This is a genomic window from Ramlibacter sp. GCM10027632 (assembly GCF_042675325.1).
Taxonomy (GTDB): Bacteria; Pseudomonadota; Gammaproteobacteria; order Burkholderiales; family Burkholderiaceae_C; genus Ramlibacter.
Genome location: NZ_JBHTGW010000001.1, coordinates 599,111 through 655,327, shown reverse-complemented (window position 1 = coordinate 655,327; position 56,217 = coordinate 599,111). Strand labels below are relative to the sequence as shown.

The window sequence follows — 56,217 nt, the reverse complement described above, 5'->3', positions numbered from 1 at the left end:
GGGCGCGCCTGGTGGCGGTGCAGGACCGGCTGGTGATCCTGCTGCCCGAGGCCTGGGGCGAATGGCGCGACCGCGGCCTGGCCCATGCTGAACAGGGCCACACCCAGCGCGCCGTGGCGGACCTGGAGGTTTACCTGGCCAATGCCCAGGACGCCCTGGACATCGACCTGATCGCCGAGCGCGTCGCCGCGTTGCGGCGCGCGCCGGGCTGACCCCCGTTTACAGCACTTCGACCGGGGCGCCGCCGCCGCGCTCGGCGATGGCGCCGATCTCGTGGACCGACTCGCCCAGCGAACGCAGGGTGGCCGCGGTGGCCGCAGCGTGGGCGGCGTCGACCACCACCACCATGCCGATGCCGTTGTTGAAGGTGCGGTTCATCTCGTAGTCGGAGATGGCGGCGGTCTTCTGCAGCCAGGCGAACAGCTCGGTCTGCGGCCAGGAGCCCTTCTTCAGGTGGGCGGCCGTGCCCTCGGGCAGCACGCGCGGGATGTTTTCCAGCAGGCCGCCGCCGGTGATGTGGGCCAGCGCCTTGATCGGGTGCTGGGCCAGGGCGGCCAGCACGTTCTTCACGTACAGGCGGGTGGGGGCCATGACGGCCTCGCGGAACGGCTTGCCGTCCAGCGTGGCGGGCAGGTGGCCGGCGGCGCGGTCGATGCACTTGCGCACCAGGGAGAAGCCGTTGGAGTGCACGCCGGCGGAGGCCAGGCCCAGCACCACGTCACCGGGCTTGACGTCCTTGCCGGTGAGGATCTTGCTCTTTTCCACCGCGCCCACGCAGAAGCCGGCCAGGTCGTACTCGCCGTCGGGGTACATGCCGGGCATTTCCGCCGTCTCGCCGCCGATCAGGGCGCAGCCCGATTCCTCGCAGCCGCGGGCGATGCCGCCGACCACGGCGGCAGCGGTGTCCACGTGCAGCTTGCCGCAGGCGAAGTAGTCCAGGAAGAACAGCGGCTCGGCGCCCTGCACCAGCACGTCGTTCACGCTCATGGCCACCAGGTCGATGCCGACGGTGTCGTGCATGTCCCACTCGAAGGCCAGCTTGAGCTTGGTGCCCACGCCGTCGGTGCCGGAGACCAGCACCGGCTCCTGGTACCGCTTGGGCACCTCGAACAGGGCGCCGAAGCCGCCGATGCCGGCCATCACGCCCTCGCGCAGGGTCTTCTTGGCCAGGGGCTTGATGCGCTCGACGAGGGCATCACCGGCGTCGATGTCCACGCCGGCGTCTTTGTAGGAGAGAGGAGCTTGTGTCATGGGGACCGATAGAATTTGGCCGATTTTACTTTCCACACCCGCGCCCCCTGATGCTTTCGACTCCAGCGCCCCGATCCGGCGCCCCCGCCGCATGAAACAGATCGCGCTGGACATCGGCCTGGCCCGCGGCCCCACGCTGGCCGGCTTCTGCGCCGGCCCCAATGAGGCGGCCCTGTCGCACCTCAAGCTGTGGTGCGGCAGCCCGACCCGTTCGCCCGTGCCCACCTACCTGTGGGGCGAGGGCGGCAGCGGCAAGACCCACCTGCTCAAGGCGGTGGCCGAAGCCCTGCGCGAGCAGGGCGCCTCGGTCGGCTGGCTCGACGCCACGATGGCCGAGCCGCCCGAGTTCGACGAGCGCTGGGCGGTGGTGCTCATGGACGACACCCACCTCTACACCGCGGTGCAGCAGCACGCCGCGTTCAACTGGTTCGTCAACGCCCAGACCCACCAGCGCGCGGTGCTCGCCGCCGGCGAGGTGCCGCCGGCCGACCTGAAGCTGCGCGAGGACCTGCGCACCCGCCTGGGCTGGGGCCATGTGTTCCAGCTGCACGTGCTGTCCGAGCCCGAGCGCCGCGCGGTGCTGCGCCAGGCCGCCGACGACCGCGGCGTCTTCCTCTCCGACGAGGTCATGGACTGGATGCTCAATCGCTTTTCCCGCGACCTGGGCAGCCTGATGCAGCTGCTGGACCACCTGGACCACTACGCCCTGCAGACCAAGCGCGCCATCACCATCCCCCTGATCCGCTCCATGCTGGAGAACGAGTGAAACTCGCCCTGTTCGACCTCGACCACACCCTGCTGCCGATCGATTCCGATTACTCCTGGGGCCAGTACACCCTGGAGATCGGCTGGTGCGACCCGGGCCACTTCAAGGCCCGCAACGACCAGTTCTTCGCCGACTACCAGGCCGGCACCCTCGACGTGCACGAGTACGTGCGCTTCGCCACCGAGGCGATCCGCCTGCGTGGCGAGGCCGCCGCACTGGCCGCGCGCGAGGACTTCATCGCCCGGGTGATCCGCCCGGCCCTGCGCCCGCAGGCGCTGGACCTGGTCCGCAAGCACCAGGACGCCGGCGACCACGTGATGATCGTCACCGCGACCAACGAGTTCGTCACCCGCCCGATCGCCGACCTGTTCGGCGTGCCGGAGCTGATCGCGGTGCAGCTGGCCCGCGACACCTCGGGCTGGATCACCGGCGAGATCGACGGCATCCCCTCCATGCGCGCCGGCAAGGTGGCCCGGATGGAGCTCTGGCTGTCGGACCGGGGCCTGTCCTGGGACGACGTGGACGCGACCTTCTACTCCGACTCCATGAACGACCTGCCCCTGCTGGAGAAGGTATCCCACCCGGTGGCCACCAACCCCGACGCGCGCCTGCGCGCCATCGCCTCCGAGCGGGGCTGGCCCATCCTCGACCTGTTCACATGATCAAGAAACTCATCGACCGCCTCCTGGGCGGCAGCGGCAGCAAGCCGAAATTCGGCAAGCGCCGCGAGATCGCCCGCGACCAGCACGGCATCGACCCGTCGCTGGTCGACGAGCGCGCCGTCAACGTGGTGCGCACCCTCCAGGGCGCGGGCTACGAGGCCTACATCGTCGGCGGCGCGGTGCGCGACCTGCTCCTGGGCCTGCGGCCCAAGGACTTCGACGTCGCCACCAACGCCACGCCCGAACAGGTCAAGGGCCTGTTCCGCCGCGCCTTCATCATCGGCCGGCGTTTCCGCATCGTGCACGTCGTCCATGGCCGCGGGCGCGAGCACGAGGTGATCGAGGTCTCGACCTTCCGCGCCTACATGGACAACGCCGCGGCCGAACAGGTCGCCGGCAACGAGCGCACCAGCAAGAGCGAACTGGCCGGCATGAAGCACGCGGTGGACGCCAGCGGCCGCGTGCTGCGGGACAACGTCTGGGGCCCGCAGGACGAGGACGCCACCCGCCGCGACTTCACCGTCAACGCGATGTACTACGACCCGCAGACGCAGGTGGTGGTCGACTACCACGGCGGCATCGAGGACGCGAAGAAGAAGCTGCTTCGCATGATCGGCGACGCCGCCACCCGCTACCGCGAGGACCCGGTGCGCATCATCCGCGCGGTGCGCTTCGCGGCCAAGCTGTCGCCCCTGGGCTTCAAGCTGGAGTCGAAGACGGCCGCGCCGCTGAAGGCCTGCCTGAAGCTGCTGCAGGACGTGCCGCAAAGCCGCCTGTTCGACGAGATGCTCAAGCTGCTGCAGACGGGCCACGCGCTGGCCACCATCGAGCAGCTCAAGGTCCTGGGCATGGAGCGCGGCATCTACCCGCTGCTGGACCTGGTGGTCGAGCGCGCCGGCCAGCCCTTCGTGCGCGCCGCGCTGGCCGACACCGACCGCCGCGTGGGCGAGGGCAAGCCGGTGGCCCCGAGCTTCCTGCTCGCCGCCGTGCTCTGGGCCGACGTGCGCGAAGGCTGGGCCAGGCGCCAGGCCCAGCGCGTGCCGCCGTTCCCGGCGCTGCAGGATGCGATCGACGAGGTGTTCGACTCGCGCATCGGCGACGTCTCGGGCCGCGGCAAGCTCGGCGCCGACATGCGCGAGATCTGGATGATGCAGCCGCGCTTCGACAAGCGCACCGGCAGCAGCCCCTTCAGCCTGGTGGAGCAGCCCCGCTTCCGTGCCGGCTTCGACTTCATGCGCCTGCGCGCCGACATCGGCGAGGTCGACGTGGTGCTGGCCGACTGGTGGCAAGAGTTCAGCGTGGCCGACGACAACGCCCGCGAGGACCTCCTGGCACAGGCCCGCGAGGAGCAGGGCAAGGGCGGGCGACGCGTGCACCGCGTCAAGCCCGCAGCGCCGGAGGGCGAGGGCGGCCGCGCCGCGCCGGCGCGGCGTGAACCCCGCGAGCCCCGTGAGGTCGGCGAGGCTGGCGAGCGGCGCGATCCCGGCGACGCCGGCAGCGAAGGCGCCGAGGGCGATGGCGCCGCGCCCAAGAAGCGCCGCCGCCGCCGCCGCAAGCCGGCCGGCGAGGGCGGTGGCGCGCCGTCCGGCGGCGAGGCCTGACCCCCACGGGTGGCCCGCATGGACACGCCCGGCCCCGTGACCGCCTACGTAGGCCTGGGCGCCAACCTCGGCGATGCCCGGGCCACCGTGGCCCTTGCCCTCGAGGCCCTCGGCCGCCTGCCGCAGACCACGCTGCTGCGCGCCTCCTCCCTGTACCGCACTGCGCCGCACGAGGCGCAGGGGCCGGACTTCATCAACGCGGTCGCGGCCCTCGCCACCCGGCTGCCCGCGCACGAACTGCTCGCGCAGCTGCAGGCGCTGGAGAACGCGGCGGGCCGCGAGCGGCCGTACCTCAACGCGCCACGCACCCTGGACCTGGACCTGCTGCTGTACGGGCAGGCGCGCATCGACACCCCCACGCTCACCGTGCCGCACCCGCGCCTGGCAGGGCGCGCCTTCGTGCTGGTGCCGCTGGCCGAGATCGCGCCGGAGCGCGTCACCCCGGCGCAATTGCAGGCCGTGGCCTCCCAGGCGATCGAGCGGCTGCCGGCCTGAGCGCGCTGCCGCGTCCGCGGCCCTCGCCGCCGCCGGGCGGCCGCCCCAGCCTCAGGCGCCGATCGACTGGCCGGGCTTGAAGGATTCTTCCATCTGGCGGCGCAGCTGCCAGGCCCGCGTACCGGTGTCCATGGCCACGTCGTCCCAGGTCACGACCTGGCCCTTGCGTACCGGGCGCACCACCTTGACGTCATGCGCCAGGCCCAGCGGCACGCCGCCCAGGCGCACCGACTTGTCTGCGGGCAGCAGCTTGCCCCACACGGTGTAGCCGCCCTCGCCATCCAGCAGGTCGCCGGGTGCGAGGTCGCGCTTGGCGGTGGCCACCACGTCGGCATTCCACGCCGTGGCCACGCCGGTGGCCTCGCCGCGCAGGGCCACCGAGGCCACCGACAGGCCGACCTCCAGCCCGATCAGGTGCCAGCGCTTGTACAGGGTGAAGTAGCGGCCGGTGGGATCGGTGTGGGCGTTGTACTCCTCGAAGCAGTTGCGGATGTACTCGGTCTCGCCTTCCACCGTGACCCATACGCCCATGCGGATGTCGTAGGGAATGCGGCGGCCGTCGGGCTCCAGCGACGAGATCACCTCCACCATCCCCTTGCGTTCGAGCACGCCGCCCTCGCTGCGCGGTCGGGTCACGAAGGGGATGTCCTCCACGCTGGCCGGCGGGTACAGCAGGCCGTCGGAGGGCACGCCCAGGCCGGTGGCATTCGACACCGCGGCGCTCTCGATGCTGGGCTTGGAGCCGTCGAGGAAGCTGTTGAACATCTTCGGGTTCAGGCCGCCGCGGCGGGCCTGCTCGGGGGTGAGGCCGTAGTGTCCCCACACCGTCTCGGGCGTGGACTCGCAGAAGTGCGGCAGCCACTTGTGGCCGCGGCCGGCGGCCACCACCGGGAAGCCGCAGGTGCGGGCCCAGTCCACCAGGTCGCAGATCAGGGCGGGCTGGTCGCCGAAGGCCTGCGAGTACACCACGCCGGCCTCGGCGGCGCGGCGCGCCAGCAGCGGGCCGCAGAAGGCGTCGGCCTCCACCGTCACATTGACCACGTGCTTGCCGTGCGCGAAGGCTTCCAGGCAGTGGTCCACCGCGGCCACCGGGTGGCCGGTGCACTCCACGATCACGTCGATGGCGGGATGGCGCACCAGGGCCAGCCAGTCGTCGCCCACATGGGTGAGGGCCCCGGACCTGATCGCGGCGTCCAGGCTGGCGGCCTCCAGGCGTGCCGGCTCCCAGCCCACGCGGGCCAGGTTGGCGCGGGCGCCGTCGGGGGACAGGTCGGCGATGCCGGCCAGGTGCACGCCGGGCGTGCGCGGCACCTGCGCGAGGTACATCGAGCCGAACTTGCCGGCGCCGACCAGGCCGACGCGGATGGGGCGGCCTTCGGCGGCGCGCTGCAGGAGCTTGGAATGCAGGCTCAAGGGGTCTCCTTCTCTTTTTCTCCGGGTCGCAGCGCCGGGGACCCCGTCAGCCCGGGGGGCTGCGAGGGCCCTCCCGCCAGGGGCGCGCAGCCAGCATACGGTGCGCCCCGGGCGCAGGCCTGTCGCCCAGAGGACGCCGGCCCGCACCACCCGACGGCACGCTTCAGAACCAGTCGACGAAGCCGGCCTGCTCGGCGTTCTGCGGGTTGGAGCCCGCCTCGCGCACCCGCGCCAGGGCCTGCGGCGTGTCCAGCCCCAGGGACTTGAGCACGCAGGCCGCCGCCGAGCCGGTGCGGCCCAGGCCGGCGGCGCAATGCAGCAGCACCGACTCGCCCTCGCGCACGCGGCGGGCCACGTCCATCACCTGGGTGCGGAAGGCGGCCGGGTCCTCGGGCAACCCGAAATTGCGCATCGGCAGCAGCGTCCAGCGGAAAGGCAGGCGGCCGCGCGCCACGGCCGCGTGGTAGGCGGGCGACAGCTCGGCGATCTCCTCGCGCGGGGTGAGGCACACCACCAGCCCGAGCCGCACGGCCTCTGCCTCGGCAACGAAGCGCGTCCACGGCTCGAAGCGCCCGGGCATGGACGACAGCCACAGCCGGCCGGTGGCCTCGGGCGGGAGCGCCAGCAGGCGAAGGCTCATGGCGCGACCCCGGCGCGAGGTCCCGCCAGGGGGGGGCGGCCCGGCGTGCGGGCGGGCGCACCCCGCCTCGGGAGGGACGGCCCGGCGCTCATCGCAGGCTCCGTTGCTGGGCCACGTCCAGTTCGCTGACCATGCCGGCGCGGTTGCCCCAGCTGCCGCGGATGTGCGTGAGCACGGCGGCGACATCGGCATCCGACAGCTCCAGGGCGAAGGGCGGCATGCCGAACGGGCGGGGGTGTCCCTCGGTGGCGGGGCCGAAGCCGCCATGGATCACCACCTGCACCAGGTTGGCCGTCACCGGGAGGGTGACCGCGCGGTTGCCCGCCAGCGGCGGGTAGGCGCCGCCGACACCCTCGCCGCGGTCGCCGTGGCACTGGGCGCAGTGGTTCTCGTACAGGCGCGCGCCGCGCTGAGCCACGCTGGCGGGTGTCGGCGGCGCGGGCGGGCGCGGCGTCTCGGCGGCCGGCGGCACCGACTTGAGGAAGGTGGCCATGGCCTGCAGGTCCGGCAGGGACAGGTGCTGCGTGCTGTGAAGCACCACCTCGGCCATCGGCCCCAGGGTGCTGGCGCCGGGCGTGTGGCCGGTGCGAAGCAGCCGCACGATGTCCTCCAGGGGCCAGCCGGCGACGCCGGCCTCCCGGTCCGAGGCCAGCGAGGGCGCGTACCAGGCCTGCATCGGGATCATCCCGCCGGACAGGTCCATCATGTCGCTGGCGCCCAGGGCGTTGCGCGTGGCATGGCAGGCCGAGCAGTGGCCCAGCCCGCGCACCAGGTAGGCGCCGCGGTTCCACTCGGCGCCGCGCGCGGGCTCCTCGCGCAGCTCGCCGGGGCGGAAATACAGCGCCCGCCACACGGCCAGCGATGCCTGCGTGTTCACCGGCCAGCGCAGGTCGTGCGGGGTGTTCTCGCGCGCCACCGGCGGCACGCTGCGCAGGAAGGCGAACATCGCGTCCGCGTCGGCGCGGGTCACCAGGGTGTAGTTCGTGTAGGGGAAGGCCGGGTACAGCATGCGCCCGTCCCGCGAGCGGCCATGGTGCAGCGCGCGCCAGAAGTCGTCGGCGGACCAGTGGCCCAGCCCGGTCTTCGGGTCGGGCGTGAGGTTGCCCGCGTAGACCGTGCCGAAGGGCGTGACGATGCCGCGCCCGCCCGCCCAGGGTGCGCCGCCCCGGTCGGTGTGGCAGGCCATGCAGTTGCCGGCGCGCACGAGGTACTCGCCGCGCGCGATGAGGTCCGGTGTCGCGGGGGCGGCGGCGGCCGGCGCCGCGGCGGGCGCGCCGGAGCCGGCCTCGCTGCGCGCGAACATCACGCCGAAGGCGATGCCCGCCAGCGCCAGGAGGCCCAGCAGGGCGAGGGAGATGCGGCGGATCACGGCGTCATCCTCCCGGCGGGAAGGACGGCGCTGCCGCAGGCGATCTCGGGCGGCCGGGGCAGCTTCGCCACCGGCTTGGTGCTGGCCGGCAGGGGCTGGGCCGCCAGCCAGGTGGCCACGGCGGTCAGGTCCTCGGCCGGCAGGGCCTGGGCGATGCGGGCCATGCAGTCGGGGGCGTGGGCGCGCCGCTGGCCGCTGCGCCAGGCGCCGAGCTGGGCGTTCAGGTAGTCCCGCGGCAGCCCCAGCAGCCCCGGGGTGTTGGGCAGCACGCCCGTGAGCTGCGGGCCGTGGCAGGCGGCGCAGGCGGGCAGCTGGCGCGCGGCATCGCCCTGCAGCGCCAGCTGGCGGCCTCGCTCCAGCACCTGCGGCGGCGCGGGCGCGGGGGCCGGCGGGGGGTAGGGCAGGTCCAGGCTGGCGAAGTGCTGCGCGATCTCGAGCAGGTAGGCGTCGGACAGCGGGTCCAGCAGGCGCGTCATCAGGCCGTAGTGGCGGCGGCCGTCGCGGAAATGCAGCAGCTGGTTGTACAGGTAGCCGGCCGGCTTGCCGGCGATGCGGGGGTAGTAGCCGTCGGGGCCGGCGCGGCCCTCGGCACCGTGGCAGGCGCTGCAGGCCCGGGTGCGCTGGGCCATGGTGTCCTCGAACGGTGCGGCCGAGGCGCAGGCCGACGCGGCGGCCAGGATCAGGGCGGTCAGGAACTTCACGGCCCGCATCATGCCAGCCCGTCCTACGCCTGCCGCGGGAAGGGGCGGGCAGGCTGGCGCGCATGGCCACCGACTCCACTCCCGCCAGCGCGCCCGACGTGATCCCGCCGCGACCGGCCCCGGCACCGGGTCCCGCCAGCGATCCGGCGGGCTCGAATGCGCCGCGCCCCGAGCCCGACCCGCAGGCCGAACGGCGCCCCTCCGGCAGCGACGGGCGCGCGCCGCGCAGGCCGTATTCCACGGGCAACGATTAGCCGCAGCCCGCGCGCCAGGCTCCTCAGCGAGCTGACAGCTTGCGCGGCAGCATCGCTTCCCTCCTGGACACCCATGGCCGCCCGCCACGAGCGGGCGATGCCACTCCCTTCACCGAGGTGTCCATGACCCATTCGTCCTCAAGCCGCCCGGCCCGGCCGCGCGCCACCCGCTGGCGGCTCGCCGCTGCCTTGCCGGCCTTCCTGTACCTGACCCTGCTCGCCGCCTGTGGCGGCGGGGGCGGCGGCGGCGCCGATGCCCCCGCCGAGCCGCCGCCACCCCCCGTGCCCGTGCAGCCGGCCGACCCGGTCCGGCCCGTCGGCCCCGTCCCCGTCCCGGGTGACGCGACGGTCCGCGGCCGCGTCACCTTCGATTACGTGCCGAGCGCCGGCGGCCGCCTCGCCTACGCGCACGTCGAGGCCCGCCCGGTGCGCGGCGCGCGGCTGCAGCTGGTGGACGAGGCCGGCACCGTCGTGGCCGACACGCGCACCGACGCCGAGGGCCGCTACAGCGCCCAGGCCCCCGAGGGCCGCCCGGTCCGCCTGCGCGTGAGTGCCGAACTCCTGGCGGGCAATGCCCGCACCCGCGTCACCGACAACACCCAGGGCGACGCCCTGTACGCGCTGGAGTCCCCCGCCTTCACCGGCGGCGGCACCCGCGACCTGCACGCGCCCTCCGGCTGGACCGGCGCGGGCTATCGCCAGCCCCGGTCGGCCGCGCCCTTCGCCGTGCTCGACACGGTCTACCGGACCCAGGCCGCCCTGCTGGCGGTCGACCCCCGCGCGGCCCTGCGCCCGCTGGACGTCCACTGGAGCCCCGGCAACCGCGCCGTGCGCGGCGACAAGTCGCAGGGCCAGATCGGCGGGACGCACTTCACCGCGGCGGCTGCCGACACCACCGCGCACATCTACGTGATGGGCGACGAGGACGTGAACACCGACGAATACGACGAGGGCGTCATCGCGCACGAGTGGGGCCACTATTACCAATGGGCCTTCTCGCGCAGTGACTCGCCCGGCGGGCGCCATGCCGGCGAGCCGCTGGAACTGGCGCTGGCCTTCAGCGAGGGCTGGGGCAGCGCCTGGTCCGGCATCGCCCTGGGCATCGCGGCGATTTCCGATGCCATGGGGCCGGGCCAGGCGTCCGGCTGGTTCCTGCCGCTGGACCGCGCCGTCACGAAACGCCCCGGCGCCCATGCCGAGGACTCGGTGGCCACGGTGATCTGGAATTTCGCGCGCCAGCGCGGGGTGGTGCCGGTCCACGCTGCCATGCGACAGCTCGCCGCCTCGCCGGCCTTCAACACCCTGTATGCCTTCTCGCACGCCGTCCGCGGCGCCGACCCGGACGCCGCCGACGCGCTCGACGTCCTGCTCGAGGGGCAGGCCATCGTGACCTCACGGAGCTCGGGGGATGCCTATGGCACCGGCGAGACGAACGACGGCGGCCTGCAGGTCCTGCCGCCCTACCTGCCGCTGGCCCCGGGCCAGTCCGCCAGGGTCTGCAGCGTCAGCACGTACGGCAAGCCCAACAAGCTGGGCAACACCCGCTACCTGAAGGTCGTCACCCACAGGGCCGGGCATTACAAGCTCGCGATCCTCGGTCGCGACCGGGGCGATGGCAGCCGGCCGCGGGTGGAACTCTCCTGGCTGGACGGCGTGGAGCGCACCTACGGCTGGACCGACACCCCCGGGCTGGACGTCGACCTGCCGCTGCCCGCCGGTACCCTGGTCCTGAGCCTGGCCGACCGGGATGTCTTGCGCGGCTCGTACGCCACCGGCTGCTTTGACGTGCAGCTGGTGGAGCTCGCCGAGCCGCCCGCCGCCTCCTCCTACGCCGCCCCTTCCTTCACGCCCCTGCGAGCCCGATGAACATGAAGCGCCTTTCCCATGCACTGAACCTCCTGCTGGCCCTGGGTGCCCTGTGCACGCTGGCCTCGGTGCAGGCCGCCCCGGCCTCCGCCGCTCCCATGGCCCCGGCGGCCGACCCGCACGGTCCCGTCCACGGCGCCGGCGTGGACATCCGCCACACCCTGGAGCGAACCGGCGCCGACACGGTCCTCGTGACGCTGCGCCTGTCCGGCGCGAGCGACCCGGCGGGCGCGACGTTCCGCTACACCGCCACCGGCGGCGCCCGCCTGCTGCAGGCGGACAGCACGCCGCTGGCTGCAGGTGCGGCCGGCACCCGCGAGGTGAGGGTGCGCATCGACGCGAGCGGTGCGCCGCACCTCAACGTCTTCACCACCCAGGCCGGCCGCACGGCGGTCCTGAGCATTCCGCTGGTCGATGACCCGGCGCGCCTCAAGGCGGCGCCCGCAGGCAGCGCCGGGCGCGGCCCCGCGGGCGAACGCCTGATCGTGGTGCCGGGCGTGCTGCGCCCCTGAGGCGGCATCGCCGCCTTGCCAGGGCTGCCTGCGGGCGGCCCTTTTCCTTTGGGAAGCACGCTCAGGGCGTGGCGCGCAGCACCAGGTCACTGAGCGGGTACGCCGCGCAGGGCAGGATCCAGCCCTGCGCCTTTTCCTCGGCCAGCAGGCCGGGCCATTCGATGCGGTAGCCCACGCGGCCGGATTCGAGCTGCTGGATGCAGGCGCGGCAGGTGCCGTTGCGGCAGGAGTTCGGCAGCACCAGGCCCGCCGCCTCGGCCGACTGCAGCACCGTGCGGTCCGCCGCGAGCGCGAAGCGCGGCCCGTCGGGGCCCAGGCGGGCGAGGTACTCGGCAGGCATGGCCCATGATAATGGCCGACCCTCCGCCCGCCCGACACCCCATGGCCTCCAGCTTCTTTGCGCTGCTCGACGACATTGCCACCTTGCTGGACGACGTGTCCGTGCTCACGAAGGTCGCGGCGAAGAAGACCGCCGGCGTGCTCGGCGACGACCTCGCGCTGAACGCGCAGCAGGTCACCGGCGTCGCCGCCGACCGCGAGCTGCCCGTGGTCTGGGCGGTGGCGCGCGGCTCCCTGGTGAACAAGCTGGTGCTGGTGCCCGCCGCGCTGGCCATCAGCGCCTTCGTGCCCTGGGCAGTGACCCCGCTGCTGATGGTGGGCGGAGCCTGGCTGTGCTTCGAGGGCTTCGAGAAGCTGGCCCACCGCTTCCTGCACTCGCCCGCCGAGGATGCCGCGCACCACCAGGCGCTGGCGCGTGCGCTGGCCGACCCGCAGGTCGACGTGCTGGCGCTGGAGCGGCAGAAGGTGCGCGGCGCGGTGCGCACCGATTTCATCCTCTCCGCCGAGATCATCGTCATCGCCCTCGGGACGGTGGCCGGCAGCCCCTTCGGTACCCGGGTGGCGGTGCTCGCCGGCATCGCGCTGCTGATGACGGTGGGCGTGTACGGCCTGGTCGCCGGCATCGTGAAGCTCGACGACGCGGGGCTGGCCCTGAGCCGCAGTGCGTCGGGCGGCGTGCGCGCCCTGGGGCGAGGCCTGCTGCGTGCGGCGCCCTGGCTGATGAAGGCCCTCTCGGTCGCCGGCACGGCGGCCATGTTCCTGGTGGGTGGCGGCATCCTGCTGCATGGCATCGAGCCGCTGCACGGTGCGGTCACCGGCACGTTGCAGGCGTGGGGCGGCCTGGCCGCCGCGGCCGGCGCCCTGCTGGCCGATGCGGTGACCGGCATCGCCGCCGGCGCGCTGGTGCTGGGCGCCGCCGCAATGGGCCGCCGGCTCCTTCCTGCCCGGGAGGCCGCATGACGGACGCCCCCGCGATGGTCGCCTGGACCGAGGGCGGCGCACCGCGCAGCGCCCGCTGGCGCAGCGAGGCCGGCTGGCCCGCGCCCGCGCGCGTGGAGGTGGCCGACGACCAGCTGCCCGCCGACGCGGCCTACCGCCTGGTGTGCGAGGGCACCGCGCTGCTGTGGCGCGGCGACTTCCACAACGCGCGCCAGCTGCTGCAGGCCCTGGCCCGCCGCATCGACCGCAAGCCGCGCAAGCCCGTACCTGCGCCGGCCTCGATCACCGAGGCCTTCCACAAGCACCGCCAGGCCCAGGGCCGGCGCGCGCGCCTCCTGGGCATGCTGCTGGTGGAGGTGGCGGGGGACCACGGCATCGCGCTGCGCCGCGCGCCCGACCTGCACGCAGCCTGCGCCGAGGCCTGGGGCCCGGCCGACGGCCAGCCCCAGCTCGTGGCGCTGCGTGAGCTGCAGGGGCTGGTGGGGGCGCACGAGTGGCGCAAGGCCGGCGTCGAGATCCCCGCGCTCGGCCCCGCGCCGGGCAACCGCATCCATCCGCACTATGGCGTGTTCTCGCCGGTGCGCGGCGAGTACCTGGACCTGCTGGCGCGCGCCCCGCTGCCGGCGGACCGGGCGCTCGCCTTCGACGTCGGCACCGGCACGGGGGTGGTGGCGGCCCTGCTGGCCCGGCGCGGCATCGCCCGCGTGGTCGCCACCGACCTGAACCCGCGCGCCCTGGCCTGCGCCCGCGACAACCTCGGGCGCCTGGGCGTGCAGGACCGCGTCGAACTGCTCGAGGCCGACCTGTTCCCGCCGGGCCGCGCGGCGCTGGTGGTGTGCAACCCGCCCTGGGTGCCGGCGCGGCCGGGGTCGGCGCTGGAGCTCGCGGTGTACGACGAGGGCAGCCGCATGCTGCGCGGCTTCCTGTCGGGGCTGGCGGCGCACCTCGCGCCGGGCGGGGAGGGCTGGCTGGTCCTGTCCGACCTGGCCGAGCACCTGGGCCTGCGCCCGCGCGAGGAGTTGCTCGGGTGGATCGCCGCCGCCGGCCTGGCGGTGAAGGACCGGCTCGACATCCGCCCGCGCCATCCCAAGGCCTCCGACCCGTCGGACCCGCTGGCAGCGGCCCGCGGCAGGGAAGTGACTTCCCTGTGGCGGCTGGTGCCCGCAGGCCACACGCCCGCCTGAAAGCGCACGCCTACGCGCGGCGCAGGACGCGCCGCACGGCCACCCCGCCCGGGCGGGGCTAGTGTGGGCGGGCCATGAGCCTGCCCGCCATCCTCCTGCTGTCCACGGCCCTCGGCGCCGCCGCGCTGCCCCCGCCCGATTTCGGCGCCGAGCGCGTCTCGCCCGAGGCCCGGCAGGTCGCTGCCTGGGCCCTCGCCTCGGGGGACCATGGCCGCGGGCACCTGGTCATCGTCGACAAGAAGCGGGCGCGCGTCTACGTGCTCTCGCCGGCGGGCCGGCTGCTCGGCGCGGCGCCGGCCCTGCTGGGGCTGGCGCGCGGCGACGAGTCGGTGCCCGGCATCGGCGAGCGGCCGCTGCGGTCGATCCTGCCGCACGAGCGCACCACGCCAGCCGGCCGCTTCGTTGCCGAGCCCGGTACCAACCTGGCCGGCGAGGACATCGTCTGGGTCGACTACGCCTCCGCCGTGTCCATGCACCGCGTGCGCGCCACGTTGAAGTCCGAGCGCCGGCTGCAGCGCCTGGCCTCGCCCACGCCCGGCGACAACCGCATCTCCTACGGCTGCATCAACCTGCCGGTGCGGTTCTACGAGCAGGTGCTGGTGCCGGCCGTGCGAGCCGGGGCGGTGGTCTACGTGCTGCCCGATACGCGCGCGCTGGCCGAGGTCTTCCCGCCCGGGCGGCGTCCTGCACGCCCGTCGCCGCAGGCCGTGGTCGAGGCGGGCTCCGTCTGACACGAGGTCCTGCCGGCCACCGACGAGGCGCCGCTGCGGGCTGCCTAGGCTGGTCGCAGCCGGCAGCGATGCTGGCCAGTGACCAGCCATTCCAAGCCATGTAAGGAGTCTGCGAAATGACCACATCGAGCCTTCTGCGCCGCCTGCTCGCGGGCCTCGCCACCGCCGCCCTCGCCGGTGCTGCCCTCGCCCAGGGCAGCGGATCGGGCGCCGGCACCACGGGCGGCACGGGCGCCACCGGCGGCACCACCGGAACCCAGGCCTCGCCCTCCGGCGCGGGGGACACCAGCACGCCGGGCGCGGCCTCGCCGGCGCCGGGGTCCACCGGGGCCGGCACCCCCTCCGGATCGCCCTCCGACACCGGCACCATGGGCGCCGGCGGTTCGCCGGGCACCGGGTCCACCGGCACCGGCACAGGCACAGGCACAGGCACCGGCAGCACGGGCGCCGCCGACACCGGCACCGGCACCTCGGGATCGAGCATGGGCGCCGGCAGCGCCACCACCGGCACCCCGTCGGGCAGCGCCGGCACCGGCGCCACCGGCAGCATGGGCGCGGGCTCCGCAACCACCGATACCACCACCACCACGACGCAGCAACGCACCCGCCGCGCGGACCGCAACTGAGTCCTGTCACGGCAGGGAACGCACAAAGGTGTTAACTTCGGCGGGACTCTGGGGCGGCTGATCCACTGGCCGGCCCGGCCCTCCGACAAGAAGACATGAGCATTTCCCTGCCGGCCCTCAGCGGGCTGGACCCCACGCGCCTGCTCGGCATCCGCCGCGGCGTCGAGAAAGAAAGCCTGCGGGCCGCGCCCGACGGCTCGCTGGCGGCCACGCCGCACCCCGCGGCGCTGGGCAGCGCGCTGACGCACCCGCACATCACCACCGACTACAGCGAGGCGCAGCTGGAACTGATCACGGGCGTGCATGCCACGCCCGAGTCCTGCGTGGACGAACTGCGCGAGATCCACCAGTTCACGCTGCGCCAGATCGGCGAGGAGGCCCTGTGGGCCTCGAGCATGCCGTGCGCCCTGCCTGACGAAGACCAGATCCCGATCGGCCGCTACGGCAGCTCCAACGTGGGCCAGGCCAAGAGCGTCTACCGCATGGGCCTGGCCTGGCGCTATGGCCGGCGCATGCAGACCATCTCCGGCATCCACTACAACTGGTCGATGCCGGGCGTGGACAGCGCCGCCTACTTCGGCCTGATCCGCAATTTCCGCCGCCACGCCTTCCTGCTGCTGTACCTGTTCGGCGCCTCACCGGCCCTCAACGCCTGTTTCGTCGAGGGGCGCGACCACCAGCTGCAGGCGCTGTCCGAGGGCACGTTGTACCTGCCGTACGCCACCTCGCTGCGCATGGGGCGACTGGGCTACCAGAGCGAGGCGCAGTCGCGCCTGGCCGTGAGCTACAACGGCCTGGAGGGCTATGCCGACTCGCTGCACGGGGCGCTCACGCGCCCCTACCCGCCCTACGAGGCGATCGGCGTGCGCGGCCCCGACGGCGCATACCGCCAGCTGGCCACCAGCCTGCTGCAGATCGAGAACGAGTTCTACGGCACCATCCGCCCCAAGCGCACCATCTTCCCGGGCGAGCGCCCGCTGCACGCGCTGCGCGAGCGCGGCGTGGAGTACGTGGAGGTGCGCCTGATGGACCTGGACCCGTTCGAGCCCCTGGGCATCGACGCGCAGGCCATGCGCTTCCTCGACGTCTTCCTGCTGCACTGCCTGTTCGCTGAGAGCCCGCCCGACACCCCCGAGGAGATCGCCCGCATCGGCCGCAACCAGCACCGCACCGCCGCCTTCGGCCGCGATCCGGCGCTGCGGCTGGAGCGGGACGACGGCGAGGCCGGCCTCGCCGCCTGGGGCCACGAGCTGCTCGACGCGTGCGAGGGCGCCGCGCGCGCCCTGGACGCCGCCCTCGGCGGCACCCTGCACCAGGCCGCCCTGCGCGTCGCCCGCGAGCGCCTCGACGACCCGTCGCTCGTGCCTTCGGCGCGCGTGCTCGCGGCGATGGCGAAGGACCACGGCAACCGCTTCTTCGATTTCGGGCTGGACCGGTCGCGGCGCGTGCGCGAGGAGCTCCTGGCGCTGCCCTGGAGCGAGGCGCAGCAGGCGCGTTTCACGGCGCAGGCCGCGGCCTCGCTGCAGGAGCAGGCCCGCATCGAGGCCAGTGACAGCCTGCCCTTCGAGATCTATCGCCAGAAGTACATCGCGCCCGAGCGCCTGGGCCTGGGCCGGGCCGCGGTGGCGCCTTCGCTGGCCGCGCCCTGAGGAGCCGGGGACGGCGCTGTCGGCGCCGTCCTACCCGGTGACGGCGCGCAGGGCGCGACAGTCCGGGTTGTCCGTCCATCCACGAAGAGGAGGTGTCCATGATGCAAGTCCCCCTGGCCCGCATGGCGCTGGCCGTCGCCCTGGCGGCGGTGGCCGCAGGCGCTACGGCCCGCAATGACGATGCGCCCGGGCAGCGGCGCAAGCAGGAGCGGGAGCCGGAGGCTGCGGTCTCGCGCGAGGCCGCCCCGCGCACCGAGGTGCGTATCGGGGCGACCTTCACCGACCGCGACCGCGAGGTGGTGCGCACCTGGTACGGCGAGCAGGCCCAGCGCGCCGGGCGCTGCCCGCCGGGGCTGGCGAAAAAGAACAACGGCTGCCTGCCGCCCGGCCAGGCGAAGAAGTACCAGATCGGCCGACCGCTGCCGTCGGACGTGGTCTGGTACTCGGTGCCGCCGGCGCTGGTGACGCGCCTGCCGCCCTTGCCGGTGGGCCACGGCTACATCCGCGTGGGCGCGGAGATCCTGCTGATGGACCGCCGCAGCAACGTCGTCATCGACGTCGCCGCCGCCTTCCCGTTGTAGGCCGGCCCTGACGGGCGCGATGTCCCCTGCGGCACAGGCGCAGGGGGCGTGGCGTCGTAGAGTCGCTGCCGCAACGACCAACGGGAGGACCTCCATGGCATTGGACTTCAGCGGCCGCGTGGCCATCGTCACCGGCGCCGGCGGCGGCCTGGGCCGCCAGCACGCGCTCGCCCTGGCCGCGCGCGGCGCCAAGGTGGTGGTCAACGACCTCGGCGGCGCGGTCGACGGCACCGGGGGCAGCGTGGGTGCCGCCCAGGCCGTGGTCGACGAGATCCTCGCGCGCGGTGGCGAGGCCATCGCCAACGGCGCGTCGGTCACCGACTTCGACGCGGTGCAGTCCATGGTCCGCCAGGCTGTCGACACCTGGGGCCGCATCGACATCATCGTGAGCAACGCCGGCATCCTGCGGGACAAGACCTTCGCGAAGATGGACCTGGCCGATTTCCGCGCCGTGGTCGAGGTGCACCTCATGGGCGCGGTGCATTGCTGCAAGGCCGCCTGGCCCTACATGCAGGCGCAGAAGTACGGGCGCATCGTCCTGACCACGTCCTCCACCGGCTTGTATGGCAACTTCGGCCAGAGCAACTACGGCGCCGCCAAGCTGGCGCTGGTGGGGCTGATGAACACGCTGGCGCTCGAGGGGCACAAGCACGACATCCGGGTCAACTGCCTGGCCCCTACGGCGGCCACGCGCATGACGCAGGACCTGTTCCCGCCCGACATGCTCGAGGCCTTCGGCCCCGAGTCGGTGGTGCCGGCCATGCTGGCCCTGGCCCACCAGGATGCGCCGACCAAGACGACGCTGTGCGCCGGCGCCGGCGCCTTCGAGTCGGCGCAGGTCACGCTCACCCAGGGCGTCTACATCGGCGCCGGCCCGGATGCCGACGAGGCCCTGGCCGCGCGCCTGCCACAGGTCTGCGACGGCGCCGGGGCCTCGGTGCCCGCCAGCGGCGCCGGGCAGGGCGACAACGAACTGCGCCTGGCGCGCGCCGCCCGCGCTCGCTGAGGCAAGGGGTCGGGGGCGCAGGGCCGCCCCGCACGCAGTCGGCGCCAAACACAAAAAGTACCGGCGTCGCCGGGGCCGGCTGAGGTTGCACGGGTGCTAACCTGCCTGCACGTTCGCCTGCCCAGGGAGTCTCCAGCGTGCACCATCCACCGCAGTTGCTCTTTCGCGCCTTGCCACATCCCGGCCGCCCGCGGGCCACGGGCTCGGGCCTGGGGGCCGACAGCGCCTTCGAGGAAATGATCCGCTCCCGGCCGGTGGTGCACCGGCCCGTGGCGCGCGCGCGGTCAGAAGGGGGCGGGCAGGGCCTTGAACCCCACCCAGGCCGCGCCGATCACCGCATTCACCGGCACGCTCAGGGCGCCGGGCACGTAGAACACCGCGGAGAGCAGCTGCGAACCCGCCAGCACCTCGGCCAGCATTCCCAGCAGGTAGAACGCCAGGCCGCACGAGAGCCAGCGCCGCATGTACGTCGGCAGCCAGCGCGCCTGCTCGCGGTTGTGGCGCCAGGCCGCGGCGCGCTCGATCAGGTCACCGCGCGTCACGTCGCGGAACAGCCACCCGAAGAAGAAGTAGCGATAGAGCAGGGTGCGCAGGGCGGGAGGCGGGGGGGCTGAAGAGGCGGTCATGCGGGGCTCCTCCTGTCCACGCAGACCCCGCCATGGCCGGGTTGGTTCCCGGCCAGGGCCTCGCACTCATTTCGCCCAGGTGTCCTTCAGGCCGGTGACCCGGTTGAATACGGGCCGGCCGGCGGCGTGGTCCTTGCGGTCGGCGACGAAGTAGCCGTGGCGCTCGAACTGGAACTTGTCGTCCGGCGCGGCCTGGGCCAGCGCCGGTTCGACCCAGGCCTGGGCCACCTGCAGGCTGTCGGGGTTGATCTCCTGCAGGAAGTCCTTGTCGCCGGCGCCGGGCTGGGGCACCGAGAACAGGCGGTCGTACAGGCGTACCTCGGCAGCCACCGCGTCGTGCGCGCCGACCCAGGTGATCACGCCCTTGGCCTTGACGCTGTCGCTGCCCGGCGTGCCGCTCTTGGTGTCGGGGATCAGGTTGGCGTGGACGGTGGTGACCCGGCCGCCGGCGTCCTTGTCGGCGCCCACGCACTCGACCACGTAGCCGTACTTCAGGCGCACCTTGTTGCCCGGGAAGAGGCGGTTGTAGCCCTTGGGCGGCACTTCCTCGTAGTCGCCGCGCTCGATCCACAACGTCTTGCCGAAGGAGAACCGGCGTTGGCCGCGCTCGGGGTGGTGCGGGTGCACCGGGGCCACGCAGGGCTCCAGGTGGCCGGCGCCCATGACCTCGTCCCAGTTGTCGATCACCAGCTGCACCGGCTCGAGCACCGCCATGCCGCGGGCGGCCTTGGGGTCGAGGTCGTCGCGCAGGGCGATCTCCAGGGTGCTGTAGTCGATCCAGCTGTCGGCCTTGGTCACGCCGATGCGCTCGGCGAACAGGTGCAGGCTTTCCGGCGTGTAGCCGCGCCGGCGCAGGCCGACGATGGTGGGCATGCGCGGGTCGTCCCAGCCGTCCACGTGCTTCTCGTCCACCAGCTGCTTGAGCTTTCGCTTGCTGGTGACCACGTAGGTCAGGTTCAGGCGGGCGAACTCGTACTGGCGCGGCTGCGGCGCGTTGATCAGGCCGCCCTCGCGCAGGCGATCGAGCAGCCAGTCGTAGAACGGGCGCTGGTCTTCGAACTCGAGGGTGCAGATGCTGTGGGTGATGTTCTCCAGCGCGTCCTCGATCGGGTGCGCGAAGGTGTACATCGGGTAGATGCACCAGGTGTTGCCGGTGTTGTGGTGTTCGGCGTGCTTGATGCGGTAGAGGGCCGGGTCCCGCAGGTTGATGTTGGGGCTGGCCATGTCGATCTTCGCGCGCAGCACGGCGGCGCCGTCGGCCAGCTGGCCATCGCGCATCTCGCGCAGGCGGGCCAGGTTCTCGTCGGGCGTGCGGCTGCGGAAGGGGCTGTCCACACCGGGCTTGCCGAAGTCGCCGCGGTTGGCGCGCATCTGCTCGGGCGTCTGCTCGTCGACATAAGCCAGGCCGGCGCCCACCAGGTACTCGGCGCAGCGGTACATGAAGTCGAAGTAGTCCGAGGCCTGGTACAGGTGCGAGGTGCCGTTCGCGTCCCAGCCGAAACCGAGCCACTTCACCGCGTCCAGGATGCCGTCGACGTACTCCTGCTCCTCCTTCTCGGGGTTGGTGTCGTCGAAGCGCATGTGGCAGACGCCGCCGTAGTCGCGCGCCAGGCCGAAGTTCAGGCAGATGCTCTTGGCATGGCCCACGTGCAGGTAGCCATTGGGCTCGGGCGGGAAGCGCGTGCGGATCTTCGCCGGGTCGGCCTGGCCGGCGGCATGCTGCGCCGCGTCACCGGGCTGGCCGGCCCAGCGGCGCTGCGCGTAGGTCCCCTGCTCGAGGTCACGCTCGATGATCTGTCGCAGGAAGTTGCTGGGCTTGGCGCTGGTGTTCTCGGAAGGGGCGGACATAAGGGCGCGATTTTAGGGTGCGCCCCCGGGTGGTTACTTCTGGCAACGCGCTTGACGACTGCTTTGTCCTACGGCCGCGCTGTTCGTGCGTTACTGGAGTGGGGCCACGCCGCCCCACCCACAAGGAGACTGACATGCCTGCCCCTCGTTCCCTTTTCCGCCCGCTGCTGCTTGCCGCCCTGGGGCTGGCGGCGGCCGTGGCCGCCCCGCTGGCCCGGGCCGACAACGTGTACTGGTCGATCGGCGCCGCGACGCCCGGCCTGGTGGTCGGCGTGAGCAACGCCCGTCCCGCCCCGGTGTATGTCCAGCCGGCGCCCGTCTACGTACAGCCCGCCCCGGTTTACGTGCGGCCCTCGACGATGTATGTCCAGCCGGCCCCGGTCTATGTGCCGCCGCCGCTGTACACCTACCCGCAGCCGGTCTACACCCCGCCTCGGGTCGTCTACTCGCAGCCCCAGCTGGTGTACGCGCAGCCTGACCACGGCCGCTGGGGGCCGCCCGGCCACCGGTGGCACCACCGTGGCCATGGCCATGGCCACGGGCATGGACACGGCAGGTATTGAGCGCGGAATGCGTTGACGCCTGCCCGCCGGGCCGCAACAATGGACTCGGCGATCTTCTTCTCCAAGCTGCCCCCGGCGGTTCCGGCCCCGGGGGCTTTTTCGTGCGCGCCCAATTCACGCGTGCCAAAAAAAACCCCCAGGAAGTGGCCTGGGGGTAACTTGCCGGTCGCGGGACGGAGGGCCGGACCAGCTCACCCCGGAGGAGGAGGGGACTCAGAGGAGTCGGGGTGATCCCAGGAAGTAAACAACCTGGGGCTCGGCGGTCCTGTAGGACTGGGCCGTCTCATGCTGACGGCCCCAGGCGGCCGTCCCGTGCTCAGGGCAGGCCGAGCGCCCGCTGCCCCACGATCCGAAGCAGCGTGAGGCCGCCGGTGACGAGGCAGGCGCCCACGTACAGCCGCAGCATCCAGCGGCGGTGGCCGGCCACGTCACCGTGCGCCAGCCGCCGCAGTGCCAGGGCCAGGCCGGCGAGGGTGGCGGGCACCAGCAGGTGCACGGGGGTGAGGCCGCCCAGGTTCGGCAGCCGTGGCTCTCGCAGGAACGCGGCGCTCACGGCCACGGCCAGCATCGCGCCCACCCAGGCCAGGCCCAGGAGCCGGTGCCAGGCCCGCGACGGCCGCAGGCGGCGGCCCGAGGCCAGGGCGAACGGGCCGAGGGCCAGCGCCGCGAGGGCGGCGGCCAGGTGCACGAGGGTGGGGGGCGGCAGGTGCGCGAGGTGCGCCAGGACAGGCGCCAGGAGGGGCTGCAGGGACGGCCAGGGCGGCGGGGACAGCAGGGACGGCAGGAACATGGCTCCTCATGGGGCGGTTGCGGGGGCGGGCGATGCTGTCACCCGAAAGGCCTCGTCGAGCCGCGCCCCGACCCTGCGGCTTTACCTGCGCGATACACGGGGGCGGGCGGCCGGTCGCATGCGCTTCCTAGAATCCGTCGCATGAAGATCGCCCTGTCCTGGAAGTCATGGAGTGCCGTGGCCGTCGCCGTGCTTGCCGTCGCCGGCGGCGCCTGGTGGTGGTCCGCGGGCCGCGCGCCCGACGTCAGCTACCGCACCGCCCGCCTCGAGCGCGGCCCGCTGCAGTCCACCGTCTCGGCCTCGGGGGCGGTCAACCCGGTCACCCAGGTGTCGGTGGGCACGCAGGTGTCCGGCCAGATCAAGGAGCTGTATGTCGACTTCAACGCCGAGGTGAAAGCCGGCCAGCTGATCGCGCAGATCGACCCGGAGACCTTCGAGTACCGGGTGCGCCAGGCGCAGGCCGATGTCGATGCCGCGCAGGCCGCGGTGCTCACCGCCGAGGCCAACGGCGCGGCGGCCCGCGCCGCCGTCTCGCGCGCCCACGTGGACCTCGCCGAGGCCCGGCGAGACCTGGACCGCAAGCGGATGCTGGTGGAGCGCCAGTTCATCGCGCAGAGCGAGGCCGAGAAGGCGCAGGCGCTGGTGAACACCAGCGGCGAGTCGCTCAAGTCGGCCGAGGCCCAGCTCGGCGTGACCCAGGCCCAGGTGCGCAGCGCCCAGGCCAACGTGGCCCAGCGCCAGGCGGCCCTGGCCCAGGCCCGGGTGGACCTGGCCCGCACCCGCATCGTCTCGCCGGTCAACGGCATCGTGATCAAGCGCGCCGTCGAGCGCGGGCAGACCGTGGCGGCCAGCCTGCAGGCGCCGGAGCTGTTCGTGATCGCGCAGAACCTGCAGGACATGCAGGTCGAGGCCAGCGTCGACGAGAGCGACATCGGTCGCATCCGCCCCGGCCAGAAGGCCAGCTTCACGGTGGATGCCTTTCCGGGCCAGAGCTTCGAGGGCACGATCGGCCAGGTCCGCAAGGCGGCCCAGAACGTGGCCAACGTGGTCACCTACGTCGCCGTGGTGCGCTTCTCCAATCCGGGCGGCCGCCTGCTGCCCGGGATGACGGCCAACGTGCGCGTGGTCACCGAGGCCCGCGATGACGTGCTCAAGGTGCCCAACGCCGCGCTGCGCGTGCGCATCGCCGGCGTGGAGCCGGCGCGCGCGCCGGCCTCGGCGGCCTCCGCGCCCGCCGCCACGGCCACCAGCCGCGCCTGGGGCTTTCCCTGGATCGCCGAGGCCGTGGCCCAGCCTGCGGGCGGCGGCGGCTTCGCCGCGATGCGCGAGCGCCTGACCACCGAGTTGCAGCTGGACGCCGCGCAGCAGGCAAAGCTGGAGGCCATCGGCAACGAGCTGCGGCCGCAGTTCATGGCCCTGCGCGAGCTGCCCGAGGGCGAGCGGGCCGCGGCCCGCGAGAAGGTCCAGGCGCAGATGCGCGAGCGCATCGCCGCCATCCTCACGCCGGCCCAGCGCGCGCAGTACGCGCAGTCCGTGCAGGGCGCGTCGCAGCCGGGCGCCGCCCCGGGGTCGCGCGGCGCGGCTGCGACCGGAGCCGGGACTTCCGCCGCGGCCCCCGCGGCGGCGGCGGCCTCGCGCAGCGCGCCCGCCACGGCTGCGGCCCAGCCGAATGGCCCCTCCACCGGCACGCCGGCCGCGCCGTCTGCCCCGGCGGCGGCGGGCGCGAATGCCGCCGCGCCCGCCGGCGGCCCGGGCGGCCCGGCCGCCGAATTCCGCAACCGCCTCGTCACCGAGCTGCAGCTGACGCCCGCCCAGGTCGAGAAGGTCGACGCGATCTACGCCGAGGCGCGGCCGAAGTTCGGCCAGCTGCGCGACCTGCCGGCCGAGGAGCGCGGCAAGGCCCGCGAGCGCATCACCGCCGACATCCGCGCGCGCATCGCCGACCTGCTCTCCGCCGAACAGAAGCCGAAGTACGCCGCCCTGGTGGCCGAGGCCGCCAGCCGCACCAGCTCGCGCGGACGCATCTTCCTGCTCGGCGCCGACGGCAAGCCGCGCGCCTTCGACGTGCGACTGGGTATCACCGACGGCACCATGACCGAGCTGCTCGTACCGCCAGGCTCGCCCCAGGCCGTCGACCTGAAGGAAGGCGCGACGGTGATCACCGGCGTCATCGGGGGAACCTCGCCCGCGAACCCGGCGCGCCCCGCCGGCCCGCGCATGCCGTTCTGAGGACGCACCCGCCATGGCACTGATCGAGGCGCGCGACCTGACCAAGACCTACGCCATGGGCGGCACCACGGTGCATGCCCTGCGCGGCGTCTCGCTGGACATCGGCGAGGGCGAGTTCGTCGCCATCATGGGCGCCTCCGGCTCGGGCAAGAGCACGCTGATGAACATCCTGGGCTGCCTGGACCGTCCCACCAGCGGCCACCTGAGGCTCGCGGGCGAGGCGGTGGAGGCGATGTCGCCCGACCAGCTCGCCTCCATCCGCAACCGGCGCATCGGCTTCGTCTTCCAGCAGTTCAACCTCCTGCCCCGCACCAGCGCGCAGGAGAACGTCGAACTGCCCATGGTCTATGCCGGCGTGAAGGCGCCCGAGCGCCAGGCCCGTGCGCTGGAGGCGCTGCAGCGCGTGGGCCTGGGCGAGCGCGTGCACCACACCCCCGCCGAGCTCTCGGGCGGGCAGCAGCAGCGCGTGGCCATCGCCCGGGCGCTGGTGAACCGGCCGCAGTTGATCCTGGCCGACGAGCCCACCGGCGCGCTCGACTCGCAGACCAGCGAGGAGATCATGCGCCTGCTCACCGAGCTCAATCAGCACGGCATCACCGTGGTGCTGGTCACGCACGAACACGACGTGGCCGCCTGGGCGCGGCGCTGCATCCACTTCCGCGACGGCCACATCGTCGAGGACACGGGCGCGAACGGCGCCGCCCCGGGCGAGGCCGGCCCGAAGGGCGCCGCCCCGGCCAGGGAGGCCGCCGCATGAACACGCTCGCCGCCCTGCGCTCGGCGCTGCGCGCGCTGGCCGCCAACAAGCTGCGCAGCGTGCTCACCATGCTGGGCATCATCATCGGCGTGGGCGCGGTGATCACCATGATCGCCGTGGGCCGCGGCGCCACCGAGCGCGTGCAGGAGCAGATGAAGGGCCTGGGCTCCAACATCATGCTGGTGCTGCCCGGCGGCGTGACCGCCGGCGGCGTGCGCCTGGGGGCGCAGACCGGGCAGGCGCTGACCGAGGAGGACGCGCTGGCCATCGCCCGCGAGGTCCCCGAGGTGCAGGTGGCCGCCCCCAGCCTGCGCACCGGCGCGCAGGTGGTCGTGGGCAACACCAACTGGAGCACCTCCATCTTCGGCACGACCAACGACTACCTGGAGGCACGCGACTGGCCGCTGTCGGCCGGCCGCGGCTTCGAGGCCGCGGAGGTGCAGGGTTCGGCCAAGGTGGCCCTCATCGGCCAGACCGTGGCGCAGCAGCTGTTCGGCGACGCCGACCCGGTGGACCAGGTCATTCGCGTGAAGAAGATCCCCGTGACCGTGGTCGGCGTCCTGGAACGCAAGGGCCAGAACTCCATGGGCCAGGACCAGGACGACGTGGTGGTCGTTCCGATCAGCACCTACCGCAACCGCATCCAGGGCGGGGTGGGCGGCAAGGTCAAGCGCGTGGGCTCGATCAGCGTGAAGGTGCGCGAGGGCCAGGACATGAAGGCGGTGGAGGAGTCCATCAAGGAGCTGCTGCGCCAGCGCCTGAAGGTGCAGCCCGGTGCCGAGGACCCGTTCTCGATCCGCAACCTCACCGAGATCCTGCAGGCGCAGGAGGCCTCCAGCCGGGTGATGACCCTGCTGCTCGCCGCGGTGGCGGGCATCAGCCTGGTGATCGGCGGCATCGGCATCATGAACATCATGCTGGTGAGCGTGACCGAGCGCACCCGCGAGATCGGCCTGCGCATGGCGGTGGGCGCGCGTGGCCGCGACATCCTCTCGCAGTTCCTGATCGAGGCGGTGACCCTGAGCCTCATCGGCGGTGCCATCGGCGTGGCCATCGGCGCGGTGGCGACCTGGGCGGTGGGCTTCTTCGCCGGCTGGCAGGTGAGCATCACCCCCGGCGCGATCGCGCTGGCCGCGGGGTTCTCGGCCTTCGTGGGCGTGTTCTTCGGCTGGTACCCGGCGCGGCGCGCCTCGCGCCTGCTGCCGATCCAGGCGCTGCGCTACGAGTGAGGCCCGCGGGCCGCGGCGATAATCGCGGGTCTTTCAAGCAGGGGGATCCGCGTGGACGTCGTTTCGCTGGCCAAGGCCGCCATCATGGGCATCGTCGAGGGCCTGACCGAGTTCCTCCCGATCTCCAGCACCGGCCACCTGATCCTCGCCGGCGCGCTGCTCGGATTCGACGACGACAAGGCCAAGGTCTTCGACATCGCCATCCAGACCGGCGCCATCCTCGCCGTCATCATCGTCTACTGGCAGCGGATCCGCGACACGCTGGCGGCCCTGCCCACGCAGGAGCGCGCCCAGCGCTTCGCCTTCAACGTGGCCCTGGGCTTCCTGCCCGCGGTGATCATGGGCCTGGCCCTGGGCAAGTGGATCAAGTCGCACCTGTTCACCCCCGAGGTGGTGGCCTCCACCTTCATCCTGGGCGGCTTCATCATCCTGTGGGCCGAGCGCCGGCAGGCCACCGCGGTGCGCATCCAGGAAGTGGACGACCTGCGCGGGCGTGATGCGCTCAAGGTCGGCCTGGTGCAGTGCCTGGCCATGATCCCCGGCACCAGCCGCAGCGGCGCCACCATCATCGGCGGCATGCTGCTGGGCCTCTCGCGCAAGGCCGCGACCGACTTCTCCTTCTTCCTGGCCATCCCCACCCTGATCGGCGCGGGCGCCTACAGCCTCTACAAGGAGCGGGCGCTGCTGTCGGTGGCCGACCTGCCGGTGTTCGGCGTGGGGCTCGTGTTCTCGTTCCTCAGCGCCTGGCTGTGCGTTCGCTGGCTGCTGCGGTACATCGCCTCGAACAGCTTCGTGCCGTTCGCCTACTACCGCATCGTCTTCGGGGTCGTGGTGCTGGCCACCTCGTGGACCGGCCTGGTGCCCTGGAGGGCCTGACGCGCCTCGCGTCCGCCGGGCGTGCCTGCGCGCCTCACAGCGCCAGCAGCGCCGCCTCGATCGCGGCGGCCGTGGCCACCGGCTTTTCCATCGGGAACAGGTGGCTGCCTTCCATCATCGCCATGCGGCCCCCGGTGACCCGCCGGGTCAGGGCCAGGCCGACCTGGGCGATCTCCTGCGACTGCAGTCCGCCGATGAAGGCCGCCGGGCACTGCAGCGGATGCCGCCGCAGCAGCCGGTCGAGGTTGTGGGGCAGGGTGTTGTAGATGCGGGTCTCGATGTCGCGGTCGAAGGCCAGCACGCGCTCGCCGCCGTCGTCGCGCATGCCGTGCACCACGTAGTCGCGCAGCACCTGCGGGTCCCAGCGGGCGAAGGCCTTCTTGTGGCGGAAATGCTCGAGCGCCTCCTCCACGCCCGGCCACCGGTTGCGGCGCTTGCGGCTCACCGCACCCGGTGACAGCGCGCCCACCAGCGGGGTGCGCTTGGCCGCAGCGACGGCGGTGGCCTTCCAGCCGCCGATCAGGGGGGAGTCGAGCATCAGCACGCCGCGCGCCAGCGCCGGGTGGCGTGCCGCGCACATCACGGCCAGGAAGCCGCCGAGGGAATGGCCGACGAGGAAGGCCGGCTCGCCCGCCTGGTCCACCTCGCGCGTGGTGAACGCGGCGAGTTCCTCGACCAGGTGGGGCCAGTTGTCGGTGACTGGCCGGGCCGGGTCATGCCCGAGCTTCTCGGGGGCCTTCACGGTGAACCCGCGCGCGCGCAACTGCCGGAACAGCACGCCGTAGGTGCCGGCGGGGAAGCTGTTCGCGTGCGCGAAGACGACCAGGCTCATGGAGCCGGCTCAGATCAGCCTGTCCTCCGGACGCCCGATCTTCTTGAGGGTCTTGTAGCGCGGCTCGTCCACCTTGAGCGGGGTGTCGGTGCGGGTGTCGTCCCACACCGGGTCCTCGAGGCTGTCGAACACCTGGCGCAGCTTCTCGCCCCAGGTCTTGTGCAGCATCTGGTAGTAGGGGTTGTTGACCCCCAGGCAGGCCACCTTGTCCGACTCCAGCCGGTTGGCCTCGTAGACCACCAGGTCCAGCGGCGGGCCGACGGAGAGGTTGGACTTCATCGTCGAGTCCATGGACACCAGCGCGCACTTGGCGGCCTCGTCCAGCGGGGTGTCGGGTGTGATGACGCGATCGAGCACCGGCTTGCCGTACTTGGACTCGCCGATCTGGAAGTAGGGCGACTCGGCGGTGGCCTCGATGAAGTTGCCGGCCGAATAGACATTGAACAGGCGCATGCCCTCGCCCTTGATCTGGCCGCCGAAGATCAGCGAGACATTGAATTCCACGCCGGCGGACTTGAGCGAGGCGGCGTCGCGGTCGTACACGCGGCGCACGGCCTGGCCCAGGATGCGGGCCGCGTCGAACATGCTCTTGGCATTCCAGATGGTGACGGCCTCGCCGCCGTCCGGGTCGCGCAATTGCTCGACCTGCAGGATCTCGCGCACCGACTGGGAGATCGACAGGTTGCCTGCGGAGAGCAGCACCATGAAGCGGTCGCCCGGGCGCTCGTAGACGATCATCTTGCGGAAGGTGCTGATGTGGTCCACGCCCGCGTTGGTGCGGGAGTCGGACAGGAACACCAGCCCGGCGTTGAGCTTGATGCCGACGCAGTAGGTCATTGCGGTTCCAGTTTCTTCTTCAGTTGGTAGAGCGCGTCGAGGGCCTCGCGCGGGCTCATCGCGTCCGGGTCGATCGCCCGCAGGGCCGCCTCCACCGCGCTGTGCGCGGCCTGCGGCGGCTCGGGCGGCGGTGCGAACAAGTCTACCTGCTCGCGCGAGCCGGCCTGCTGCGCCTCGAGGGCGGCCAGGGTGTGGCGGGCGTGGTTCACCACGGCGGTCGGCATGCCGGCCAGCCGCGCCACCTGGATGCCGTAGCTGCGGCTGGCGGGGCCGGGCTGGATCTCGTGCAGGAACACGATGTCGTGCCCCGCCTCCGTGGCGCTCACATGCGTGTTCACCGCCGCGTGGTGGCGCGCCGGGAACTCGGTCAGCTCGAAGTAGTGCGTGGCGAACAAGGTGTAGGCCTGGGTCTTGTCATGCAGGTGGGCCGCAATCCCGCTAGCAAGTGCCAGGCCATCGAAGGTGGAGGTGCCCCGGCCGATCTCGTCCATCAGCACCAGGCTGTGGGGCGTCGCCGCGTGCAGGATCTGGGCGGCCTCGGTCATCTCCAGCATGAAGGTGGACTGGGCGTTGGCCAGGTCGTCGGCCGCGCCGATGCGGGTGTGGATGGCGTCCATCGGCCCGAGGCGGCAGGCCTGGGCCGGCACGAAGGCGCCCATGGAGGCGAGCAGGCAGATCAGGGCTACCTGGCGCATGTAGGTGGATTTACCGCCCATGTTGGGCCCGGTGATCACCTGCATGCGCTGCTTCGGGCCCAGGCGCGTGTCGTTGGGGATGAAGCTGCCGCCGGAGGTCTCGGCCAGGCGCGCCTCGACCACCGGGTGGCGGCCCCTGGCGATCTCGATGCCCGGCTCCTTCGTGAACTGCGGGCGGCACCAGCCCAGGGTGAGGGAGCGCTCGGCCAGCGCGCACAGCGCGTCCAGCGAGGCGATGGCCCGGGCCAGGCGGGTGAGGGCGGCCACCTGCGGCTGCAGCGTGTCCAGCAGCTGCTCGTACAGCCACTTCTCGCGGGCCAGGGCGCGCTCCTGCGCGGACAGGGCCTTGTCCTCGAAGGCCTTGAGCTCGGGGGTGATGAAGCGCTCGGCGTTCTTCAGGGTCTGGCGGCGGCGGTAGTCCTCGGGCACCTTGTCCAGCTGGCCCTGGGTGACCTCGATGTAGAAGCCGTGCACCTTGTTGAACTGCACCTTGAGGTTGGCGATGCCGGTGCGCTCGCGCTCCTTCACCTCCAGCTGCACGAGGAAGCCGTCGGCGTTCTCCTGGATGGCGCGCAGCTCGTCGAGCTCGGCGTCGAAGCCGGTGGCGATCACGCCGCCATCGCGCACCAGGGCGGCCGGCTCCTCGAAGAGGGCACGGGCCAGCAGGGGCGCGCACTCGGGCGGCGGCACCAGGTCCTCGGCCAGGCGCGCGAGCAGCCCGGGCTGGCCGGCCAGCACCGGGGCCAGCCGCGCCGCCTTGTCCAGCGAGTGGCGCAGGCCCACCAGCTCGCGCGGGCGCACCTGGCGCAGGGCGATGCGGGCGGTGATGCGCTCGACGTCGCTGGTGCCCTTGAGGTAGTCACGCAGGTCCTGCCAGGGGCCGCTGCGCAGGGCGTCGATGGCGTCGTGGCGGGCGATGGCCTGGGCGCGGTCGCGACGCGGCGCGAGCAGCCAGGTGCGCAGCATGCGGCTGCCCATGCCGGTCATGCAGGTGTCGATCAGCTTGAACAGCGTGGGGCCGTCGTCGCCGCGCAGGGTCTGCACCAGCTCGAGGTTGCGGCGGGTGGTCAGGGGCAGGTCGATCAGCTCGTCGTCGCGCTGCACCTGCAGGGACAGCACGTGGGTGAGGGCGCGGCCCTGGGTGTGCTCGGCATAGGCGAGCAGGGCGGCGGCGGCGGCGTGGGCCTCGGGCAGGTCGTCGGCGCCCCAGGCGCCCAGGCTGGCGGCCTGCAGCTGCTCGCGCAGGCGGCGCGCGCCCAGACCGGCGTCGAACTGGAAGGCCGGGCGCACCGTGAGCGGCGCGCCGGCGCGCGCGGCCTTCAGGCGCTCCTCGAAGGCGGGGGTGACCTCGGCGCTGAACACGATCTCGCTGGGGGCGATGCGGGCGATCCAGGCCTCCAGTGCGTCGGCGTCGCACTCGGCCAGCTGCAGCGCGCCCTGGGTCACGGCCATCCAGGCCAGGCCGAGGCGGTGGCGCGGGCCCTGGTGCACGGCCAGCAGGGTGGCCTCGCTCTTGTCGTTCAGGAGGGCGGTGTCGGTGAGGGTGCCGGGGGTGACCACGCGCACCACCTTGCGCTCCACCGGGCCCTTGCTGGCGCCCACGTCGCCCACCTGCTCGCAGATCGCCACGGACTCGCCGAGCTTGATGATGCGGGCCAGGTAGGTCTCGACCGAGTGGAAGGGGACGCCGGCCATGGTGACCGGCTCGCCGGCGGACTGGCCGCGGCGGGTGAGGGTGATGTCCAGCAGGCGGGCGGCCTTCTCGGCGTCGTCGTAGAACAGCTCGTAGAAGTCCCCCATGCGGTAGAAGACCAGCGTCTCGGGAAACTGCGCCTTGATGGCCAGGTACTGGGCCATCATGGGGGTGTGGCCCTGGGCGAGGAGGTCGCTGGCGGTGATCGGGGTGTCTTGGGGCATTGAAGGTCGGGCGGCCGCGGGAGAGGCGGCGGGTCAACCTGCAATGCTAATGGGTCCGCCCGGTCCGACTTCATTGAGCGCTGAGGCGGGCGGCCTGGAGGAACACGGCGTCCAGGGCACTCGGTATGTCGTGGCGGGGGATCCGGGGGGCCTCGGCAGGTTCCGTCGACTTTTGCTACCGTCGGACGGTTCTTGCCCATCCGAACTCGAATGACCAACGCCAACACCGCTCCCCCTGTCGAAGTCGCCTGCCTCGGCTACGGTGGCCTGGTGCCGTTCGTGGCCCTGGCCCTGCTCGCGCAGGTGGATCCCCCGCATGCGGACGTCTGGTCCCGCGCACTGGCCGGCTACGGCGCGGTGATCCTCAGTTTCGTGGGCGCGCTGCACTGGGGCGTTGCCATGAGTGCTGCGCATCTGGACACGGCGCTGCGGCGTCGGGCCTTCGCTTGGAGTGTCGTGCCGGCCCTGATGGCTTGGCCTGCCGCGATGCAGGCAGGCGCCATGCCGCTGCTGGTCCTTGTCGCCGGGTTCGTGCTGCACCTGGTGCAGGACCGCCGCCTGGCCGTTCACGCGCAGTTGCCAGGCTGGTATTTGCCCCTGCGCTGGCGGCTGACGGCGGTCGCATGCCTGTGCCTGAGCGTGAATGCGTGGTGGTCCGCGGGCCGCGCTTGACCCTCCCCGCTCACACAGGAGCCCCCATGAGATCCCTGCTGGTTGCCGCCCTCCTGGCCTGCCTTCCGGTTTTCGCCCTGGCCATCGAAGAACCTGCCTACGAGGTCCTGCAGGAAATCGACGGCGTGGAGCTGAGGCAGTACGCGCCCTATGTCGTGGCCCAGGTCACGCTGGCCACGACGGCGGACCGGGCGGGTAATGAAGCCTTTCCCATCCTGGCGGCCTACATCTTTGGCAAGAACAAGGGGGCCCGGTCGCTGGAGATGACGGCCCCCGTGACGCAGACGGCCGAGCCCATGAGGATGGAGATGACCGCACCGGTGACGCAGTCCCAGGCGCCCGGTGGCTATGTCGTGCAGTTTGTCCTGCCGAAGGCCATCACGCTGTCCCAGGCGCCCGAGCCGCTCGATGCGCGAGTGCAGTTGCGCGAAGTGCCGGCCCGGCGAGTCGCGGTGATCCGCTACTCGGGCTTCTGGTCCCAGTCGAACTTCGACGAGCACCTGGGCAAGTTGCAATCGGTGCTGCGCGAAGCGCAGCTGCGCTGGTCCGGAGAGCCCACGCTCTCGCGCTACAACCCGCCTTTCACGCCCTGGTTCCTGCGTCGCAACGAGATCTGGCTGGCACTGGAGCCCTGACGCGGCTCGCCTCACTCAGGCTTGATGTCCCGTGTGCGGGCCACGTCGCTCGTCCAACCCATGTCGCTGGTCAGGACGCTGAGGAAGTCCTCCGGCTCGCGGCTGGCCGCTGTGCGGAAGGACATCCTGGATAGCTGGTCCACGACCTCGGCGGACCCGACTGGGCCACCTTCGCGATGTCCGGGTTCGGGCGAGCGTTTCACAACGGCCAGGATCGGAAGTTGGATCACCGCGCAAGAGAGACCGCTTCAGGCTGGGAGCGGTCGCCTGGAACGCTATCGCTAAGGGACTGTGATCGGCCAATAGCCGCCGTTGAACACTGCCAGCTCAGAAAATGATGAGAACAGCCAACATCGAGCAGGCGCAGCTCCCGTTTTGGGAGGCCCGACCCACCACAGGAATATGTGTCACTGGCGCTTCATGCAGCAGGTCCATTGCGCGAAGCCCGGTTTATAGGAATCACCGCCAGAATCAGGCGTCGCTTTTGGCTCTCGATTGGATTCAGGCTCTGTGCGCAGCACGTTCAAGCAGATAGCACCTGTCAGGCCTCCAACTCCATCATTAATGCCTTGGCGGTCACGATGTCTCCGTGCTTGACATGGATGCGCCCGATGGTCGCAGCGCGCTCAGCAACGACCAGACTCTCCATCTTCATGGCTTCGATTGACAAGAGCACATCGCCCTTTTCGACCTTCTGCCCCTCCTTGACGGCCACGCGGCTGACGCTCCCAGGCATGGGCGAGGCAATGTGGTCCGGGTTGCCGTCGTCGGCCTGCCTGAGCGTCTTGGCGGTTGATGACGCGCCGGCCATGGGCACGCGCACCATCCTGGGCTGGCCGTTGAGCTCAAAAAAAAGGCGACACTGGCCGTCATCGTCGGGCGGGGTACGTCCATCGATGCGCACGTGCAAGGTCTTGCCTGTGTCGATGGTGACAGCTATCTCCTCGTGGTCCTGCAATCCATAGAAGAACGCTGGTGTCGGGATGGTGGAGACATCGCCATAGTGGCCTCTGTGTCTGGCGTATTCGAGGAAGACCTTGGGGTACATCAGGTAGGACGCCAGATCCTGATCACTGACCGATTGCCCCAGCACCTGCTCGGCCTGGCGCCTCTGTGCTTCCAGATCGACCGGTGGCAGGTGTTCTCCTGGCCGTCCGACGAGCGCAGCCTGGCCCCTGAGTACCTTGGCCTGCAGAGCCGACGGGAATCCATCCGCAGGAAAGCCGAGTTCGCCACGCATCAATTGAACAACCGATTCGGGAAACGCCAGGTCGCGACCCGGCTCGAGGACGCTCTCAGGCGAGAGGTCATTGGCCACCATGAACAGCGCCATATCGCCCACCACCTTGGAGGTGGGTGTGACCTTGACAATGTCACCGAAAAGCAGATTGACTTGGGCGTACGCCTTGGCGATGTCGGGCCAGCGGTGCTCCAACCCCATCGCGCGAGCCTGCTCACGCAGATTGGTGTACTGGCCACCAGGCATCTCATGCCGGTAGACGTCGGATGTGCCGCTTCGGATGTCGCTTTCGAACGGTAGGTAGTAGCGACGCACGCCCTCCCAGTAGTGCGAGAGGCCGCGCAACGCCTCCCGGTCTACCTGTGGGTCTCGCTCGCTGCCGTCCAGCGCGGCCACGATGCTGCCCAGGTTGGGCTGAGAGGTCAGGCCGCTCATGGCGTCGATGGCGCCGTCCACGATGTCACAACCGGCCTCTACAGCGGCCAGCACGCTGGCCGCGGCCAGGCCGCTGGTGTCGTGCGTGTGGAAATGAATGGGCAGGCCCGTGGCGTCCTTCAACGCACGGACCAACGTGGCTGCTGCACGAGGGCGACACACGCCGGCCATGTCCTTGATGGCCAGCATCTGCGCACCTGCTTTTTCCAGGGACTTGGCCATCTGGACATAGTACCCAAGGCCGTATTTGTGCCGACGCTCGTCGAACAGATCTCCGGTGTAGCAGATCGCTGCTTCGCAGATCGCACCCGACTCTCGCACGGCATCAATGGCCATGCGCATGTTGTCGACTGAATTGAGCGAGTCGAAGACCCGGAACACGTCAATCCCGCTCCTGGCTGCCTGCTCCACAAAGAATCGGACGACGTTGTCGGGATAGTTGGTGTAGCCCACGGCATTGGAGGCGCGCAGCAGCATCTGGAGCAGGAGGTTCGGTACGGAGGCGCGCAGCTGAGCCAGGCGATCCCAGGGATCTTCATGGAGAAAACGCATTGCCACGTCAAAGGTGGCGCCGCCCCAGCACTCGAGCGAAAACAGGTTCGGCAACAGCCGGGCATAGTGCGGCGCCACATCGACCATGTCCTTGCTGCGCATGCGTGTTGCCAGCAGCGACTGATGCGCATCACGCATGGTGGTGTCTGTCAGTAACACGCGCTCCTGGGCCTTGATCCACTCAATGAACCCATCCGTGCCGAGCTGCCTGAGGAGATCACGGGTACCGGGGGCAGGTGCCTGCGACAGGTCGTATTCAGGCTTGACCGCCACGGACAGAGGCAGCGTCGGCAACACGCGCCCCTTCATTTCCGGATGGCCGTTGACGGTCACGTTGCCCAGGTACTTGAGCAGTTTGGTGGCGCGGTCCTGCCTGGGGGAGAACTGGATCAACTCGGGGGTCTGATCGATGAAGCGTGTGGTGCATTGGCCACTCTGGAAAAGTGGGTGGGCGATGACGTTCTCGAGGAACGGCAAATTGGTCGCCACGCCTCGGATGCGGAATTCGCGCAAGGTGCGGTCCATGCGGGCAATCGCATCGGGTGCAGTGGCTCCCCATGTGGTGACCTTGACCAGGAGACTGTCGTAGTAGGGCGTGATGACTGCGCCGGAGTAGGCCGTGCCGCTGTCCAGCCTAACTCCAAAGCCCCCACTTGAGCGGTAGGTGGACAAGCGGCCGTAGTCGGGCGCGAAATTCTTTTCAGCATCTTCCGTCGTGACCCGGCATTGCAGGGCATGACCGTTGAGGCGGATGCTTTGCTGCGCGGGCACCACCCCGCCGTCCACGCCGACCGCGGCGCCCTGGGTAACAGCGATCTGAGCCTTGACAAGGTCAATACCCGTGACCTGCTCAGTGACGGTGTGCTCCACCTGAATGCGCGGATTCACCTCGATGAAATAGAAATCGCCGCTGTCGGCATCCATCAGGAACTCCACGGTACCGGCGTGGGTGTAGTTGACGGCACGGCCGAGTCGCAGAGCCGCGTCACAGAGCGCCTGTCGTGTGCTGTCGTCCAGATACGGGGCCGGCGCTCGCTCGACCACTTTTTGATTCCGACGCTGTACCGAACAATCGCGCTCGAACAGGTGCACCAGATGGCCATGGGTATCACCCAGGATCTGCACCTCGACATGGCGGGCTCGCTGGACGAGCTTTTCCAGGTAGATCTCGTCGTTTCCAAAGGCAGACAAGGCCTCGCTTCTGGCGACGGGCATCTGCGTGATCAATTCCTCGTCGTTTGCAATGATGCGCATACCCCGTCCGCCACCGCCCCAACTGGCCTTGAGCATCACTGGGTAGCCGATCTGGCGAGCCATTTCTTTGGCTGCTCCCGCCTCCTGGGGGAGCGGTGGCGTGGCCGGCATCACCGGCACGCCCACGGACTGCGCCAGGTTTCGGGCGGCCACTTTATTGCCCAGCGTACGCATCACGTCACTTGAGGGACCCACAAACGCGATGCCTGCGGCTGCGCAAGCGTCTGCAAAGTCAGGGTTCTCCGAGAGGAATCCGTAACCGGGATGGATGGCATCTACACCGGCTTGCTTGGCCACACGGATGACTTCGGCAATGTTCAGGTAGGCAGCGATTGGCTTTTCGCCCAGACCGATCAGATAACTCTCGTCGGCCTTGAAACGGTGCAATGAAAAGCGGTCCTCGGTGGCGTAGACAGCCACCGTTCGGATGCCCATTTCGGTGGCGGCGCGCATCACGCGGATAGCAATCTCGCCTCGGTTGGCGATCAGCAGGGAACGAATGGGGCGAGCGATCATGGGTCGATTCTTCTTTGACATGGGATGAAGCGAGGCGCCGCGTTTTGACGACCTGAGTCAGGCGGCGTGATTCAACCAGTTGGATGTGTTCTGAGGAAGCTGCCCGGTTCAAAAACAAGGGTTAACCCGCATTGAGACTTTTTAATCCCGGGGCGCTGAAAAACATTCGTTTGCTCCAAGACGGGGCCTCATCGACCATTCGCCACCGCCGGCTTGGCCAAGTGGCTTTGTTTTGGGCAGGCCCCATGAATAAATCTAGCCGGGGTGGAGCAAGGCTCACACGGCCTCGCAAACCGGCGCACACGACAACAGGAGAACAGCGATGACGTGGCAACAGGTCTACGATCCATTCGGCAACATGGTCATTTCAACCCTGCTCGGCGCCATCCCCGTGGTGGTGATGCTGGTGGGCTTGGGATTCCTCCACCTGAAGGCGCACATTGCAGCGGCGCTCGGTCTGATCGCGGCTCTGGCCATTGCGGTCTTCGCTTATGGCATGCCCGCCAGCATGGCCGGCAATGCCGCCTTCTACGGCGGCTTGACCGGTCTTCTGCCCATTGGCTGGATCGTTCTGAACATCATCTTTCTGCACCAGCTGACCGAGCAGAATGGCAGCTTCAAGGTGCTGCAGGATTCAATTGCCGGCATCACCCAGGACAGGCGCCTGCAACTGTTGCTGATCGCCTTTGCGTTTGGCGCCTTCTTTGAAGGAGCCGCCGGCTTTGGCACCCCGGTCGCTGTGACCGCGGCCATCCTGATCGGCCTGGGCTTTTCCCCATTGGCCGCCTCGGGCCTCAGCCTGATCGCCAACACCGCCCCGGTGGCTTACGGCGCGCTGGGCACGCCGGTCATCACCCTGGCCAAGGTGCACGGCTACGACCTGATGGAGGTCTCGGCCATGATTGGCCGCCAACTGCCTTTCTTCTCGCTGCTGGTCCCTTTCTGGCTGATCTGGGCCTTTGCCGGACGCAAGGCCATGTGGGAAGTCTGGCCGGCCATCCTGGTCACGGGCGCGAGCTTTGCCGTGTCCCAGTTCCTGGTGTCCAACTACATCGGCCCTGAACTGGTGGACGTCATTGCGGCTGTTGTGTCGATGGCCGCACTGGTCAGCTTCCTGAGGGTCTGGCAGCCCAAGACCATCTGGACCTCCGTCTCCCTGAAGGGGCACGAAAGTGCTGGCGGAGAGGCCAAGCCTTTGGAGGCGATCAAGCAGCACTCGCGGGCTGAAGTCATCCGTGCCTGGACGCCCTGGGCCATCCTGACGGTGTTCGTGTTCATCTGGGGCCTGCCGGAGGTCAAGAAGTATTTCAATGGCATCTTTGCCCCGGCATTTCCCATTGAAGGCCTGCACAACCTGATCGAGAAGATGCCTCCGGTGGTGCCCAAGCCCCACAAGGAAGCCGCGATCTATACCCTGAACCTGCTTTCGGCCACAGGCACCGGCATCCTGCTGTCAGCCATTGTTGGCGGTCTGGTGATGAAGTACAGCCCGGTGGCGCTGGTGCGCACCTTTTTCCGCACCATGTGGCTGGTTCGCTACTCGCTGCTGACCATCGTCCTGATGCTCGCCCTGGGTACGCTCACGCGCTACTCGGGCACGGACACCACGCTCGGTTTGGCTTTTGCCAATACGGGCTGGCTCTACCCCTTTTTCGGAACCCTGATGGGCTGGCTGGGTGTTGCGCTCACGGGTTCGGACACCGCTTCCAACGTCCTGTTCGGTGGCATGCAGAAGGTGGCGGCCGAGCAACTGGGTCTGAGCCCGAACCTGATGGGCGCGGCCAACAGCTCGGGGGGCGTCATGGGCAAGATGATCGATGCGCAATCCATCGTTGTGGCATCCACTGCCACGCGCTGGTTCAACCACGAAGGTGACATCCTGCGCTACGTGTTTTTCCACTCCATCGCGCTGGCCTGCCTGGTGGGTATCTTCGTGACGCTTCAGGCTTACGTCTGGCCGTTCACGCAGATGGTGATTCACTGAACATGGACGGCCGCTGCTCTGCCATGCTGAACACTTTCACTCAACGACAGGCTTCAGGCCAGAGAAGTCTTGAGCCAGTCGGTGAAGGCGGTCACTTCAGGACGCTGGGCGGTCTCGGCGTCCACCAGAGCATGGTAGGTGTGGGGCGACGGCACTGCCTGGTCGAACAGCGGCACCAGTTGTCCACGGGCGATGAAAGGCTCGGCGACCCGGGCCAGACACAGCGCGACGCCCAAGCCGCTGGCAGCAGCTTCGAGCAGGATACCCAGGTCGGTGAAAAGCGCGCCTCGGCCAGGTTCGGGCCCGTTCACCCCTACGGCCGACAGCCACAGTTGCCAGGGCAGCAAGGGCGAGCGCAGCAGATCGCCCGGTTGGAGGTCCGTGGGCTGGACGAGAGAACGTCGACTCAGGTACTCGGGACTGGCCAGGACTTGCAGGTGATCCGAGAACAGGGGGATCGAGGCGCGTTCATCAAAGTCTCCTTTGCCGAAGCGAATGTCCACATCATGCCGTCCGTGCTTGTCTTGCATGGGCGCAGCGACGTCGATCTGAATCTCGATATCTGGCCAGTCTTGGTAGAAGGCCGGCAAGCGGGGAATCAGCAGATGGCGTGCAAACGTGGGTGGCACTCCCACGCTCAAGCTCAAACTGGGCGCTTCCACCCGGGAGAGGTGAGCCAACCGGTCAAAGGCTTCACGTACACCCGCAAGGGTGCGCTGGCCGGCTGCCGTCAAGCGCACACCCGTGGGCGACCGCTCGAAAAGCTGCTCTCCCAACTGGGACTCGAGCAGTCGGATCCTGTGACTCACTGCGCTGGGCGTGATGCACAACTCGACGGCCGCCTGCGCGAAGCCCCCCAATCGGGCCGCGCTTTCAAAGGCAGCCAGGGCATGGATGGGGGGAAGTCGGTTCAGTCGGATCATTTCAGCGAACAGCGAAAGAAAGCTAATGAGTCAAATCGTAGAAGTTAAATTCCCTAGGGACGTGTATGTATTTTCCACGTGCGTGATCGATTTGATGGCGCCGGGCGCTGGCCTGGATGCCATCCGGCTGATGTCTGACGCCGGCATCGTGGTGCATTTCCCGGAGGCTCAAAGTTGCTGTGGCCAGCCGGCATACACCAGTGGTTTTAATGAGGAAGCCCGGCGTGTTGCTCGCGCCCAGCTTGATATCTTTCCGCAGCCCTGGCCCATCGTGGTGCCGTCAGGGTCCTGTGCGGGGATGCTGGTGCATCACTGGCCGCGCCTGTTCAAAGACGATCCTCGACGGCTGGCACAGGCCGAAGACGTTGCGGCTCGGGTGGTTGAGTGGACCCATTTCGCACGGGATGTACTCGGCTTGGCCTCCCACAATCCAGGCCACCAAGCGCCAAAGCTTCAGGTGGCGCTGCACACGTCCTGTTCGGCGCGCCGTGAGATGGGCTGCCACTTGTCCAGCGAAGCCCTGCTTCGCGGCCTGCCTGGAGTGGAAATGGTCCAGCAAGCCCGTGCCGCCGAATGTTGCGGCTTTGGGGGCACCTTTTCCGCACGCCATCCAGCCATTTCGGGTGCCATGGTCAACGACAAGCTCGACAGCATCCGAGACAGTGGAGCCCAGGTGCTGGTGAGCGGCGATTGCGGATGCCTGATGAATCTCCACCACGCTGCGGAGAAGCGCCGCGCAGCCGGCGAAGCGCTGCCTCGGGTGGTGCATCTGGCCAGCTTCATACGCGAGCGTTTGGGCGCTCCGGATGCGGCCCGGCAAGTGACCGATTGACTTGATCCCTTCGAGGCAACGATGCATCAGCACAATTCTGCCGTCCGTGACGCCATCCTGCGGAAGCTGCGCCGCGCGCAGCCCGCGCAGCCTTTGCCCCTGCCGGATCTACGGCCCTATCAAGCGGGACCTTGGGGGCAGGGTGTCGCTGAATCGGCCTCCGGACTGTCGTTGATGGACAGCTTTGAGCGAGCCGCCTCGGGATGGCGCGCACAAGTGCACCGCACCTCGACGCGCCAATGGGCCGAGACCCTCAGGAACGTGCTGCAGCGCCATCGCTGCCACCGCATAGCCATGGGCCCGGTCGTCTTCGGGCTGCCGGGCATGGATGACGCTTTGCGTGGGCGCCATGCCATCACACTCGAGCGTCCTGTCGATGAATGGCGCGGCCTGCTGTTTGACGAGGTGGACGCGAGCATCACCTTGGCCACCGCAGGCATTGCCGATACCGGCACCTTGGTGATTCTGCCTGGCCGGCATGAGCCGCGTGCACTTTCTCTGGTGCCGCCCATTCACATCGCCCTGCTCAGGGCGAGCACGCTTCATGCAAGCTTGGCCAAAGCCATACAAGCCCTGCGTCCTCAGGAGCAATTGCCGACCAATTTTCTGCTGGTGACCGGCCCCTCCAAGACTGCCGATATTCAACAGACGCTGGCCTACGGCGCACACGGTCCAAAGGATCTGGTGATCCTTTTGATCGATGACTTCACTCAACACTTTGCCGGATGATCATGAGCGCTCATCGCACCGCATCCTCGGGCAGCCCAGGTCAGGCGCCCCTGCATTTTGTCCATCCTCGTCAATTCAAGGCCAACACCCAGCAGGCGGTGGATGATCCACTGCTGCGAAAAAGCTTTCGCAGCGCCATGGACTTCCTTCAGAACAAGCGGTCCGGGCATTTCAGTGATCGGATCGAATTTGAAAAGCTGCGCCAGGTGGGGGAAGCCATTCGGCGCTACAGCCTGTCGCGTCTGCCCGACCTGCTGGAGCAGCTGGAGCACAAACTCACGGACCGCGGCGTGCAGGTGCACTGGGCCTCCAACGCCGAGGAGGCCAATGCATTGTTCCTGGCCATTGCTCGGCGACATGGCGCCACGAGCATGATCAAGGGGAAATCCATGGTGAGCGAGGAAATCGAACTCAACCATCGGATGGCCGAGCACGGCATCAACTGCCTGGAGTCGGACATGGGCGAGTACATCGTCCAGCTGGCGGGGGAGCGGCCGAGCCACATCATCATGCCGGCGATTCACAAGACCAAGCAGCAAATTGCCGAGCTATTCGCCGAGAAGATTCATCAGGCCCCCTACACGGAGGATGTTGACGAACTCATTGCCATTGGCCGCCGGGTACTCCGCCAGGAGTTTCGTGACGCCCGAATCGGTGTGTCGGGTGTGAACTTCATGGTGGCCGAAACGGGCACGCTGGTGCTGGTGGAAAACGAGGGGAACGGCCGCATGTGCACCACCTTGCCCGAGGTGCACATTGCCATCACTGGCATCGAAAAGGTGGTGGAGCGTTTCGAGCATGTGCTGCCCCTGTTCAGCCTGCTGACCCGCTCGGCCACCGGGCAGGCGGTGACCACCTACTTCAATGCGATCACCGGTCCGCGCCGGGAGGGCGAACTCGACGGGCCGCAGGAAATGCACCTCATCCTTTTGGATAACGGGCGCAGCCAGGCGTTTCAGGACGAGGATTTCCGCGCCACGCTGCAGTGCATTCGCTGCGGTGCCTGCATGAACCATTGCCCGGTTTATGCCCGCATCGGTGGCCTTGCTTATGGCACCACCTATCCCGGACCCATCGGCTCCATCATTTCCCCGCACCTCATGGGCTTGGAGGAAACCCAAGACCTACCCACTGCCAGCAGTTTGTGTGGGGCCTGCAGTGAGGTTTGCCCAGTCGGTATCCCAATCCCTGATCTGCTGATGCAGTTGCGCACGGCCGCCAAGCATCAGCCACAGCCGGGGAAAACCGAACTAGCGGGGCAAGGTCGGGCCCGAGATTGGAAGGAAGTGCTCGCTTGGCGAACTTGGGCATGGATAAACGAGCGCCCTGGCCTGTACCGCAACCTGATTCGATGGGGACGCTTCTTCAGGGGGTTCACGCCCAACTGGCAGGGAGGATGGACTCGGCACCGCACGCCGATGAAATTAGCCCCCTCTGGATTGCGTGATCGCCTCATGCCAGCCTCGAAGCGCTGAGTTGAAGACTCCGATTAGAAGAATGGAAGACGCAGATCAGTCGGCACGTGAGGCGGTAGACGACTGTCTGCAATGGGTCGGGAGCAGGCATCGGCCAAGGTGGCCGCGAGGGACCGCTCCCGCTGCGCTGTAGACGTTCGCGTGAATCGGCCACAGGTCGACGCGGCGTGACTTCCAGCTGCTCGAGTGCAGAAAACCGGCTGCCACTTCCCTTCGTTCGCCATCATGCGCAGCCGCGACCCGAGGGCGCCACATGGAGGCTGCCTGACTGACTTTCTTGCCAGGACCCGCTCCAGATACGCCTTAGAAAGTCACACCCCGGTATTGGGCCCTTCATCGGGGTGTGGCCCTGGGCGAGGAGGTCGCTGGCGGTGGGAGGGATGTCTTGGGGCCTCGAGGGGTTCGGTGGCCGCGTCGCGGCTTCAAACCTCAATGCTAGCGGGCCGGACAGGGCGGCTGCTGAGGCTGCATGGCCGGGCAGCCGGGGGCGCTTTCAGGCGGCTGCCTGGGCCTGGAGCACCCGGATCCGCAGCGCGATCTTCGCCTGCAAGGTCCGGTGGGCCAGGCGCAAGGCCGTATCGGCCGTGATGGGACGGTTGCCGTGGACCAGGTCGCCAATCCGGCAGGGGGAGACATCGATGTCGGCCGCGAGCTGGCGCGCCGTGAGGCCCATGGGCTTCATGAAGTCCTCCGGCAGGATCTCACCGGGGTGGATTTCGCCGAGCGGTACGGCCATGTTCAACTCCTCCACGATCTCGACATCGCGGGCCCCATTGCAATGCCAGGAAAGGCAGATCCGGCACGGGCCATCGATGCGGGCGTTGAAGCCAGGCACCGGCTCCTCCGGTTCCCGATCGCGATCCGGGCATCGTCTTCGAATCGGCGCTCGCCCGCCGCGAGCCGACTGCGGCTGTCGGTCAACCGCTGCCGTAACATCGGCCCGTCGTGATGCGCTCAGCACGAGCCGCTGACGGCGCACCGGCCCCCGCCCCATTGAGTTCACACCGAGGATCATGGACTTCGCCATCGTGCTCGCCATCGGCTTGTTCGCAGGGACCGTGGGCGGCATCGTCGGCACGGGCTCCTCGATGATCCTGATGCCGGCACTCGTCCTCGCCTGGGGACCTCTGGAGGCTGTTCCCGTGATGGCGATCGCCGCGATCCTGGGCAACCTCGGGCGTGTGATCGCATGGCGAGTCGAGGTCAACTGGCGCGCAGCCTGGATTTACTGCCTGGCCGCGATCCCCGGCGCTGCGCTGGGGGTACGGACGCTGCTCGCCGTGCCGGCCGGTGTCATCGAGTCGGCACTGGGCGTCTTCTTCCTGGGCATGGTGCCGATGCGTCGCTGGCTCGCGCACAGGCAGGTGCGTCTGTCGCTCGCTCAGCTCGCGCTGCTGTCCGGGCCGCTGGGATTCCTGACCGGCATCGTCGTGTCCACCGGGCCGCTGACGGTGCCGCTGTTCACCATGTACGGGCTGGGCAAGGGTAGCCTGCTCGGGACCGTGGCGCTCGCCTCGTTCGCGGTGTACCTCGCAAAGGTGACGACCTTCCGCGGTTTCGACGCTCTGCCTGCCACCGTGGCGATCAAGGGCCTGGTCGCCGGATCGGCGCTGATGGCGGGATCGTTCGCGGGACGGCGGGTCGTCCTGAGGCTGGCTCCGTCGACCTTCCACCTGATGATCGACGGCCTCATGGTGTTCTCGGACGGGACGCTGCTCTGGGCCGCCACCCGCTGAGCCTTCGGCGGCCTCGCCGCCGATTGCCTGCCGCCGCCGGCCACGAACCGACTGTCTTCGTCGGCTGGCAGTGGCCGATGACAGGCCTCCCTCGCGCCGATGGCTCTTGGCGTTGTGCCACTCACTGGCGCATGCTGAAGTTCAAGCCTCTCCCGGCTTCCAGTCAGGGCTGTAGCCGCCGAGTGTGGGGTGATACATCTCATCCCCATCGTGCTGCGTGAACTCCACGTTCAGGCGATCTTCCCTCAGGCCCAGGATCTCGATGCAATGGGCGCACAGCGCCTTGGCGACTTCCATGCGCAGGTCGGCAGGCCGTCCGCGGCGAATGTCGAGCATGAGCATCGCGACCTCGACGGGCTCCGCGCCGGCTTCAGGGATGCGCCAAAGGCCGCCCTCACCCAGTTCCCGAATCGCCACGCTGATTCGACGGATGTCGACCGACATGAGTCGGGCGTACGTGTCACACAGGGCCGCTGCCAATCGCTTCTTCTCCAGGACGGGGTAGTTGCGCGCGACGTCAAGCTGGAGGTACGGCATGGAGTTCTCCGGGTGTTTCAAAAACCGCTGATGGCTCAATGTATGGGAAAGCCGCCAAGGGTTCGGAATCCGGCATCGACACCGCGCGGTGCAATGCGATCCCGAGAGCGACGAGTCCGATGGCGCCCATGCAGGTCTTCCGGACACATTCAGACGCCGGTTGCGCATATCTCCAAAGGGAGGTAAGATAAAAGGGTTGCAGCAATTTTGCTTTCCCATGCTGCAAGCAGGTTCGATTCGGGCAGCGGTACCCCAAAACCGCACACCTCCACGGCGCTCCACTCCCCGGTGGCTCTCGTCGGTGGTCTGACTTCTCCCCAGGCAAGCTCCACTCAGGCGACCTTCACACGGTCGTCGTTGCCCATGCTCCGTCGCGATTCGCGATGGCATGAATCCGGGCTAAGTGCGCCCGAATATCAACCCTCTCAATGTCATCTGCTGATACCCATTCATTCGCCGCCGGCGACTTTCGAATCACACCACTGAGCCGTTCGCACGGCCCTGATCAACACACTGCGGTTCTGTCGATCCGCAGGGGCAGGGGAAGCCAGACACATGACCGTGTCTACGCCTTCAAGCCCGAGTTCGAAACGCAGGACAGCGCGCTGATGTATGCGCTTGCGCAGGGCCGCCACTGGCTGCTCAACCCCGCCTCACTGGCATAGCCCTCGGATTCAAGGGGCCCATGACCCAATGGCAGTTGCTCGCGATGCGAGGCAAGGTGGACGAAATGCTGCCTGCCTCCCGTTGCCGCGTGACGCTCGAAACCGCCAACCCCGTGCTGCGGCGCACCTGCGTTCAAACGCAAGCACTGATTTCATTCAATAACCGTTCTCAACCTGCACCCGATTTTCGGAGTGCACCTTTTCTGGAAGGCTCCAAAATGAGCAAAAAACTTTACGTCGGCAACCTCTCTTACTCGGTTCGCGACAACGATCTGCAGCAGCAGTTTTCTTCCTTTGGCCAGGTTCAATCTGCCAAGGTGATGATGGAGCGCGATACCGGGCGTTCCAAGGGCTTCGGCTTCGTCGAGATGTCCAGCAGCGAGGAGGCCGAGGCTGCCATCCGTGGCATGCATGGCCAGAACATGGGAGGCCGCGACCTGACCGTGAACATCGCGCGTCCGATGGAGGCGCGTCCTCCCCGCAGCGGCGGCCACGGCGGCGGCTATGGGGATTCGCGTCGCAGCTACTGATGCTTGACCGATGATCGAGAAGAGCCAGCGCAAGCTGGCTTTTTTTTTGAACCTTCAAGTGGCTCTGGACGCGACTCGGCAATGCCTCAGGTCCGCTCCATCCTCGACACCCGTCGTCGCTTCCCGCACTTCGAGACAGCGACGATGGACCGCAATGTCTCCTGGCTGCGGGTGCAGGCCTGCGGTCCGGCCGACTGCAATCGCTGCAAAGTGGGCATCAGTCATCCGCAATTACCTGTCCAGCGCACGACCGGCCGCCAGAGGCGGCATGTAAATTGAAAGAGCTACCGTGTTGCCCCCACGGACTGTGGGCCAAGCTGTGGATAGCCTGGCTGAAATCACGCGAGACCCGCATCCCTACTGGCTCGGAGCGCAGTGCTCAAAAAATGAGCAGCCCACGGTGACGGCATCACCCGGCCGCAGCCGGCCGCAGCCGGCCGGCTGGATGATTCCCGGCAACGAACGCTCCCGGTGCGATGGCGCACCGGCCCCTCACTAGAATCCCGAAGGAGCAAGCGCCGGGGAACTTGCATAGATCCAAAGTATTGGCCTTCGGTCCCGGCCGACTGTCGATTCCAAACCCCGAATTTCCGGGGGTATCCATGAACCTGCGATTCGTTGAAGCGTTCCACTGGGCGGTTGCACTCTCAAGCGTCACCCGCGCCGCCGAGAAGCTGCATATCACGCAGTCTGCCCTCTCGGCGCGCATCGCGGCCCTGGAGGATGAACTGGGGGTCGTGCTGCTGGATCGCCGCGAGCGCCAGTTCCGGCTCACCATTGCCGGCCAGCGATTCCACGCCTTGGCCAAGCCGCTGCTGGAGTTGCAACGCAAGCTGAAAGAGGAGATGGGCAGTGACGCCCAGCGCCCGGTAGCCCTGCGCATCGGAGCCATTGAATCGGTGGTCCACACCTGGCTGACGGGCTGGCTGCAGCAGATGCGCGAGTCGCACCCGGACTTCGCCCTCGAATTGACGGTGGAGACCTCGCCCGTGCTGGTCGACCAGGTGAACCGCGGCGTGCAGGACCTTGTCTTTTGCGCGCTGCCTGCCGTCGATGGCATGGTGCGTACGCGGGCATTGCCCTCGATGCCGATGGCCTTCATCGGCCATGCGCAGCAACACCGGCGCAGGCACTACACCCTGCAGGACCTCGCGCAGTTGGGCTTGATCACCTTCCAGCGTGGATCGCAGCCCCACCAGTCGCTGATGGAGCTGTTCCAACGCCAGGGCCTGCCGATGCCCCGTGTCCACGCCATTTCATCGATTTCGGCGATGGCACAGCTGGTGGAGGGTGGTTTTGGCGTGGCGACGCTCCCGGCATCGTCGGCGGCCCGCCTGGCGCAGCGCGCGCCGCTGCGCAGGCTCACGGTGGATGTCGAGCTCAATCCGCTGCCGCTGTATGCCAGCTACCGCGAGGACCCCAGCTCGGCCCTCACCGAGTCCGTGCTTGCGTCAGCGGTGGCCTACCTGGAATCCCTGCCCTCTGCGGCGTGATGTTCTTGTTCATCGATTTTTTCGATGAAGTCAGCGAGAAATTTTTCGTTGGATTTGCCCGGCGCCGTTTTTGACAATCGCAGAACCCAACGACAGCTGGCCTCGAGGGGAGGCCGGTAACCAGGAAACCGCCATGAAAACGCATTTCTTTCTTGCCGCTGCCCTGATGCTGGCCGGCATCACGTCCGCCTCCGCGACGGACTACCCAACCCGGCCGATCCGCATCGTCGTGCCTTACGCCGCGGGCGGCTCCACGGACGTGATCGCCCGCAGCCTGGGCGAGCGGCTCACGCAGCGTCTGGGCCAGCCCGCGATCGTCGAGAACAAGCCGGGCGCCAGCGAACAGATCGCCACGACCACGGTGACCAAGGCCGCCCCCGACGGCTACACCATCTTGCTGTCCACGCTCACGGGCCTGGCGGTCAACCCCGGCCTCTATGGCCCCAGGCTCCAGTACGACGCGCAAAAGGAATTGACCCCGGTGCTGCTGGTGGGCAGCGTGCCCAGCGTCGTCGTCGTCAACCCGGCGGTGCCGGCCAAGTCGATGGCTGAGCTGGCCAGCTACCTCAAGGCCAACCCGGGCAAGCTCAATTACGGTTCGGCCGGCAACGGCACCCCCAGCCACCTGGCCATGGAGTACTACAAGCGCCAGAACGGCGTGGATCCCGTCCACGTGGCCTACAAGGGCGGCGCTCCGGCCCTGCAGGAGCTGATGGCGGGCCAGGTGCAGATGATGATCGCGCTCGTCCCGGAAGCCATGCCCATGGTCAAGGGTGGGAAGCTGCGCGCCCTGGCCGTGACCTCCGCGCGGCGCCTGCCCGGCCAGGCGGATATTCCCACCGTGGTGGAATCCGGCGGCAAGCCGCTGGACGCTTCCTTCTGGTACGCGTTCATGGCGCCGGTCGGCACGCCCCCCGCCGTCATCGAAAAACTCAACCAGGCCCTCAATGCCATCTTGCAGGAGCCCGGGGTGCGGGCCCGGTTCGCCGACCTGAGCGTCGAGATCGCGGGCGGCACGCCGGCCAAGGTGAGCGAGTTGATCCGCTCGGATTCGGCCCGCTGGAAGAAAGTCATCGACGACGCCGGCATCAAAGTCGACTGACACCCCGATCCCGATACCGCGCCGGTACCGCTTTGCCCGAACACGAATTCCAAGCCATTTCGGCCACCACTGACCCACAGGAGCCCTCCGTGCAGACCGTTTCGCAGTTGTCGAGCGCCTCGACCGGGCTGGAGGTCCGCCTGGCCGCGCGCCAGGGCCGGCTGGCAGGGCACACCAGCGGCCTGGCCGCCGACTATGTGCAGGGCAACCTGGTGATCCTCCCGGCCGACCTGGCGTCCGACTTCCAGCGCTATTGCGAGCGCAACCCGAAGCCCTGCCCGGTGCTGGCCGTCTCGAAGCCGGGCGATCCGGCCTTGCCCCAGCTGGCGGCCGACCTGGATATCCGCAGCGACGTGCCTGCGTACCGGGTCTGGCACCATGGGGCGCTGGTGGACGAAGTCTCCAGCCTGCAGGCCCTGTGGCGCGACGACTTGGTGAGCTTCGTGCTGGGATGCTCCTTCTCGTTCGAGCATGCCCTGCTGGCCCAGGGCATTGCGCTGCGCCATGTGGCCCAGGGGCGCAACGTCGCGATGTACCGCACCGATATCCCCACGCAGCCGGCCGGCCCGTTCCAGGGCCCGATGGTGGTGTCGATGCGGCCGCTCAAGGCCGCCGATGCGGTCCGCGCCATCGAGATCACCTCGCGCATGCCGGCGGTGCACGGCGCCCCGGTCCACCTGGGCGATCCCGGCCTCATCGGGATCCAGGACCTGGATCGGCCCGACTTCGGTGACGCGGTCGAAGTACGTGACGACGAGTTGCCCGTGTTCTGGGCCTGCGGCGTCACGCCCCAGGTCGCCCTGGCCGCCGCCCTGCCGGCGCTGTGCATCACCCACGTCCCCGGCTGCATGCTGGTGACCGACCGCCTCAATCGCGACTTGGTCGCAACCTGAGCAACGAGCCTGCCTCACCTTGGCGGCCCCCACCCGGGCCGCCTGCCTCACCCAACACCCCGATCACCGTGCGCCCCGTGCTGCACGCAGGGATTCCTACGCCTTGTTGACCTGGAGCCAACTATGAACACACGTCCATCCACCCCCCTGCGCTGGCAGTTCTGGATCGACCGCGGCGGCACCTTCACCGACCTGGTGGGCCGCGCGCCCGACGGCACGCTGCACACGCTGAAGCTGCTGTCCGAAAACCCCGAGCAATACCGAGACGCCGCGGTCGAAGGCATCCGCCGCCTGCTGGGGCTAGCACCCGGTGAGGCGATCACGCCCGAGCGCGTCGAGTGCGTGAAGATGGGCACGACGGTGGCCACCAACGCGCTGCTCGAGCGCAAGGGCGACCGCACCCTGCTGGTGACCACGCGCGGCTTCCGCGACGCGCTGCGCATTGCCACCCAGGCCAGGCCCCGCCTGTTCGAGCGCCACATCCAGCTGCCCGAGCTGCTGTACGAGCGCGTGGTCGAGGCCGACGAGCGCGTGGATGCCCAGGGCGAGGAGCTCCAGCCGCTGGACCTGCGGGCCCTGCGGCCGCAGCTGCAGGCCGCCTACGACGACGGGCTGCGCGCCTGCGCCATCGTCTTCCTGCATGGCTACCGCGCTCCGGCCCACGAGCAGGCCGCCGCGGCCCTGGCCCGGGAGATCGGCTTCACCCAGGTGTCGGTGTCGCACGAGGTCAGCCCGCTGATGAAGCTGATCCCGCGGGGTGACACGACGGTGGTGGATGCCTACCTGTCCCCGATCCTGCGCCGCTACGTCGAGCAGGTCGCCTCGCAGATGCCGGGCGTGCCGCTGTTCTTCATGCAAAGCTCGGGCGGCCTGACCGAGGCCCGCCGCTTCCAGGGTAAGGACGCCATCTTGTCGGGCCCCGCCGGCGGCATCGTCGGCATGGTGCGCACCGCGCTGGCCGCCGACCACCCGAAGGTGATCGGCTTCGACATGGGCGGCACGTCCACCGACGTCTCCCACTTCGCCGGCGAGTTCGAGCGGGCGTTCGACACCGAGGTGGCGGGGGTGCGCATGCGCGCGCCGATGATGAGCATTCACACGGTGGCCGCCGGCGGCGGCTCGGTCATCCAGTTCGACGGCGCCCGCCTGCGCGTCGGTCCGGACTCCGCCGGTGCCAATCCGGGGCCGGCCAGCTACCGGCGCGGAGGCCCGCTGGCCACCACCGACGCCAACGTCATGCTGGGACGCATCCAGCCCGAGTTCTTCCCCCGCGTCTTCGGCCCCGCGGCCGACGAGCCGCTGGACCGTGATGTCGTGGCCCGGCGCTTTGGCGAGATGGCCCAGGCCATGGGCCAGGCGGCAGGCAAGCCGGTGAGTGCTGAGGAGGTCGCTGCCGGTGCCCTGCAGATTGCCGTGGGCGCCATGGCCAACGCCGTCAAGCGCATTTCGGTGGCGCGTGGCTATGACGTGACCAGCTACACGCTGCAATGCTTCGGCGGCGCCGGCGGCCAGGCCGCCTGCCTGGTGGCCGATGCGCTGGGCATGACGCGCATCCTGGCGCATCCCTTCGCCGGGGTGCTCAGCGCCTACGGCATGGGGCTGGCGGACCAGACCGCCATGCGCGAAGGCTCGGTGGAGCGCCGGCTCGATGCCGACGGCCTGGCCGCCGCCCGTGGCCTGGCCGACAAGCTGCGCGGCGAGGCATCCCACGAACTTCAGTCGCAGGGCGTCGCCCCCGATGCCCTCGAATCCGTGGCTAGGCTGCAAGTGCGCTACGAAGGGACCGACACGGCCCTGGGCTGCGCCTTGCCGGCCGCCGCCGCGGGCGAGCGGCAGGCCCTCGCCACGGTGCGCGAGGAGTTCGAGGCGGCCTACCGCCAGCGCTACGCCTTCCTGATGCCCGACCGGGCCCTGGTGATCGAGTCGGTGAGCGTCGAGTGCATCGCGGCGGGCGAGCGGCCGGCAGCTCATGGCGCCGGCGTGCCGGAAAAGGCGCACCAGCCGCAGCCCCGCGCCCAAGTGCGCATGTACTGCCTTGCCGACGAGCAGCCCGCCGGCTGGCGTGACGCGCAACTGCACGTGCGTGAATCGCTCGCCGCGGGCGCCACGATCGACGGCCCGGCGGTGATCGCCGAGAAGAACGCCACCACCGTGGTGGACCCGGGCTGGCAGGCGGTCCTGCGCGCCAACGGCGACCTGGAACTGGCCCGCATCCGCCCGCGCGCGGCGGTGCATGCCGTGGGAACCGAAGCCGATCCCGTCATGCTCGAAGTGTTCAACAACCTGTTCATGAACATCGCCGAGCAGATGGGGCTGCGCCTGCAGAACACCGCCTACTCGGTCAACATCAAGGAGCGGCTGGACTTCAGCTGCGCCGTGTTCGACTCCCAGGGCCAACTGATCGCCAACGCGCCGCACATGCCGGTGCACCTGGGCTCGATGAGCGAGTCGATCCGCTCGGTGGTCGAGCGCAACCCGGAGATGAAGCCGGGCGACGTCTATGTGCTCAACGACCCGTACCACGGGGGTACCCACCTGCCCGACATCACGGTGGTTACGCCCGTCTACCTCGACGAGGGCGAGTCCCGGCCGGCATTCTACGTTGCATCGCGCGGCCACCACGCCGACGTGGGCGGAACGACCCCAGGATCGATGCCTCCCTTCTCGAAGTCCATCGATGAAGAGGGTGTCCTGATTGACAATTTCAAGCTCGTCGAGGCTGGGCGCCTGCGGGCCGAGGAGTTGTCGGCGCTCCTGTCGTCCGGCCCTTACCCGTCGCGCAACCCGGCCCAGAACCTGGCCGACCTGCGCGCTCAGATCGCCGCCAACGAGAAAGGCGTCCAGGAACTGCGCGCGATGGTGGCCCAGTATGGCCGCGAGACCGTGGCGGCCTACATGCAGCACGTGCAGGACAACGCCGAGGAGTCCGTGCGCCGCGTCATCACGGCGCTCAAAGACGGCGAGTTCACGCTGCCCCTGGACAACGGTGCGCGGATCCGAGCGAAGGTGACGGTCCATGCCGCCACGCGGTCGGCGACCGTGGATTTCACCGGGACCAGCGCGCAGCTACCGAACAACTTCAACGCGCCCAAGGCCATCACCATGGCGGCGGTCCTTTACGTGTTCCGCACGCTGGTGGACGACACCATTCCGCTGAACGCGGGATGCCTCAAGCCCATCGAGGTGATCGTGCCCCAGGGGTGCATGCTCAATCCGGTCTACCCGGCGGCCGTTGTTGCCGGCAACGTCGAGACCTCGCAGTGCGTGACCAACGCGCTGTATGGCGCCCTGGGCGCGATGGCCAGCAGCCCCTGCACCATGAGCAACTTCACCTTCGGTGATGCGCAGCGCCAGTATTACGAGACCATCTCGGGCGGCTCGGGTGCGGGTCCGGGCTTTGACGGAACCGACGTGGTCCAGACCCACATGACCAACTCGCGGCTTACCGATCCAGAGGTGCTGGAGTTCCGCTTCCCGGTGCGCCTGGACAGCTACACCATCCGCAGCGGTTCGGGCGGGGCCGGGCGCTGGCAGGGCGGCGAGGGTGGCGAGCGCCGCATCCGATTCCTGGCCCCCATGACGGCTTCCATACTGTCCAATGGCCGCCTCCACGGGGCCTTCGGCATGGCCGGCGGCGGTGCCGGTGCCGTGGGTCGCAACCACGTGGAGCGTGCCGACGGTCGGATCGAGGAACTGGGCCACATCGGCCAGGTCGAAATGCAGCCGCAGGATGTCTTCGTCATCACCACCCCTGGCGGTGGCGGCTACGGCAAGGAGGCCTGAGCATGAACGCACCCGTACGCGCCCTGGCCAGGCCCGGCACCGAGCCCGGGCTGTCCTACCTGCCGGCGACGGCAGGCAGTCCCTGGCAGACCTACCTGGCGCAGGTGGAGCGCGTGCTGCCCTACCTGGGGCCGCTCTCGCGCTGGGCGGACACGCTGTGCCGGCCCAAGCGGGCACTGATCGTCGATGTCCCCATCGAGCTCGACGACGGCACGATCGCCCACTTCGAGGGCTACCGGGTCCAGCACAACCTGAGCCGGGGCCCCGGGAAGGGCGGTGTGCGCTACCACCCGCAGGTCACGCTCGACGAGGTGATGGCGCTGGCCGGCTGGATGTCGATCAAGAACGCGGCAGTCAACGTGCCGTTCGGAGGCGCCAAGGGCGGCATTCGCGTCGATCCCAAGCTGTTGTCCGTCAAGGAACTGGAGCGGCTGACCCGCCGCTACACCAGCGAGATCGGCCTGGTCATCGGCCCGCAGCAGGACATTCCCGCGCCCGACGTCAACACCAACGCCCAGGTCATGGCCTGGATGATGGACACCTACTCCATGAACGTGGGCGCGACCAGCACCGGCGTGGTCACCGGCAAGCCGATCCACCTGGGCGGATCGCTCGGACGCGTCAAGGCGACGGGGCGCGGCGTGTTCATCACCGGGCGGGAGGCGGCGCGCCGCATGGGCCTGGAGTTGAAGGGAGCGCGCGTTTCGGTGCAGGGCTTCGGCAATGTGGGCGGTATTGCCGCCGAACTCTTTGCCGAGGCCGGCTGCCAGGTGTGCGCGGTGCAGGACCATGCGGCCACGGTGTTCGCCGAGGCAGGACTGGACTTGCCGGCGCTCCAGGCCCACCACCGGGAAACAGGGTCGGTGGCAGGCTTCCCCGGCGCGCAGTCGGTCACCACCGAGGAGTTCTGGGACTTGCCGTGCGACATCCTGATTCCCGCGGCACTGGAAGGACAGATCACCGCCGCGCGTGCGCAGCGCCTGAAGGCCCGGCTGGTGCTCGAAGGCGCCAACGGCCCGACCTTGCCCGAAGCCGATGACGTGCTGGCCGTGCGGGGCATCCGGGTCGTCCCGGATGTGATCTGCAACGCTGGCGGCGTGACCGTGAGCTACTTTGAATGGGTCCAGGACTTCTCCAGCTTTTTCTGGAGCGAGGCCGAAATCAACGCACGGCTGGAGCAGATCATGGTCGGTGCCCTGGAGCGGATCTGGGAGACATCCGAGCAGCATCGGATTTCTTTGCGCACTGCGACGTTCGCTGTGGCATGCGAGCGCATCCTCTCCGCTCGGGCCGAGCGCGGCCTGTACCCATAGGGCACATACGGGGCTGTGGCTGAAAGCAGTCCGTTAACCCAACCAGGGCAGTGTCCGTCGCGGGCCGGATCCACACGAAGAACAACGGGAGGGCGCGGACCTCTCGTACTCGAATCCACACATGAAGCTCCTACAAGAAGCGACGCTGCGCGCGGCCGCACTGGACTACCACCGTCTTGGCAAGCCTGGAAAGCTCGAGATGGCTCCCACCAAAGCGCTGGACAGCGTTGAAGACCTCGCTCTTGCCTACTCGCCAGGGGTTGCCTACCCCTGCCTGGAGATCCAGGCTCAACCCGCCCTGGCCAATGAATACACCGCACGCGGGAATCTGGTGGGAGTCATCACCAACGGAACGGCTGTTCTGGGTTTGGGCAATATCGGCCCTCTGGCCAGCAAGCCTGTGATGGAAGGCAAGGCCTGCTTGTTCAAGAAGTTCGCCGGCGTAAACGTGTTCGACATCGAACTGGCGGAAACTGACCCTGACAAGCTGGTGGACATCATTGCGGCCCTGGAGCCGACACTGGGTGGCATCAATCTGGAGGACATCAAGGCGCCAGAGTGCTTCTACATCGAACGCAAGCTGCAGGAACGCGTTTCCATACCGGTGTTCCATGACGACCAGCACGGCACGGCCATCATCGCCGCCGCAGCACTGCTCAATGGCTGCGAGTTAGCGGGTAAGTCCCTGGGAACAATCCGGATTGCGGTCTCCGGAGCAGGCGCCGCTGCCCTTGCATGCGCCGAGATGATGCTGGAGTTGGGAGTGCGCCGGGAGAACCTCCTGTTGGTTGACTCCAAGGGTGTGATCCATTCGGGACGCAGCCAGGATCTGGATCCATCGAAAGTGCCGTTCGCACTCGAAACCAGGGCGCGCACGTTGAAGGACGCAGTTGAGGGTGCTGACGCTTTCCTCGGGTGTTCGGCCGCAGGGGTTCTGACGCCCGAGATGGTTCGCACGATGGCTCCCAATCCGATCATCCTGGCACTCGCGAACCCTGAACCGGAGATTCGCCCGGCGCTGGCGATGGCTGCGCGTGGCGACTGCATCATTGCCACAGGTCGCTCGGACTATCCGAACCAGGTCAATAACGTCCTTTGCTTTCCCTACATTTTTCGTGGTGCGCTTGATTGTGG

48 protein-coding genes and 1 pseudogene (2 of these 49 only partly in view) are annotated in these 56,217 nt (G+C 69.4%); 33 read left to right on the top strand and 16 right to left on the bottom strand.

From position 1 onward, the window contains the following. Positions 1-212: the end of a SirB1 family protein gene (locus ACFQZY_RS02945; protein ID WP_377412364.1), read on the top strand. The gene continues 640 nt to the left of window position 1, outside the view; 212 of the gene's 852 nt are visible here — the last part of the coding sequence; its start codon lies off the left edge, out of view; its stop codon occupies positions 210-212. Positions 213-219: 7 nt separating this feature from the next. Here the strand turns inward: ACFQZY_RS02945 and purM are convergent, their stop codons facing one another. Next, positions 220-1,251 (bottom strand): phosphoribosylformylglycinamidine cyclo-ligase, encoded by a 1,032-nt coding sequence (gene purM / locus ACFQZY_RS02940; RefSeq protein WP_377412362.1) that lies wholly within the window; start codon positions 1,249-1,251, stop codon positions 220-222. 91 nt (positions 1,252-1,342) lie between these two features. Here purM and hda point away from each other — a divergent pair, with 91 nt between their 5' ends. The 4 genes from hda to folK are packed head-to-tail and all read left to right on the top strand — an operon-like array spanning position 1,343 to position 4,775. Continuing rightward, positions 1,343-2,017, top strand: a complete 675-nt coding sequence (gene hda / locus ACFQZY_RS02935) for a DnaA regulatory inactivator Hda (RefSeq protein ID WP_377412359.1) — start codon at positions 1,343-1,345, stop codon at positions 2,015-2,017. Further along, the gene (locus ACFQZY_RS02930) at positions 2,014-2,679 is read left to right on the top strand and encodes an HAD family hydrolase (RefSeq protein ID WP_377412356.1); all 666 of its coding nucleotides are present in this window, start codon (positions 2,014-2,016) and stop codon (positions 2,677-2,679) included. Before hda ends, ACFQZY_RS02930 begins: the two co-directional genes overlap by 4 nt. Continuing rightward, a complete protein-coding gene (gene pcnB / locus ACFQZY_RS02925; protein WP_377412354.1) occupies positions 2,676-4,280 on the top strand; it encodes a polynucleotide adenylyltransferase PcnB in 1,605 nt (534 codons plus the stop codon). The genes ACFQZY_RS02930 and pcnB overlap by 4 nt, the downstream gene beginning before the upstream one ends. 18 nt (positions 4,281-4,298) lie before the next feature. Beyond that, complete coding sequence (gene folK / locus ACFQZY_RS02920) at positions 4,299-4,775, top strand: 2-amino-4-hydroxy-6-hydroxymethyldihydropteridine diphosphokinase (protein ID WP_377412351.1); 477 nt, start codon at positions 4,299-4,301, stop codon at positions 4,773-4,775. Positions 4,776-4,826: 51 nt separating this feature from the next. Here the strand turns inward: folK and ACFQZY_RS02915 are convergent, their stop codons facing one another. From ACFQZY_RS02915 to ACFQZY_RS02900, 4 genes are all read right to left on the bottom strand, one after another. Continuing rightward, complete coding sequence (locus ACFQZY_RS02915) at positions 4,827-6,188, bottom strand: NAD(P)H-dependent oxidoreductase (protein WP_377412350.1); 1,362 nt, start codon at positions 6,186-6,188, stop codon at positions 4,827-4,829. A gap of 163 nt (positions 6,189-6,351) precedes the next feature. After that, entirely contained in the window at positions 6,352-6,828 is a 477-nt protein-coding gene (locus ACFQZY_RS02910; RefSeq protein WP_377412348.1) for a tyrosine-protein phosphatase, read from the bottom strand. An 88-nt stretch (positions 6,829-6,916) separates the two neighbouring features. Beyond that, positions 6,917-8,197, bottom strand: coding sequence for a c-type cytochrome (locus ACFQZY_RS02905; protein WP_377412345.1), 1,281 nt, complete (start codon positions 8,195-8,197; stop codon positions 6,917-6,919). Next, a complete protein-coding gene (locus tag ACFQZY_RS02900) occupies positions 8,194-8,907 on the bottom strand; it encodes a c-type cytochrome (RefSeq protein WP_377412638.1) in 714 nt (237 codons plus the stop codon). The genes ACFQZY_RS02905 and ACFQZY_RS02900 overlap by 4 nt, the downstream gene beginning before the upstream one ends. Before the next feature lie 368 nt (positions 8,908-9,275). Here ACFQZY_RS02900 and ACFQZY_RS02895 point away from each other — a divergent pair, with 368 nt between their 5' ends. Continuing rightward, on the top strand, positions 9,276-11,018 hold the full coding sequence (locus tag ACFQZY_RS02895; protein ID WP_377412343.1) for a carboxypeptidase-like regulatory domain-containing protein: 1,743 nt from the start codon (positions 9,276-9,278) through the stop codon (positions 11,016-11,018). A gap of 2 nt (positions 11,019-11,020) precedes the next feature. Continuing rightward, a complete protein-coding gene (locus ACFQZY_RS02890) occupies positions 11,021-11,530 on the top strand; it encodes a hypothetical protein (protein WP_377412341.1) in 510 nt (169 codons plus the stop codon). A 61-nt stretch (positions 11,531-11,591) separates the two neighbouring features. On the opposite strand, the gene ACFQZY_RS02885 is transcribed toward ACFQZY_RS02890, so the two are convergent. Further along, positions 11,592-11,870: a 2Fe-2S iron-sulfur cluster-binding protein gene (locus ACFQZY_RS02885; protein ID WP_377412339.1), complete on the bottom strand. Its 279-nt coding sequence runs from the start codon at positions 11,868-11,870 to the stop codon at positions 11,592-11,594. Positions 11,871-11,911: 41 nt separating this feature from the next. Between ACFQZY_RS02885 and ACFQZY_RS02880 the strand changes: the two genes are divergently transcribed. From ACFQZY_RS02880 to ACFQZY_RS02850, 7 genes are all read left to right on the top strand, one after another. Next, positions 11,912-12,829, top strand: coding sequence for a DUF808 domain-containing protein (locus ACFQZY_RS02880; RefSeq protein WP_377412337.1), 918 nt, complete (start codon positions 11,912-11,914; stop codon positions 12,827-12,829). Positions 12,830-12,843: 14 nt separating this feature from the next. Continuing rightward, on the top strand, positions 12,844-13,992 hold the full coding sequence (locus ACFQZY_RS02875) for a methyltransferase (RefSeq protein ID WP_377412635.1): 1,149 nt from the start codon (positions 12,844-12,846) through the stop codon (positions 13,990-13,992). A gap of 74 nt (positions 13,993-14,066) precedes the next feature. Continuing rightward, positions 14,067-14,723: a hypothetical protein gene (locus tag ACFQZY_RS02870; RefSeq protein ID WP_377412336.1), complete on the top strand. Its 657-nt coding sequence runs from the start codon at positions 14,067-14,069 to the stop codon at positions 14,721-14,723. Positions 14,724-14,839: 116 nt separating this feature from the next. Continuing rightward, on the top strand, positions 14,840-15,349 hold the full coding sequence (locus ACFQZY_RS02865) for a hypothetical protein (RefSeq protein WP_377412335.1): 510 nt from the start codon (positions 14,840-14,842) through the stop codon (positions 15,347-15,349). 95 nt (positions 15,350-15,444) lie between these two features. Continuing rightward, positions 15,445-16,998, top strand: a complete 1,554-nt coding sequence (gene gshA, locus ACFQZY_RS02860; RefSeq protein WP_377412333.1) for a glutamate--cysteine ligase — start codon at positions 15,445-15,447, stop codon at positions 16,996-16,998. Between the two features lie 98 nt (positions 16,999-17,096). Continuing rightward, positions 17,097-17,579, top strand: coding sequence for a hypothetical protein (locus ACFQZY_RS02855; protein ID WP_377412331.1), 483 nt, complete (start codon positions 17,097-17,099; stop codon positions 17,577-17,579). A gap of 94 nt (positions 17,580-17,673) precedes the next feature. Beyond that, a complete protein-coding gene (locus tag ACFQZY_RS02850; RefSeq protein ID WP_377412329.1) occupies positions 17,674-18,585 on the top strand; it encodes an SDR family NAD(P)-dependent oxidoreductase in 912 nt (303 codons plus the stop codon). Positions 18,586-18,869: 284 nt separating this feature from the next. Here ACFQZY_RS02850 and ACFQZY_RS02845 read toward each other — a convergent pair whose 3' ends face one another. After that, entirely contained in the window at positions 18,870-19,211 is a 342-nt protein-coding gene (locus ACFQZY_RS02845) for a hypothetical protein (protein ID WP_377412326.1), read from the bottom strand. Positions 19,212-19,277: 66 nt separating this feature from the next. After that, positions 19,278-21,059, bottom strand: coding sequence for a glutamine--tRNA ligase/YqeY domain fusion protein (locus ACFQZY_RS02840; protein WP_377412324.1), 1,782 nt, complete (start codon positions 21,057-21,059; stop codon positions 19,278-19,280). Positions 21,060-21,193: 134 nt separating this feature from the next. On the opposite strand from ACFQZY_RS02840, the gene ACFQZY_RS02835 reads away from it, so the two are divergent. Further along, positions 21,194-21,622, top strand: coding sequence for a hypothetical protein (locus tag ACFQZY_RS02835; RefSeq protein ID WP_377412322.1), 429 nt, complete (start codon positions 21,194-21,196; stop codon positions 21,620-21,622). 316 nt (positions 21,623-21,938) lie between these two features. On the opposite strand, the gene ACFQZY_RS02830 is transcribed toward ACFQZY_RS02835, so the two are convergent. Further along, positions 21,939-22,412: a DUF2306 domain-containing protein gene (locus ACFQZY_RS02830; RefSeq protein WP_377412320.1), complete on the bottom strand. Its 474-nt coding sequence runs from the start codon at positions 22,410-22,412 to the stop codon at positions 21,939-21,941. 141 nt (positions 22,413-22,553) lie between these two features. Here ACFQZY_RS02830 and ACFQZY_RS02825 point away from each other — a divergent pair, with 141 nt between their 5' ends. Genes ACFQZY_RS02825 through ACFQZY_RS02810 form a run of 4 tightly spaced genes read left to right on the top strand, consistent with a single transcriptional unit; the run spans position 22,554 to position 27,503 of the window. Beyond that, positions 22,554-24,641 (top strand): efflux RND transporter periplasmic adaptor subunit, encoded by a 2,088-nt coding sequence (locus ACFQZY_RS02825; protein ID WP_377412318.1) that lies wholly within the window; start codon positions 22,554-22,556, stop codon positions 24,639-24,641. Positions 24,642-24,654: 13 nt separating this feature from the next. Beyond that, positions 24,655-25,398 carry an ABC transporter ATP-binding protein gene (locus ACFQZY_RS02820; RefSeq protein ID WP_377412315.1) on the top strand — a complete coding sequence of 248 codons (744 nt, stop codon included), beginning with the start codon at positions 24,655-24,657 and terminating at the stop codon, positions 25,396-25,398. Further along, positions 25,395-26,627: an ABC transporter permease gene (locus ACFQZY_RS02815; protein ID WP_377412313.1), complete on the top strand. Its 1,233-nt coding sequence runs from the start codon at positions 25,395-25,397 to the stop codon at positions 26,625-26,627. The genes ACFQZY_RS02820 and ACFQZY_RS02815 overlap by 4 nt, the downstream gene beginning before the upstream one ends. 51 nt (positions 26,628-26,678) lie before the next feature. Next, positions 26,679-27,503 carry an undecaprenyl-diphosphate phosphatase gene (locus ACFQZY_RS02810; RefSeq protein ID WP_377412311.1) on the top strand — a complete coding sequence of 275 codons (825 nt, stop codon included), beginning with the start codon at positions 26,679-26,681 and terminating at the stop codon, positions 27,501-27,503. A gap of 34 nt (positions 27,504-27,537) precedes the next feature. Here the strand turns inward: ACFQZY_RS02810 and ACFQZY_RS02805 are convergent, their stop codons facing one another. The 3 genes from ACFQZY_RS02805 to mutS are packed head-to-tail and all read right to left on the bottom strand — an operon-like array spanning position 27,538 to position 31,784. Continuing rightward, positions 27,538-28,335 (bottom strand): alpha/beta hydrolase, encoded by a 798-nt coding sequence (locus ACFQZY_RS02805; protein ID WP_377412309.1) that lies wholly within the window; start codon positions 28,333-28,335, stop codon positions 27,538-27,540. Between the two features lie 9 nt (positions 28,336-28,344). Continuing rightward, the gene (locus tag ACFQZY_RS02800; RefSeq protein WP_377412306.1) at positions 28,345-29,172 is read right to left on the bottom strand and encodes a peptidase; all 828 of its coding nucleotides are present in this window, start codon (positions 29,170-29,172) and stop codon (positions 28,345-28,347) included. After that, positions 29,169-31,784 carry a DNA mismatch repair protein MutS gene (mutS, locus tag ACFQZY_RS02795; protein ID WP_377412304.1) on the bottom strand — a complete coding sequence of 872 codons (2,616 nt, stop codon included), beginning with the start codon at positions 31,782-31,784 and terminating at the stop codon, positions 29,169-29,171. The genes ACFQZY_RS02800 and mutS overlap by 4 nt, the downstream gene beginning before the upstream one ends. Positions 31,785-31,994: 210 nt before the next feature. On the opposite strand from mutS, the gene ACFQZY_RS02790 reads away from it, so the two are divergent. Both ACFQZY_RS02790 and ACFQZY_RS02785 read left to right on the top strand, forming a co-directional pair. Further along, a complete protein-coding gene (locus ACFQZY_RS02790) occupies positions 31,995-32,456 on the top strand; it encodes a DUF3429 domain-containing protein (protein WP_377412302.1) in 462 nt (153 codons plus the stop codon). A gap of 26 nt (positions 32,457-32,482) precedes the next feature. Beyond that, positions 32,483-33,091 (top strand): SOUL family heme-binding protein, encoded by a 609-nt coding sequence (locus tag ACFQZY_RS02785; RefSeq protein ID WP_377412300.1) that lies wholly within the window; start codon positions 32,483-32,485, stop codon positions 33,089-33,091. Positions 33,092-33,632: 541 nt separating this feature from the next. Here ACFQZY_RS02785 and ACFQZY_RS02780 read toward each other — a convergent pair. Continuing rightward, positions 33,633-37,088, bottom strand: a complete 3,456-nt coding sequence (locus ACFQZY_RS02780; protein WP_377412298.1) for a pyruvate carboxylase — start codon at positions 37,086-37,088, stop codon at positions 33,633-33,635. Between the two features lie 322 nt (positions 37,089-37,410). Here ACFQZY_RS02780 and ACFQZY_RS02775 point away from each other — a divergent pair, with 322 nt between their 5' ends. Beyond that, positions 37,411-39,072 carry an L-lactate permease gene (locus ACFQZY_RS02775; protein ID WP_377412296.1) on the top strand — a complete coding sequence of 554 codons (1,662 nt, stop codon included), beginning with the start codon at positions 37,411-37,413 and terminating at the stop codon, positions 39,070-39,072. Between the two features lie 53 nt (positions 39,073-39,125). Here the strand turns inward: ACFQZY_RS02775 and ACFQZY_RS02770 are convergent, their stop codons facing one another. Then, the gene (locus tag ACFQZY_RS02770) at positions 39,126-39,995 is read right to left on the bottom strand and encodes a LysR substrate-binding domain-containing protein (RefSeq protein WP_377412294.1); all 870 of its coding nucleotides are present in this window, start codon (positions 39,993-39,995) and stop codon (positions 39,126-39,128) included. A gap of 25 nt (positions 39,996-40,020) precedes the next feature. Here ACFQZY_RS02770 and ACFQZY_RS02765 point away from each other — a divergent pair, with 25 nt between their 5' ends. From ACFQZY_RS02765 to ACFQZY_RS02755, 3 genes are read left to right on the top strand one after another with little or no spacing between them, the layout of a single operon-like run. Then, positions 40,021-40,827: a (Fe-S)-binding protein gene (locus tag ACFQZY_RS02765; RefSeq protein WP_377412292.1), complete on the top strand. Its 807-nt coding sequence runs from the start codon at positions 40,021-40,023 to the stop codon at positions 40,825-40,827. 21 nt (positions 40,828-40,848) lie between these two features. Next, on the top strand, positions 40,849-41,556 hold the full coding sequence (locus tag ACFQZY_RS02760; protein WP_377412289.1) for a lactate utilization protein C: 708 nt from the start codon (positions 40,849-40,851) through the stop codon (positions 41,554-41,556). 2 nt (positions 41,557-41,558) lie between these two features. Then, on the top strand, positions 41,559-43,031 hold the full coding sequence (locus ACFQZY_RS02755) for a LutB/LldF family L-lactate oxidation iron-sulfur protein (protein ID WP_377412287.1): 1,473 nt from the start codon (positions 41,559-41,561) through the stop codon (positions 43,029-43,031). A gap of 493 nt (positions 43,032-43,524) precedes the next feature. On the opposite strand, the gene ACFQZY_RS02750 is transcribed toward ACFQZY_RS02755, so the two are convergent. Further along, a complete protein-coding gene (locus ACFQZY_RS02750; RefSeq protein WP_377412285.1) occupies positions 43,525-43,866 on the bottom strand; it encodes a HigA family addiction module antitoxin in 342 nt (113 codons plus the stop codon). Positions 43,867-44,044: 178 nt separating this feature from the next. Between ACFQZY_RS02750 and ACFQZY_RS02745 the strand changes: the two genes are divergently transcribed. Further along, complete coding sequence (locus ACFQZY_RS02745) at positions 44,045-44,767, top strand: TSUP family transporter (RefSeq protein WP_377412283.1); 723 nt, start codon at positions 44,045-44,047, stop codon at positions 44,765-44,767. Positions 44,768-44,908: 141 nt separating this feature from the next. Here ACFQZY_RS02745 and ACFQZY_RS02740 read toward each other — a convergent pair whose 3' ends face one another. Further along, on the bottom strand, positions 44,909-45,304 hold the full coding sequence (locus tag ACFQZY_RS02740) for a 4-oxalocrotonate tautomerase family protein (protein ID WP_377412281.1): 396 nt from the start codon (positions 45,302-45,304) through the stop codon (positions 44,909-44,911). Between the two features lie 883 nt (positions 45,305-46,187). On the opposite strand from ACFQZY_RS02740, the gene ACFQZY_RS02735 reads away from it, so the two are divergent. The 7 genes and pseudogenes from ACFQZY_RS02735 to ACFQZY_RS02705 form a co-directional block, all read left to right on the top strand. Next, the gene (locus ACFQZY_RS02735; RefSeq protein WP_377412632.1) at positions 46,188-46,499 is read left to right on the top strand and encodes an RNA recognition motif domain-containing protein; all 312 of its coding nucleotides are present in this window, start codon (positions 46,188-46,190) and stop codon (positions 46,497-46,499) included. 602 nt (positions 46,500-47,101) lie between these two features. Beyond that, the gene (locus ACFQZY_RS02730; RefSeq protein ID WP_377412278.1) at positions 47,102-47,992 is read left to right on the top strand and encodes a LysR family transcriptional regulator; all 891 of its coding nucleotides are present in this window, start codon (positions 47,102-47,104) and stop codon (positions 47,990-47,992) included. Between the two features lie 133 nt (positions 47,993-48,125). After that, on the top strand, positions 48,126-49,094 hold the full coding sequence (locus ACFQZY_RS02725) for a Bug family tripartite tricarboxylate transporter substrate binding protein (protein ID WP_377412276.1): 969 nt from the start codon (positions 48,126-48,128) through the stop codon (positions 49,092-49,094). Positions 49,095-49,183: 89 nt separating this feature from the next. Next, on the top strand, positions 49,184-49,987 hold the full coding sequence (locus ACFQZY_RS02720; protein WP_377412274.1) for a putative hydro-lyase: 804 nt from the start codon (positions 49,184-49,186) through the stop codon (positions 49,985-49,987). A gap of 123 nt (positions 49,988-50,110) precedes the next feature. Next, positions 50,111-53,770: a hydantoinase B/oxoprolinase family protein gene (locus ACFQZY_RS02715; protein WP_377412272.1), complete on the top strand. Its 3,660-nt coding sequence runs from the start codon at positions 50,111-50,113 to the stop codon at positions 53,768-53,770. A 2-nt stretch (positions 53,771-53,772) separates the two neighbouring features. Further along, complete coding sequence (locus ACFQZY_RS02710; RefSeq protein ID WP_377412270.1) at positions 53,773-55,083, top strand: Glu/Leu/Phe/Val dehydrogenase; 1,311 nt, start codon at positions 53,773-53,775, stop codon at positions 55,081-55,083. A gap of 121 nt (positions 55,084-55,204) precedes the next feature. Further along, positions 55,205-56,217 (top strand): annotated as a pseudogene (locus ACFQZY_RS02705) (malic enzyme-like NAD(P)-binding protein) (its annotated part continues 280 nt past the right edge of the window); the annotation flags it as partial.

Bases quoted from the DNA above. Each gene is read 5' to 3' on its own strand.
- folK (WP_377412351.1), top strand. From the start codon at position 4,299: ATGGACACGCCCGGCCCCGTGACCGCCTACGTAGGCCTGGGCGCCAAC.
- ACFQZY_RS02885 (WP_377412339.1), bottom strand. From the start codon at position 11,870: ATGCCTGCCGAGTACCTCGCCCGCCTGGGCCCCGACGGGCCGCGCTTC.
- ACFQZY_RS02910 (WP_377412348.1), bottom strand. From the start codon at position 6,828: ATGAGCCTTCGCCTGCTGGCGCTCCCGCCCGAGGCCACCGGCCGGCTG.
- ACFQZY_RS02830 (WP_377412320.1), bottom strand. From the start codon at position 22,412: ATGTTCCTGCCGTCCCTGCTGTCCCCGCCGCCCTGGCCGTCCCTGCAG.
- ACFQZY_RS02745 (WP_377412283.1), top strand. From the start codon at position 44,045: ATGGACTTCGCCATCGTGCTCGCCATCGGCTTGTTCGCAGGGACCGTG.
- mutS (WP_377412304.1), bottom strand. From the start codon at position 31,784: ATGCCCCAAGACACCCCGATCACCGCCAGCGACCTCCTCGCCCAGGGC.
- ACFQZY_RS02835 (WP_377412322.1), top strand. From the start codon at position 21,194: ATGCCTGCCCCTCGTTCCCTTTTCCGCCCGCTGCTGCTTGCCGCCCTG.
- ACFQZY_RS02800 (WP_377412306.1), bottom strand. From the start codon at position 29,172: ATGACCTACTGCGTCGGCATCAAGCTCAACGCCGGGCTGGTGTTCCTG.
- ACFQZY_RS02855 (WP_377412331.1), top strand. From the start codon at position 17,097: ATGATGCAAGTCCCCCTGGCCCGCATGGCGCTGGCCGTCGCCCTGGCG.
- ACFQZY_RS02890 (WP_377412341.1), top strand. From the start codon at position 11,021: ATGAAGCGCCTTTCCCATGCACTGAACCTCCTGCTGGCCCTGGGTGCC.
- ACFQZY_RS02825 (WP_377412318.1), top strand. From the start codon at position 22,554: ATGAAGATCGCCCTGTCCTGGAAGTCATGGAGTGCCGTGGCCGTCGCC.
- ACFQZY_RS02895 (WP_377412343.1), top strand. From the start codon at position 9,276: ATGACCCATTCGTCCTCAAGCCGCCCGGCCCGGCCGCGCGCCACCCGC.
- ACFQZY_RS02765 (WP_377412292.1), top strand. From the start codon at position 40,021: ATGAGTCAAATCGTAGAAGTTAAATTCCCTAGGGACGTGTATGTATTT.
- ACFQZY_RS02815 (WP_377412313.1), top strand. From the start codon at position 25,395: ATGAACACGCTCGCCGCCCTGCGCTCGGCGCTGCGCGCGCTGGCCGCC.
- ACFQZY_RS02790 (WP_377412302.1), top strand. From the start codon at position 31,995: ATGACCAACGCCAACACCGCTCCCCCTGTCGAAGTCGCCTGCCTCGGC.
- ACFQZY_RS02840 (WP_377412324.1), bottom strand. From the start codon at position 21,059: ATGTCCGCCCCTTCCGAGAACACCAGCGCCAAGCCCAGCAACTTCCTG.
- ACFQZY_RS02845 (WP_377412326.1), bottom strand. From the start codon at position 19,211: ATGACCGCCTCTTCAGCCCCCCCGCCTCCCGCCCTGCGCACCCTGCTC.
- ACFQZY_RS02710 (WP_377412270.1), top strand. From the start codon at position 53,773: ATGAACGCACCCGTACGCGCCCTGGCCAGGCCCGGCACCGAGCCCGGG.
- ACFQZY_RS02780 (WP_377412298.1), bottom strand. From the start codon at position 37,088: ATGATCGCTCGCCCCATTCGTTCCCTGCTGATCGCCAACCGAGGCGAG.
- gshA (WP_377412333.1), top strand. From the start codon at position 15,445: ATGAGCATTTCCCTGCCGGCCCTCAGCGGGCTGGACCCCACGCGCCTG.
- ACFQZY_RS02740 (WP_377412281.1), bottom strand. From the start codon at position 45,304: ATGCCGTACCTCCAGCTTGACGTCGCGCGCAACTACCCCGTCCTGGAG.
- ACFQZY_RS02865 (WP_377412335.1), top strand. From the start codon at position 14,840: ATGACCACATCGAGCCTTCTGCGCCGCCTGCTCGCGGGCCTCGCCACC.
- ACFQZY_RS02870 (WP_377412336.1), top strand. From the start codon at position 14,067: ATGAGCCTGCCCGCCATCCTCCTGCTGTCCACGGCCCTCGGCGCCGCC.
- ACFQZY_RS02850 (WP_377412329.1), top strand. From the start codon at position 17,674: ATGGCATTGGACTTCAGCGGCCGCGTGGCCATCGTCACCGGCGCCGGC.
- ACFQZY_RS02820 (WP_377412315.1), top strand. From the start codon at position 24,655: ATGGCACTGATCGAGGCGCGCGACCTGACCAAGACCTACGCCATGGGC.
- ACFQZY_RS02725 (WP_377412276.1), top strand. From the start codon at position 48,126: ATGAAAACGCATTTCTTTCTTGCCGCTGCCCTGATGCTGGCCGGCATC.
- ACFQZY_RS02805 (WP_377412309.1), bottom strand. From the start codon at position 28,335: ATGAGCCTGGTCGTCTTCGCGCACGCGAACAGCTTCCCCGCCGGCACC.
- ACFQZY_RS02900 (WP_377412638.1), bottom strand. From the start codon at position 8,907: ATGCGGGCCGTGAAGTTCCTGACCGCCCTGATCCTGGCCGCCGCGTCG.
- ACFQZY_RS02880 (WP_377412337.1), top strand. From the start codon at position 11,912: ATGGCCTCCAGCTTCTTTGCGCTGCTCGACGACATTGCCACCTTGCTG.
- ACFQZY_RS02875 (WP_377412635.1), top strand. From the start codon at position 12,844: ATGGTCGCCTGGACCGAGGGCGGCGCACCGCGCAGCGCCCGCTGGCGC.
- ACFQZY_RS02760 (WP_377412289.1), top strand. From the start codon at position 40,849: ATGCATCAGCACAATTCTGCCGTCCGTGACGCCATCCTGCGGAAGCTG.
- ACFQZY_RS02785 (WP_377412300.1), top strand. From the start codon at position 32,483: ATGAGATCCCTGCTGGTTGCCGCCCTCCTGGCCTGCCTTCCGGTTTTC.
- purM (WP_377412362.1), bottom strand. From the start codon at position 1,251: ATGACACAAGCTCCTCTCTCCTACAAAGACGCCGGCGTGGACATCGAC.
- ACFQZY_RS02755 (WP_377412287.1), top strand. From the start codon at position 41,559: ATGAGCGCTCATCGCACCGCATCCTCGGGCAGCCCAGGTCAGGCGCCC.
- ACFQZY_RS02735 (WP_377412632.1), top strand. From the start codon at position 46,188: ATGAGCAAAAAACTTTACGTCGGCAACCTCTCTTACTCGGTTCGCGAC.
- pcnB (WP_377412354.1), top strand. From the start codon at position 2,676: ATGATCAAGAAACTCATCGACCGCCTCCTGGGCGGCAGCGGCAGCAAG.
- ACFQZY_RS02775 (WP_377412296.1), top strand. From the start codon at position 37,411: ATGACGTGGCAACAGGTCTACGATCCATTCGGCAACATGGTCATTTCA.
- ACFQZY_RS02715 (WP_377412272.1), top strand. From the start codon at position 50,111: ATGAACACACGTCCATCCACCCCCCTGCGCTGGCAGTTCTGGATCGAC.
- ACFQZY_RS02770 (WP_377412294.1), bottom strand. From the start codon at position 39,995: ATGATCCGACTGAACCGACTTCCCCCCATCCATGCCCTGGCTGCCTTT.
- ACFQZY_RS02730 (WP_377412278.1), top strand. From the start codon at position 47,102: ATGAACCTGCGATTCGTTGAAGCGTTCCACTGGGCGGTTGCACTCTCA.
- hda (WP_377412359.1), top strand. From the start codon at position 1,343: ATGAAACAGATCGCGCTGGACATCGGCCTGGCCCGCGGCCCCACGCTG.